We start from the raw sequence: 55,543 nt of genomic DNA, 5'->3' as shown, positions 1-55,543 counted from the left end.
CATCATAGTTTAATTTCTCATTTGGGTAACATATTGACAACAAGGTAGTTATCACTTTTTGCCCGCAATGCCGCTCTGGTTTCAATCAATATTTTTTCTCTGGTTAATTTATTTTTTACATTAATCGGCACAGATATCCTGTTATGAATAAGGCGTGAAACAGCGCCAGGGCAATAATGACCATCGATAATTATTTCGTCTGGCGAGGCGAAACTGAAAAAGAATTTCAGGCGCTTTCCGAAGTGCTGCAATTGAAATCGCTGCTGCAAAAACATGTTGAGGCCCTTGGATTTGATGCTTTTGCCTTTTTGGTTCAGCATCCGGTGCCTTTTACCCGACCGCGTATTTTTCTCTTTAGCACCTATCCGCAGAGCTGGGTGAAACGCTACGAGAGTGAAAATTACTATGCGGTGGATCCGGTGTTAATGCTCTGCCAGCAGCCCGGTCGCGGCGTGGAGTGGACGCGTGATTTATTTACCGGCGCAGGCAATTTATGGGCAGAAGCCAATGCAGCAGGGCTGGTAAGTGGCTTTTCATGCTCGGCAATGGCGCTAAATCGTGCCATTGGTATATTATCTATAGCATCGCAACAACCCAGCCAGACCCAGCACAGACGCGTTGAGCTGGAGGTGCAACTGCACTTCCTGGCGGAACTGAGTTTGCGTGTGCTGGACCGTCTGAATGACGGCTCAATGGTGGTGTTATCGAATGATTTTAGTCAGCGCGAGCTGGAAATATTGAAATGGACAGCGGAGGGGAAAACCTCAGCCGAAATTTCCCTCATTCTGGCTATTTCTGAACACACGGTAAATTTTCACCAAAAGAATATGCAAAAGCGTTTTAATGTTTCCAATAAAACGCAGATTGCCTGTTATGCCGCAGCCATCGGCCTGATATAGCGAAAAGGCAACTACTAATTTTAGTAGTTCCTAAGCCGCAGTCAGTTGTCTACCCTGCGCCGGAAACTCCGCCAGGCTGGCGCTTAATAAATCATTGCAAACATGGGGATGTCAGGGGCGCATGATGAAAATAATTCAAACACAGCTAAAGGATATGCCGTCCTCTTTGCTGGCCGAGTTGGGCACCTATCGTTACAGCGTCTTTGCGCGTGGCGAGGGTTGGTCAATTCCGCCGCGACTCAGCACGCCGGGACAGGAGTACGATCGCTTCGATCGTTCCGATGTCACCTGGCTGATTGCCTGGACTGCGCGTCAGGGCATTTGTGGCTGCGCACGTCTGTTACCGTGGCACGAGCCGGAAGTGCCGGAGGGCATGGTGCTGCCTTTTGACCAGCAAAAAGTGTGGGAAATGTCGCGCTATTCGGCCCGCCTTGAAGTGGATGCCGAACTGCCGCTGAACATCTTATGGCATTCGGTACAGCTGGCAGAGCTGAGCGGGATGGAGTATTTGATCAGTTCGGCCACGCCGATGCTGGAGAAGATGTTTGAACAGCATCAGGTGGTGTACGAGCCGCTCTCGCCGGGACTGATTCAGTCAGAAGACAATCTGTTTGCCATTCGTATTCCGGTGCAGCAGCCGGCGCTGGCGGAGAAGTATCGCGGCACGCGTCGCTTCAGTCCGGAAGAAGTGCTGCCCTCGCTGGGCGTGTCGGTCAACTGGCAGTCACACAGCTAACGCCCCGCGCAGGATGCGCAGGGCACGCCGCTTACTGACGGTAGGCGGTTTTAATCTGGCGAATAGTGTTGCTGAACACCTCGGCCTGCGGTTTATCAGCCAGCGCGGACTGGACGTAGCGCTCCATGTTGATGATCACTTTACCGGCATCAGCCTGGCCCATGCCTTTCAGGATCAGCGTCACCATCATTTTCAGGCAGGCGACTTCATCCGCCAGCGCCTGGGTATCGCGCGATGTTACGAAATCTTCATCACTCATCATTATCTCCTTTGTGGAATGACCTTGTGCGCACACATTCTTCCCGTGCATAAAAAACAGAGTATATCATACGCTTGATGGAAGAATTTAGGCCACATCATCGACCCGCGCGCAGACGGTTAATTAATTGCGCCGTTCGTTATTTTTTGTGCGCAAAAAACTTCCACGGAAAGATTATTTTTAGGTGCTGCCGACGGAAAGAAGCGAAGGCGGGTTATAAATTATAACTTAATGATATTAGTCACATTTTAACAATTTTATTCCATTATGGTATTGCATCAGCTAAAAAAAACAATCACCGCTGCCTGCTATTTGACATGGGTCATTGGTTTTGAGATTTATCTGGCGCCCCTGATGTTCTTTCCACGCGAAACCCGGTAAGATAACGCCCCTGAAATATATTTTCCCCCACTAACCTGCGGAGTACGTCCCGTTGATCAGCCTGCTTCTTGTTGATGACCATGAACTGGTACGCGCCGGTATTCGTCGCATACTGGAAGATATGAAGGGACTGGTGATTGCCGGGGAAGTGGCCTGTGGTGAGGATGCGGTAAAATGGTGCCGCACTCATCCTGTGGATGTGGTGCTGATGGACATGAACATGCCCGGTATTGGCGGACTGGAGGCGACGCGCAAAATCGTGCGCTTCAATCCGGATATCCGCATCATCATGCTGACCATCCACACCGAAAATCCTCTGCCAGCGAAAGTCATGCAGGCCGGTGCGGCAGGTTATCTCAGCAAAGGGGCGGCGCCGCAGGAAGTGGTTAGCGCGATTCGCTCGGTGCACGCCGGTCAGCGTTACATCGCCTCTGATATCGCTCAGCAGATGGCGCTGAGCCAGATCGAGCCGCAGCGCGCCGAATCACCGTTCAGCTGTTTGTCGGAAAGGGAATTGCAGATTATGCTGATGATTACCCGAGGGCAAAAGGTGACGGAGATTTCCGAGCAGCTTAACCTGAGCCCGAAAACCGTTAATAGCTATCGCTATCGCATGTTCAGCAAGTTGAACATCAGTGGTGACGTAGAGTTAACGCATCTGGCCATACGCCATGGCCTGTTCAATGCGGAGCCGTTAATCAGTAGTGAGTGACGTTTTCAATCCTAAAGCCTTTCTCAGCACCGTGACCAGTCAGCCCGGCGTCTACCGCATGTATGACGCGACAGGCACGGTGATCTATGTTGGTAAAGCCAAAGACCTTAAAAAACGCCTGAGCAGCTATTTCCGCACGCAGGTGGGAAGCCGTAAGACCGAAGTGCTGGTCAGCAACATCCATAATATTGATGTCACGGTCACCCATACGGAGACCGAAGCGCTGCTGCTGGAGCACAACTACATCAAGTTGTATCAGCCGCGCTACAACGTGCTGCTGCGCGATGATAAGTCGTACCCCTATATTTTCCTTAGCGGCGATCCGCATCCGCGCCTGGCGATGCACCGCGGTGCCAAACACGCCAAAGGTGAATACTTTGGTCCGTTTCCCAACGGCTATGCGGTGCGTGAAACTTTGGCGCTGCTGCAAAAGGTGTTTCCGATTCGCCAGTGCGAGAACAGCGTCTACCGCAACCGCTCGCGCCCGTGCCTGCAGTATCAGATTGGCCGTTGCCTCGGCCCCTGCGTCGCCGGCCTGGTGAGCGAAGAAGAATATGCGCAGCAAACCGACTATGTGCGGCTGTTTCTGGCCGGTAAAGACGATCAGGTAATTAATCAGCTGGTGCAGCGTATGGAGCAGGCCAGCGTGGGCCTGCGCTTCGAAGAGGCGGCGCGCCTGCGGGACCAGATTCAGGCGGTGCGGCGGATTACGGAGAAACAGTTCGTCTCCAATCAGGGCGATGATCTCGACGTGATGGGCGTGGCCTATGACGCCGGCATGGCCTGTCTGCACGTGCTGTTTATCCGGCAGGGCAAAGTGCTGGGCAGCCGCAGCTATTTCCCGAAAGTGCCCGCAGACACGGAACTCACCGAAGTGGTGCAGACGTTTGTCGGACAGTTTTATCTGCAGGGCAGCGAAGCGCGCACCTTACCGGCGGACATCCTGCTGGACTTCACTCTGCCTGAGCGGGAACTGCTGGCCGCATCGCTGAGCGAACTGGCCGGGCGAAAGGTCAGCATTCAGAGCAAACCGCGCGGCGACCGCGCGCGCTACCTGAAGCTGGCGCGCACCAATGCCGCTACGGCGCTGACGACGCGGCTGGCGCAGCACTCGACTATCCAGCAGCGTCTGGCGGCGCTGGCGGCGTTCCTCAAACTGGAGCAGATTAACCGCATGGAGTGTTTCGACATCAGCCACACCATGGGCGAACAGACCATCGCGTCCTGCGTGGTGTTCAACCGTGACGGCCCGCTGCGCGCTGACTATCGCCGCTACAACATTGAAGGAATTACTCCCGGTGATGACTACGCGGCGATGAATCAGGTGCTGCGCCGTCGTTACGGTAAGGCGCTGGAACCGGAAAAGATCCCGGATGTGATCCTGATCGATGGCGGTAAAGGGCAGCTGGCGCAGGCGCAGCAGGTGTTTGCGGAACTGGATGTGCCGTGGGATAAAAACCGGCCGATTCTGCTCGGCGTGGCAAAAGGCAGCGACCGTAAAGCTGGCCTGGAAACCCTGTTCTTTGCGGCGGAAGGCGAGGGCGTTTCGCTGCCGCCGGACTCGCCGGCGCTGCATGTTATCCAGCACATTCGTGACGACGCTCACAATCATGCAATTTCGGGCCACCGGAAAAAACGCGCCAAAGTGAAGAACACCAGCGCGCTGGAGAGCATCGAAGGCGTCGGACCCAAACGGCGTCAGCAGCTGCTGAAGTACATGGGCGGCCTGCAACCGCTGATGAATGCCAGCGTCGATGAGATCGCTAAAGTACCGGGTATCTCCTTCGCCCTGGCGGAAAAAATCTACTACTCGCTGAAACACTAACATTGAAACAGGGTGGGCAATGTAGGAACATACGTTAAATCCTACTCACACCAGACAGTTACTGGCATATGCAATTTAACATTCCGACGTGTCTTACCCTGTTTCGAGTTGTTCTGATCCCGTTCTTCGTGCTGGCGTTCTATCTGCCATTTCACTGGGCTCCCTTCGCGACGGCGCTGCTGTTTGTCATTGCTGCGGTCACTGACTGGTTTGATGGCTTCCTCGCGCGTCGCTGGAAGCAGACAACACGTTTTGGAGCCTTTCTCGATCCGGTCGCTGACAAAGTGATGGTGGCGATGGCGCTGGTGCTGGTCGCCGAGTATTTCCACGCCTGGTGGATCACGTTGCCGGCCGCCACCATGATCGCCCGTGAAATCATCATCTCGGCCTTACGTGAGTGGATGGCGGAGATAGGCAAGCGCAGTAGCGTGGCGGTGTCGTGGATTGGCAAAGTGAAGACCACGGCGCAGATGCTGTCGCTGGTGGCGCTGCTGTGGCGTCCGGACGCGACCGTAGTAGGCGTTGGCGTGGTGGCGTTGTACATCGCAGCGGTGCTGACTTTTTGGTCGATGTTTCAGTATTTAAGCGCGGCACGCGGCGATTTGCTCGATAGCTGATCGATGCGATTTAAAAAGCAGCAAACGGACGCAGTGTGTGGATAATTCTATTGACTCGTTGCGTCAGATAAGTAGAATGCATCGCATCGAACGGCAGCAAGGCTGCAAGAAGCTGAATAAAATCAGCAAGTTCGGTGAAGCATAAGCAAATGCGGGAATAGCTCAGTTGGTAGAGCACGACCTTGCCAAGGTCGGGGTCGCGAGTTCGAGTCTCGTTTCCCGCTCCAGATATTGCAATACGTCGCAGACGGCTTGCACCTCAGATTAAAAGGCGCGTTGGCAGAGTGGCCATGCAGCGGATTGCAAATCCGTCCACCTCGGTTCGACTCCGGGACGCGCCTCCAGTTTACACCCTGCCCGGGTGGTGAAATCGGTAGACACAAGGGATTTAAAATCCCTCGGCTTATGGTCGTGCGGGTTCAAGTCCCGCCCCGGGCACCATATTTAATACCGAATAAAATCAAAGCAATAAGTAGCAATGTCGTGACCGCCCAAGGGCGGTTTTTTTTGTGCCTGAAAATCTTTCCTAATATCACTTCATAATATCAAACGCTCTTCTTCTGCCCGCCAACCACAACCATTGTAACCATCACGTCCTTTCGATCATGCGCAGCCAGTTGTTGAACATTTTGATGCTGAAAATGATGATTGAGATCGCAATTGATAGCGGGGAGGTGGGCACTTGTCCCCGCTCGCCTTTACGACAAGGACGTTCAGAAATTATCTGCCGCCTATCGCTTACCCGCTCAAAGTTATGCTCCGGGGCGCAGATGAGGTGGGGGCACATGATTTGGGTTTGCTGATGACGCAACGGGGAGTAATCTTGAGTTGTCGCTCTGACATTCAGTGGTACTACCGCAAGTCTGTTAAAAACGAGGGAACGATGATGATTGCAGAAACCGCAACGAAAGAACCGGGTAGATATTACACCTTCCAGTCGCCATTACCGGCTGATGTATTTTTTGAACTTCGGCCCCGGACACTGCCGCATAACGCACAACCCATACTGGATGAAACCAGTGGCATGTGTATTGGTTATTCAGTCGCACAGGCCCCAGGACTGTGGCAGATATATGATACACAGGGTCACTTTCTGCGCCTGGAAGAGGCTCCTCTTGAAGCCCCCTTGATTGATCCCACCGATATTGCGCTTATCGCTTTTGGCGTTTTCCGTATTTTTCGCGCGGGCCGCGTACTTTTTGAAACTGCTACGCGCGCGGCTGTCAGGGTGAAACTTAGTCAGGCGACTATCATGTTTCTTCGTGCGCGGTTAAAAACCGGTTTATCTGCTGGTAACCTTAAAATGACAGAAACAGCAGCTCGGCATATGTATGAACCGGGGCGCTATGTTCCATTACATATCCAGGAAAAAGCCATCCGTTACGGCAGGCGTATGGCGGATCCCCGTAAAGGCGAAGGGATGTTTCGCTATGAAACTGAGATGTATAAACTCAATCGCAAGCTAAACATAACCGAGTATAAAAAATACACTCTTGAGGTTGTGGTGCGAGAGTCAGACTGGACGATCACCCATTTTAAATATTTTGATTAACCGGCAGGAAAGCACGCATGTTTGATTTTAGAAATGAAGGATTCGTCTTCACGATCTCACCCTTTGAGCGTGTTGTTGATAACGAAACCGATCCGGTTAATCACGTCTGGGACTGGATTAAGTCTTATGTGGAGTTTTCCGTCAGCGGAGTGAAGGTGCAGTTTCAAACTGAGTTTACCGTCGGCGAACTGAGGGAGCTGCGCGCAACATTTTCTCGATACTACAAGGCGGTAATGGCCCGCCAGGAAATTGAATCTTTTAGTTTTCGCAGCCAGCTCAACCAGCTCAATATGGTTCTGAGTAAGATCACGGGTGATGATATCGTGATTATTGAATATGTTCTTCGTCCGGAAGACCATGCTGATAGCGTTCAGATAAAGGGCGAACTGGCTATCAATGAGAGTTACTTCCCGGACATTCTCAGGCAGCTGGAGGAGATGATCAGCTGGCCGGAATAAAATTCTGATTTATCCGCCATCTCTTGAAATGGGCAATCGCAATCGGGATTTGCCGATTAGCAGCGAGATTACTGGGGAAGTTAAGGGCTTTTGCATCGCTTACCAGACGCTCCAGCTCGTTAACCATGACTTCACTTATGCCGGAATTCATGGAGCCTACGTCATGCAGTCAAATAAAAACGGGACATAACTTCTGTCCCATTAATCTCAATCCTGTGGCTGGCCGACCGGGCCTTCGCCTTCGCTGGCACCAGGCACTGACTGCTTGCTGGGTGCGTGCGGACGTCCGTCACTGCCCACCGCATCGCTGTGTTGCATACAGCCGGCCAGGGTAACCAATGTCAGTGCCGCTAAGGCTGCCTTCATCAAACCACTCATTTTGCTCTCCTCCTGTTACGAACCGCGTAATCGTTAACGCACTGAGAAATAAGCAAAGCCACGAATCCGCCTTTACGCAAGCGAAGCGCGTACAGTTTTCTTCTTTACTCTTAGCGGTCCTCCGCCAGCGTTTCAACGCGACGTCGGTATTCTCCCGGTGTGCAGCCAAACTCACGGACAAACGCTTTGTGAAAGGATGATTCGCTGGCGTAGCCGACGGCCAGAGCGATGTTGATTAACGGGGCTGTTTCGCGTGCCAGTCGCTGAGCGGCCAGCTGCAGACGAAGGGCGGTGAGCACGGCCAGCGGCGTGGTAGCGCTGAGCTGGCGGAACAGCAGCGCGAATGAGGCGCGGGACATAAACACTTGCTGAGCCATGGCTTCTACCGTCCACGGCCTTTCCGGCGCGGCGCACAGCTGGGTGATTAAAGGGCCAAGACGTGGATGCAGAGCCAGGGAGAGTAAGCCAGGGTGCGCTGCGTGAGTTAAAAGCCCATGACGTACCGCCAGTGTGAACAGGCTGCCAATCTGCTGGCTGCGAAGTGCGGCATCACCAGCAGCTGGCAGTGCGTCAGCACTCTGGGTGATGAACGGCAGCACCGCAGCCAGCCAGCGCCCATCGCTGCTTGTGGGTTCGGGGGCCAGCATTAGCACTTCGGGCAGGGCGGTGAGGAAAGCATGCGCCGACGCGGGCAGTTCCAGCAGGCCGCATACCAGTTGGGTTGGCTGCGCATGGCGCTGATAAATACGATGCGCGGCGTTTTGCGGCAGAAATATGACGCTGCCAGCATTGAGTTCGACACCCGCAGTGACGGGCATATCCAGCATGACCGGGCCGCCTGTGACCGTATGCCAGCGCACTGCGCACAGGTGCCCGGCGCTGTGCGGCAGTTGCCACTCACCGCTCAGCACGCAGTTCTTATCTATGCTGCCCTGCGGGTTATGCAGCAGCAGCAGTTGACTCAATGGATCCATCTGTTTTTTCCCTTTTCCTGAACTGCCCGCTTGATTCAGACGCAAAGACAAAAATACCAGCGTTGCGGCGAAATACGGCGCGGCAGCAAACCGTAAGCTTTGGGTGATGACTATTTTTGACGCTCATGGAGAACATCATGAACCATTATCAGGCAGCAATCATCGGATTTGGTAAAGCAGGTAAAACACTGGCGGCGGCACTGGGGCGCGCCGGATGGCGTGTCGCGATCATCGAAAAATCCCGCGAAATGTATGGTGGCACCTGCATTAATGTTGGCTGTATCCCAACGAAAGCACTGGTACACGATGTGCAACATCATGCCAGTTTCAGCGAGGCCATGCAGCGCAAAGCGGCAGTAGTAGAATTGTTGCGTGAGAAGAATTATCTCAACCTGGCCGCTATTGCGCAGGTCGATGTCATTGATGGCGAGGCGGAATTTGTGGATGCCCACACGCTGAAAATCACCTCTTCGCAGCAGGTCAGCCAGATTCATGCTGAGCGTATTTTTATCAATAGCGGTGCCGAAGCGGTGTTTCCCGCACTGGAAGGCTTAGTTGCCGGACCGCGCGTGGTTGACAGCAGCGGTATCCTGAATTTAACGCAACTGCCACAGCGGCTGGGGATCCTCGGCGGCGGTTATATTGGCGTTGAGTTTGCTTCCATGTTTGCCGGTTTTGGCAGCGAAGTGACGTTGTTTGAAAGTGCACCGCAATTTCTGGCGCGGGAAGATGATGATATCAGTGCGGCGATAGCCGGGATCCTGCAGGAGCAGGGCGTTAAGATCGAGCTCAACACTGCATTACAGCGTGTGACCAGCGGTCACGACAGCGTGACGCTGCATACCGCACAGGGCGATCGTGAAGTCGATGTGCTGCTGGTCGCCACGGGCCGTCGTCCGGCGACGAAGGCACTGAAACTGGAAAACGCGGGAGTGGTGACCGATGCGCGCGGCGCGGTGCGCGTCGATAAACAGCTTAAAACTTCCGTGGACCATATCTGGGCGCTGGGCGATGTTACCGGTGGGCCACAGTTTACCTATATTTCGCTTGATGATTTCCGCATCGTTTACGATCAGTTGCTGGGTAAGGGCACGCGCACCACCAAAGATCGCGTTAACATCCCGTATTCCGTGTTTATGACGCCTGTGTTATCACGTATTGGTTTGACTGAAGCGCAGGCGCGCGCGCAGGGGCGGGATATTCAGGTGGTGACACTGCCGGTCGCCGCGATTCCGCGTGCGCGCGTTGTTGACGACACCCGTGGCATGCTGAAAGCCGTGGTTGATAATGGCAGCCAGCAGATTCTCGGCGTGGCGCTGCTGGCAGCGGACTCGCATGAAGTCATTAACATTGTGAAAACGGTAATGGATGCCGGGCTTCCGTATAGCGTGCTGCGTGACCAGATTTTTACCCACCCAACCATGAGCGAATCGCTCAATGATCTGTTTGCCCTGGTGAAATAATGGCGAACAGGACGCCCGTACCGGGCGTCCCGATTGCAGATTTAGCCGAGATTGCCGCTCAGGCGATCGCGGAAATCGCTGCTGCGGTTATCCAGGCCGGTGAAGGTGACGCTGGCGCCGTGCCGCTGGTAGCGGTACTCAATGGCGTCGAGCGCCGCCACGCTGGAGGCATCCCAAATCTGCGCGTGGGTCAAATCGATGGTGACGCGCTGCGGATCGTGGCCGTAGTCAAAATGCTCAAACAGATCGTTGCTGCTGGCGAAAAACAGCGGGCCGCGCACCGTGTAGTGCACTTGCTCGCCATCGTCACTCAGCTGGCGTTCGGCATGAATTACATGAGCGATGCGGCGGGCAAACAGCATCATGGCCAGCATCACGCCCACCAGCACGCCAAGCGCAAGGTTACCGGTCCACACCGTGACGGCGACGGTCAGCACCATCACCAGCGTTTCCGACCACGGCATGCGTTTCAGCGTGGCCGGCTGCAGGCTGTGCCAGTTCACGGTTTTCACCGCGACCACCATCATAATGCCCGCCAGCACCACCATCGGAATCTGCGCCATGATCTGGCTCAGACCGGTGACCAGTAACAGCAGCACCAGCGCTGCGGCCACGGTGGACACCCGGGTACGCGCCTTGCCCAGCTCAACGTTAACAATGGTCTGGCCGATCATCGCGCAGCCGGCGATACCGCCGTAAAAGCCTGCCAGAATATTGCCGACGCCCAGCGCCCAGGATTCACGCCGCTTGCCGGAAGGCGTATCAGTCATGTCATCTACCAGTTTGGCGGTCAGCAGGGATTCCATCAGGCCGACGAAGGCGACCGACAGCGCGGTGGGCCAGACAATCTGCAGCGTGTGCAGATTAAGCGGCACCAGCAGGGTAGTGAAATCCGGCAGGCCGGCGCGCATTGGCCCTTCATCACCGACGTTGGGCACGCGATAGCCCAGCAGCAGCGCGGCAGCGGTGACAGCCACGATAGCCACCAGCGGCGAAGGCACGCTTTTAAGCACTTTGGGCAGCAGCAGCACGATGGCCAGCGTGGCGGCGAACAGCAGCCACACCAGACCCGACTGGCCCCAGACGTGCGGCACCTGCGCAAAGAAAATCAGTATACCCAGCGCGTTAACGAAGCCGATCATCACCGAGCGCGGAATATAGCGCATCATGCGCGACAGCCCGGCAAGGCCGAAAATGATCTGAATAACACCGCCGAGGATCACTGCCGGCAGAATGTACTCCACGCCATGCGCGTGCACCATCGGCCCGATCACCAGCGCGACGGAACCGGCCGCCGCGGTGACCATCGCAGGCCGTCCTCCCAGAATCGACAGCGTCAGGCACAGCACCACCGAAGCGACAAGGCTGACTTTAGGGTCGACGCCGGCAATCACGGAAAACGAAATCACTTCCGGTATCAGCGCCAGGGCGGTAATCACCCCGGCCAGGCACTCGCGGGTGAAAAGAGAGGGGGAACGCAGCACACGTGCGACCGTGATGTCGCTCACTGTGGCAGCGGGGCGATCGGCAGTTTGACTCATCTGTTGCAGGCTCTTTTATTGGATGCGCATGCCGTCACGGCATAGCAATATTTAATGGAAAAGTTAACGCGGGCGATGTTACCGGGGGATGACGCGAGGCGCCAGTAAAACGGGGCGATAAGGTTGATTCCATCCCTGGAATCCGCTGCGGCTACAGCGAAAAATCATCCGGGGTCTGGTGAACCACCAGTTCCAGCAGGTGACGGTAGACATCCAGCTGGACGACATCGGCTTCCTGCTCCAGCCGGCCAATCAGGGCGGCAATAATGGCCTTATTGGTCACTGGCATACCGCTGTGCAGGATTTCAGCAATCAGATGGCCTAAGACTTCCATCTCATTGGTTTCACTGTTAACGGCCTGTTTGAAATTGTCAGCGATGGCATCGCTGCTATTGACGGCATTTTGCATGTGTAAGCCCTTAAGATTGGCTGATGGCCCAGCGGCCAGCACAACCAGGATGAAATATTTCCGCGCGGACAGGCGCGAAAAACCTGACTCACCACCCAACACAAAAAGACACCTCTGAAGGTGGAAATCCACAACACCTTCAGAGGCGACGCAACTGCATCATTCGTTACCGAATCGTTAACCGATTCATGGCGGCTAAAGTTATACAGTAACCCCTAATCTGTACAAGCGGCGGCTTGTGCATTTCGTGCTGATCAGGCTAATTTACTCAATATTATAGGGTATTTTGCCGAAAAAAGTTATACAGGCAAGCTGTACACGCGGCCTGATCGGACCTTTTTGCGACTTAAGTGAAACTGGTAATCTGCGTGCAGCACGACTAAATTTGCTGATGTAAGCAAACTTTTCATTCGTACGTCGCTTAGCTTATAATAACCCTCCCATTTAGTTAGAACTCTAACCATTAGGCCGCTACGCTTTGACTGACCATCCACAACCGTTTTCCCGTCTGTTGCATCTTACTGCCCATGCGTGGCGGCTGGCGGTTGATCGTCGCCTGAAAGAGAGCGGTTTGAGTATGAGTAGCTGGCTGGCAATTGCCAGCGTAGCGACCGCCAGTGAACCGCCGACGCAAAAGGCGCTGGCACAGCTATTGGGGCTGGAGGAAGCCAGTGTGGTGCCGCTGGTCGATCGGCTGGTGAAACAGCAGCTGCTGGCACGGGTGCAGCCAAAGGAAGATCGTCGCAAGCGCCTGCTGGTGTTAACCGAGCAGGGCAACGAGGCGTTCGCTACGGTGAAAACGCAGGCGGATGCGCTGCGCGCCCAGCTGCTGGCCGATATCGATCCCGCCGCGCTGGCAGTGACCGAAAACGTGTTGCAGCAGCTGCTTGAACGCTTAGGAAACGTATAGCCGTGGCGAAACGTAACCCGTATGCCCCTCGCGAATGGCTGCCGCACGAAAAGCCGATGCTGCCGGGATCGCCCTCGACACCGCTGCATGCGCCATCGAAACGCATCGCGTTTGGCCTGATCGGCCTGCTGATCTCCATTACCGGTGCGCTGAGTAATGCGCTGGTGACCGCCAACCTCACCAATCTGCAGGGCACCTTCGCCGCGTACAGCAACGAAATCGCCTGGCTGCCGGCGGTCTACGTAATGGGCAATATCTCCATTAATCTGTTGCTGGTGAAGTTCCGCCAGCAGTTTGGTCTGCGGCTGTTTACCGAAGCTTTTCTGGTGCTGTACGTCATCGTGGCGTTTTTTCACATCCTCGCTAACGATCTCAGCTCGGCGATTATCGTGCGTACCGCGCACGGCATGGTGGGCGCGGCGCTCAGCTCGCTGGGCATCTATTATCAGATCCAGGCCTGGCCGGCGAAGCACCGGCTTAAAGCGCTGGTGATTGGCATCACCGCCTCGCAGCTGGCGATTCCGCTGGCGCGGCTGTTCTCCAGCGAGCTGCTGCAGCTGGAGGAGTGGCGCGGCCTCTATCTGTTTGAGCTGGGCCTGGCGATGATTGCACTGGGCTGCGTGCTGGTGATCAAGTTGCCGCCGGGCGACCGTATCAAAGCGTTCGAAAAGCTCGATTTCGTCACCTTTATGCTGCTGGCACCGGGCATGGCGTTATTGTGCGGCGTGCTGTCACTCGGGCGCATTGAGTGGTGGTTCAGCACACCCTGGCTTGGCGTCTGTCTGGCGCTGGCGCTGGTGCTGATTGTCGCGGCGGTGGTGCTGGAGCATAACCGCGCTAACCCGCTGATTAACACCCGCTGGCTGAGCAATGGCATGATCGTGCGGCTCGGCATCGTGATGATCATGATGCGCATCGTGCTGGCCGAGCAGAATACCGGTGCGGTGGGCTTTCTGCAGCAGCTGGGCCTGCTCAACGATCAGATGCGCGGGCTGGCGCTGGCGATCATTGCGGGCGTGATCTGCGGCATGATTGCCAGCGCGCTGACCATCAAACCCAACCATCTGAGCTGGCCAATCGTGGTCTCGCTGGCCGTAATGATTGTCGCCTCGCTGATGGATGCGCAATCCAGCCCGCTGACGCGTGCCAGCAATCTCTACTTCAGCCAGTTTCTGCTCGGTTTCAGCAGTGCTTTTTTCCTTGGGCCAGCGATGCTGCTTGGCATCGGCGGCGTGGTGACTCAGCCGAAAAATCTGGTGAGTTTTGTCGTGCTGTTTGGCATGAGCCAGAATCTTGGCGGGCTGATTGGCTCTGCCATTCTCGGCACCTTCCAGACGTGGCGCGAAAAATATCACTCCAGCCTGCTGGGTGATCAGCTGTCGCTGCTCGATCCCAATGTGGTGGATCGCCTCAGCCAGTACAGCGCGCTGTTTCGCAGCCAGCTGGCGGACAGCGGCCTGCTCAGCGCGCAGAGCAGCAGTCAGCTGCAAACCGTGGCCACGCTGCAGGCCAACGTGCTGGCTTATAACGATACCTATTTACTGACCGCCGCGCTGGCAATGATAACGCTGATGTGGGTGCTGTGGCGCCTGACGCGGCTGCGTTATCTTAACTGGCGCCAGGCGCGACATAATCTGACTGAGCAACAGCAGCAGGCTGCGCCAGCAAACCGAACGGAGACCCCATGAGTCAACAGGACGATCTACAGGCTGCGGAGCGCGAGCGCACCAACCGCCGACGCATTCTCTCTATCGCCGCCGGGAGCGGTATCGCCATCGTGGGCGTGCTGGTGATTTTATACGCCTGGCAGCTGTGGCCCTTTACCAGCACCATCCAGTCAACGGAAAACGCCTACGTGCGCGGCCAGGTGACCTTTATCAGCCCGCAGGTCAGCGGCTACCTGACGAACGTTGAGGTGGTGGATCTGCAGCCGGTGCGCAAAGGACAGCTGCTGATGACCATTGACGATCGTATCTATCGCCAGCGCGTGCATCAGGCGCAGGCACAGCTGGCGATGAAGATCGCCGCGCAGAATAACAACCAGCAGCAGCAGAAGAGTGCGGAAGCCACTATCGCCAGCAATAAAGCCGCGCTGGAGAATGCCAAAGCGCAGGCGCTGAAAAGCAGTCTCGATTTGAAGCGGGTGGAAAATCTGGCGGCTGATGGCTCGCTGTCGGTACGCGAGCGTGATGCCGCGCGCGCAGCCAATGCGCAGGCGCAGGCCCAACTGCGCCAGGCGGCGGCGCAGGTGGCGGTCTCGCAGCAGAATCTGCAAACCACCATCGTTAACCGCGCGGCGCTGGCCGGCGACGTAGCCAGCGCGCAGGCGGCACTGGAGCTGGCCAATATCGATCTGAACAATACGCGCATTATCGCGCCGGACAGCGGCCAGCTCGGTCAGCTGTCGGTGCGCAAAGGCACGTACGTTACTGCCGGCACGCGGCTGACCTCGGTGGTGCCGGATAATAAATGGGTGATTGCCAACCTGAAGGAAACCCAGCTGGCGCGTGTGCGCCCCGGCCTGCCGGTGTCGATCCGCGTTGATGCGCTGGACGGCAAGCGTTTTGACGGCCGCGTTGAGTTTATCTCGCCCGCCGCCGGATCTGAGTTCAGCGCCATCTCGCCAGATAACGCCACTGGTAACTTCGTGAAAATCGCCCAGCGCATTCCGGTGCGCATCAAAATTCTTGGTGACGAACTGCAGCAGCTGCGGCCGGGGATGTCGGTGGAAGTCGACATTGATACCGCCGCCGAACCACACCGGGATGCGTTATGAAGCGGCCGTTACTCGCGGTGCTCATCGCGCTGCTACTGACCGGCTGCGCCCGCGACGTGGAGCAGGCGCCGTCGTCGCTGCCGATTCCGCCCGACTGGCGCCAGCAGGTCGGGCCCGCTGCCGCGCCGGAAGCGCAGTGGTGGCGCAGCTTTGGTGATGATCGCCTCAACTGGCTGGTGAACCAGGCGCTACAGCACAACAGCGATATTCTCATTGCACGGTCGCGCGTCGATCAGTATCGCGCCGAGCTGCGCGCTGCGCAGGGCGACAACTTCCCCACGCTGTCGGCGGGCGTGGCGGCAACCCATCAGCGTGCGCTGTCAGCGGCGACCGGTCAGCCGTACGAAAGTGCGGTATTTCAGGGACTGCTGCAGGCGAATTATGAGGTCGACTTATGGGGCAGCCGCAGCAACAGCATCCGCGCGGCGGAAGCCACGCTGGCGGCGCAGCGTGCGGCGGCCTCGGCAGCCGAGCTGACGGTGGCCACTTCGGTCGCGTCCGGTTACCTCAGCCTGTGCGCGCTCGACGAGCAGCTGCGCGTGACCGAGGCCACGCTGGAAACGCGGCAGAACTCGCTGAACCTGGCGCAGCGTCAGTTCGAAACCGGCTATACCTCGCGGCTCGAATGGATGCAGGCGGCGTCGGAGTATCAGACAGCGAAAGCGCAAATTCCTCAGCTGCAGCATCAGATCGCCCAGCAGGAGAACGCGCTCAGCATTCTGGTTGGCATGAATCCGCGCCAGATTGCACGCAGCAGCCAGTTCGACCAGCTGCGACCCCACGCACTGCCGGCGCTGCTGCCGTCGCAGCTGCTGAATCGCCGGCCTGACATAGTCCAGGCGCAGCGCCTGCTGCTGGCGAGCGACGCGTCGCTGGCGGCGGCGCAGGCACAGCTGCTGCCATCGCTCAACCTGACGGCGTCCGGCACGCTGCAGAGCAGCCAGCTACACGATCTGCTGGATAATCCGTTCCGCCTGTGGAGCATCGGCGGCAGCGTGCTGACACCGCTGCTCAACCGCGAAGCGCTGACCGCGCAGGTGGATGTGGCGATGGCGTCGCGCAACCAGGCGCTGTACGGCTACGAAAGGGTGGTGCGCAACGCCTTTGCCGAGGTGGATAACGCGCTGGATGCCATCACGCGCAGCCAGCAGCAGCTGACAGAGTTGCAGGCGCAGGAGCGCTACGTTGCCGAGGCGTGGCGGATTGCGCGCAACCGTTATCAGAATGGCTATGCGTCCTATCTCGATGAGCTTGATGCGCAGCGCACGCTGTTCAGCACCCAGCTGAATATTGTGGCGGTGAAAAACACGCTGCTGCTGGCGCAAATCGATCTCTACCGCGCACTTGGTGGCGGCTGGCAGGGTTGATCATCATGCCGCAGCCGCCTGGCTGCGGTTATAAATGACGTCTTAAGCCCGTTCACCCCGCTTTCACAACAGCACCAGCCCGAACTTAAGTGGTTCATGCTTTTTTTTACTTGTCTTTACAATTAGTGGTATTATCCGCGGCGCTTTACACAGTCTGAACGGAACTATGCAGGGGTTGTTGCCTGCACGGCCGCGTGGTTGCGCGGCTTGCCATGACAGGGGAAGAAAAGGAAATGATGAATAAAAAAGCCACGCTGGCACTGCTGGTTGCAGCGGTATTAATCACCGGCTGTGCATCGCGCACGGCACCGATCCAGAACGTCAGCCAGACGGTCGCACAGAGCTACAGCGATCAGCAGATGCAGCGCGCTATCGTGGAAGCTGGCGCGGCCAATCACTGGGTGATCTCACCGGCGGGTCCGGGCGTGATGAATGGTCTGCTGGCAGAACGCGGCCACACGGCGAATATCCGTATCACCTACACTGCTAACAGCTACCGCATTGATTACGTCAGCAGCACCAATCTGAAAGCAGGCAGTGGCCAGATTCACCGTAACTATAACCGCTGGATTCAGAACCTGAACCAGGGCATCCAGACCCGTCTGGCGGTGCAGGCGGTAAAATAAGTCATCACGCGCGCCGCTAACAGTTAATCGTAAAGTTAGCCGGCACGCTGCCGAAATAGAAACAGGCGGACCCGATGTTCGCCTGAGAACTCGGCGACATCCGCGTGAGGCGGATGACTGGAATAGAGAGCAGGGAAGGGATGCCGCGCAGCGAAAATCTGACCATCCCTGAGGCTGAAGAAAGAATGCAGGTATGAAACTCGCTTACTCCCTTGTTGACTGGCATGCCATCGCGCCGGGCCACAGCAGCGCCGACGACTGGCAGCGCTGGGCGCAACACGCGCCGGTACTGGATGCCTGCCTGGCTATCGCCAAACCTCAGTTTTTACCGATGATGACTGCCCGTCGTCTCAGCCCCGGCAGCCGTGCCGCCGTTGAGTGCGGCCTTGCGCTGCTGGCCCGACAGCCGGTTGACGCCGTGGTGTTTACCAGCCGTCATGGCGAACTGGAACGCAATCTGCGTATTCTGCGTACGCTCGCGGACGGCCAGCCGCTATCCCCCACCGACTTCGCGATGTCGGTGCACAACTCGGCGGTCGGCAGCCTGACCATCGCCGCACGTCAGCCATTAGTGTCATCGTCAATTTCTGCTGGCATCGACAGCTTCCAGCAGGGCCTGCTTGAGGTTACCACGCTGCATCAGGCCGGTTACCAGCAGGTGCTGCTGGTGGATTTTGACGGGCTGGTGCCCGACTACTACCGTCCGTGGCTACCGGAGATCGATACCTTCAATGCACCCTACGCGGTTGCGCTGCTGCTGCGCGCCGGCGAAGCGTGGCGCTGTACGGCGACCGCCGCCCGCTCTCAGCCCGATGCGCTGCCGCAGAGCCTGCAGTTTCTGCATGCAATGCTGAGCGAGACGGCGGATTTCACCCTGACCGGCGAGCGTCATCAGTGGCGCTGGGAGCGTGCTCATGGCGGATAACGCTATGCCGATGCGCCAGCGGCGCGGTGGCAACTATTACTGGCGGCTGGTGATGACCGCGCTTTGCTTTAGCCTGTTCAGCATTGGCGGTCTGTTGCTGTCGCTGATCTGGTTCAACCTGCTGCTGCTGATTCAGCGTGACGGTCTGCGCCGGCGGCAGATCGCGCGCCGCAGCATTGCATGGAGCTTTCGCTGCTTTCTGCGCTTCTGCCGTTTTGTCGGCGTGTATGACTATCAGATGCTGGGCGCAGAAGCGCTGCGTCAGGATCGCGGCTGCCTGATTGTCGCTAACCATCCGTCGCTGATCGATTACGTGATGATCGCCTCGCTGTTACCCGAGATGGATTGCCTGGTGAAGGCCGACCTGCAGCACAACATTTTCTTCCGCGGCGTTATTAAATCAGCCGATTACCTGATTAACAGCGAGGCGGAGACGCTACTGCCGGATAGCCAGCAGCGGCTGGCACGCGGCGATACCATTCTGATTTTCCCCGAAGGGACGCGCACTCGTTACGGCCAGCCGCTGCAACTGCAGCGCGGTGCGGCAAATATTGCGGTGCGCGCCGGATGCGATCTGCGCGTGATTCATATCACCTGTACCCAGCGTATGCTCGACAAGCAAAGCCGCTGGTATCAGATTCCGCTGGTTAAACCGGTTTTTACGGTACGCGTACAATCGCGTATTGCCAGCCACGCCTTTCACGAAGCGGATGAGGATGCGCAGCCGCTGGCCGCGCGCCGTTTGACGCGTTATCTGCAACAGGCGCTGGTGCCTGAAGAGACAAAGTAAGTTATGCAAGCACTGATTGACGACATTAAAACCATGATTATCGACACGCTGAATCTGGAAGATATCAGTCCGGATGATATCGATAGCGACGCACCGCTGTTTGGCGAAGGGCTGGGGCTCGACTCGATCGATGCGCTGGAGCTGGGACTGGCGGTGAAAAACCGCTTCGGCGTGCAGCTCTCCGCCGAGAGCGAAACGCTGCGGGCGCACTTTTTTTCCGTGGCCACGCTGGCCGCTTTTGTTGAACAACAGCAAGCCTGAGAACCGTCGACATGAATAAACAAGATATTTACCAGGAAGTGGCGACGCTGCTGACTACGCTGTTCGAAATTGATCCGGACGAGATCCGCCCGGACGCTCGCCTGTATGAAGATCTCGAACTCGACAGTATTGATGCGGTTGACATGGTGGTGCATCTGCAAAAACGCACCGGGCGTAAGATCAAGCCAGAAGCCTTCCGCGCGGTGCGCACCGTACAGGACGTGGTTGACGCCGTCGACCAGCTGATGCGCGACCAGGCCTGATAAACGCCATGCACAGGCTGTTGCAGCTGCTGAACGCGCTGGCGCTGATCGCCTGGCCATTGCTGGTATGGCTGGCGCTGACTCACCCGCAGTGGCGCGGCGTGCTGGTGCTGCTGGCGCTGGTGTTTGCGGCGCGCATCTGGAGCCTGCGTCAGGCGCAGGGCGCGCTGAACCGCACGCTGCTGCTGCTGGCGCTGATCGGCTGCCTGCTGTCTCTCGCCAGTATCGTGTTGCGGGCGCAGCATCTGCTGCTGTGGTATCCGGTGGTGGTGAATGGCCTGTTGCTTCTGCTGTTCGCCGCGTCGCTGTTCAGCCCGATGCCGCTGGTAGAGCGCCTGGCGCGCCTGCGTGAACCTCAGCTGCCGCCGCGTGCCGTCCGTTATACCCGACGCGTGACGCAGGTGTGGTGCGGGTTTTTTATTTTCAACGGCAGCGTGGCCCTGACTACCTGCCTGCTGAGTCATATCCGGCTATGGACACTCTGGAACGGGTGCATCAGCTATGTGCTGATGGGCGCGCTGATGGGCGGCGAATGGCTGCTGCGTCAGCGCATGAGGAAACACGCATGAAGGCCGTGGCGATTCGCGACTGGCTGCACGGCGCCGATCGTCTCGTCGCCTGGCAGGGGCAACAGCTGCATACGCTGGCGCAGATGCGGCAGCAGGTGCTGGGCTTAACCCATCAGCTACAGGCGCAGCCTGGCGCACGCTGGGCGCTGTGCTTTGACAACAGTTACCACTTTACCGTGGCGCTGCTGGCGAGCTGGTACGCCGGCAAAACGCCGGTCATCCCCGGCCACTGCCGCGCAGCGCAGCTGGAAGAGATGCACGACAGTCTTGATGGCGTGATCAGCGATATGCCGCTGGCGGTCACCCTGCCACAGCTACGCTGGGACGGCGCGCTGGCGCAGGGCGCGCTGCCAGAGATAGCGGCGCAGGCTAGTCTGGTGCTGTTCACCTCCGGCTCAACCGGAACGCCGCGTCGCGTGGTCAAATCACTGCGCGCTATGGATCTGGAAGCTCAGTGGCTGGCCGATCTGTGGGGCACGCGTCTGCAGGGGTGTCACGTCATTGCCTCGGTAAGCCATCAGCATCTGTATGGCCTGAGTTTTCGCATTATTCTGCCGATGGCGCTCGGCCTGCCGTTCGCCGCGCAGCAAATTTTTTATGGTGAGCAACTGGCGGATCAGCGTGCCGATCGCCGCTACGCCTTTATCAGCAGTCCGGCGTTTTTGCGCCGGCTGGACACGGCGCTGGTGGCGCCGCCTTGTGCACTGATTGTCTCCGCGGGCGGCGCGCTGCCGGGCGCGGATGCGCAACGCGCGCAGCAAACGCTGGACTGCGCGGTGGATGAAATTTACGGCAGTACCGAAACCGGGGTGATCGCGTGGCGCCGGGCCAGCGATGACGCTGCGCTGTGGCAGTGCTTCCCCCACGTCTCGCTGCGCGAGATCGCGCCGCAGCGCTGGCAGGTCTTCTCCGATCTGCTGGAGAGCCGCGCGGGCTGTGCGCTGGACGACCGTATCGTGCAGCAGCCGTCGGGCCGGTTTCAGCTGGCAGGGCGCCAGGATCGGGTGGTGAAAATTGAAGACAAGCGCGTGTCGCTGAGCGAAGTAGAGCGTCGCCTGCTGGCGCTGCCTGGAGTGGAAGATGCCGCCGCGCTGGCGATTCAGCGTCACGGCCGCCATGCCATCGCGGTGGTGCTGGCGCTGCCGCAGCTGCCAGACGCCGCCACGCTGCACCAGCGTAAACAACAATGGAAACGCGCGCTGCAACCCTGGCTGGAGCCGGTCGCCATGCCGCGCTACTGGCGGGTGGTGACGGCGATTCCGGTCACCGCGCAGAGCAAGCGCGCATGGCCGCAGATAGAGGAATTGTTTGATGTTACCGGTTGAATTAGACGCGCAACAGCAGGATGGCACGCTCACCCTGCGCCTGCTGGCGGCTGCCGACCTGCTGTGGTTTCGCGGCCACTTCCCGACGCTGCCGATTCTGCCGGGAGTGGCGCAGCTTGACTGGGTACTGCACTACGGCCTGACGCGCCTCGCGCCGGGTAAGAGCTTTGCCTCGATTGAAAACATCAAATTCCAGCAGCCGGTGCCGCCGGATGCGCGGCTGGAGCTGCAGTTGCAGTGGCTGCCGGAAAAGTCGCTGCTGAGTTTTCGCTACGTGCTGCTGCGCGGTGCGCAGGCTGAGGTCGCCAGCAGCGGAAAGATTCGCCTGTGCTGAGTGTCTCTTTTGCGCCCTGCGTGCTGATTCCCTGCTACAACCACGGTGCCATGCTTGCGTCGGTGCTGGCGCGGCTGGCCCCATTCAACCTGCCGGTGATCGTGGTCGACGACGGCAGCGATGCCCGGACCAAACAGCACATCGCTGCGCTGGATGCGCCGCAGCTCCGGGTGCTGACGCTGCCGCACAACCAGGGTAAGGGAGCGGCGGTGATTGCCGGACTGCGCGCCGCCGCGGCCGCGGGCTTCAGTCATGCGCTGCAGCTGGACGCCGACGGACAGCATCAGGTGGAGGACACACCGCGCATGCTGGCAGAGGCCGAACGCTATCCGCACTGCCTGATCTCCGGCCAGCCGCAGTACGATGCCTCAATCCCGAAATCCCGGCTCTATGGACGCTACATCACCCATTTCTGGGTATGGGTGGAAACGCTGTCGTTCTCGCTGAAAGACAGCATGTGCGGTTTCCGCGTCTATCCGCTGGCAGCGTCGCTTGAGCTGTGCGATCGCCGCGTTATCGGCCAGCGCATGGATTTTGACACCGAGATCATGGTGCGCCTCTACTGGCAGGGCACGCCGAGCCGGTTTATCCGCACGCGCGTGACCTATCCGCCGAGCGGCGTCTCACACTTTGACGCGCTGCATGACAACCTGCGTATCTCGTGGATGCACACCCGCCTGTTCTTTGGCATGCTGCCACGCATCCCGCAGCTGCTATCCCGCCGGCGTCAGCAGGCGCACTGGGCAGCGACGCCAGAGCGTCGCGGCCAGTGGGGGCTGCGCTTTATGCTGTGGCTGTACCAGCGTGCCGGCCGCCTGCCGTTTATTCTGCTGCTGTGGCCAGTGGTGGCGGTGTACTGGCTCAGCGGTCGCGCGGCGCGGTCGGCGTCGCAGCAGTGGCTGACGCGCGTACAGGCCGTGGCGCATCAACAGCAGATTGCGCTGCCGCAGCCGCTCAGCAGCTATCGCCACTTCCTGCGTTTTGGCAACAGCATGCTGGATAAAGTCGCCAGCTGGCGCGGTGACCTGCAATGGGGACGCGATATCGACTTCGCGCCCGGTGCGGAAACGGTGATTCGCGCCGCTGAAGGCAAAGGTCAGCTGATTCTCGCCTCGCATCTGGGCGATATCGAAGCCTGCCGGGCGATGGCGAAGCAGGTCAGCGGTCTGGTGATCAACGCGCTGGTGTTCACCGACAACGCCCAGCGCTTCCGCGCGGTGCTGGAGAGCATTGCGCCGCAGGCGGGCGTCAATCTGCTGCCGGTCAGTGATATCGGCCCGGACACCGCAATTTTACTGCAGCAAAAGCTGGATGCAGGTGAGTGGGTGGCCATTGTTGGCGACCGCACCGCCGTGCAGCGTCAGCGCGGCGGCGAACGGCGCGTGGTGTGGAGTGAATTCATGGGCCAACCGGCACCGTTCCCGCAGGGACCCTTTGTGCTGGCGGCGGCGCTGCGTTGTCCGGTGCTGCTGATGTTCGCGCTGCGCCAGCAGGGCAAACTGCGCGTGCACTGCGAGGCCTTTGCCGATCCTTTACCGCTGCCGCGCAATGGGCGACAGCAGGCGCTGCAGGCGGCGGTCGATCGCTATGCTGCGCGCCTGCAGCATCATGCCCTGCTGGCACCGCTGGACTGGTTTAACTTTTACGATTTCTGGGCTCTGCCCGAAGAGGAGCAACGCGATGCGTGACGCAAGCTGGCGCGCGGAGATTGAACGGGTGGTCTCGTTTCATGACTGCGATCCGATGGGCGTGGTGTGGCACGGCAACTATTTCCGCTACTTCGAAGTGGCGCGTGAAGCGCTGCTGCGCAGTATCAACTACAGCTATGCAGAGATGAGCGCCAGCGGCTACGTCTGGCCGGTGGTCGATACCCGGGTTAAATACCGCCTGCCGCTGCGCTGTGAAGAGGCCATTCGTGTTGAAGCCAGCATCAGCGAATATGAGAACCGGCTGCGCATCGATTATGTCATCCGTAACGCTGCCGGGCAGGTGACCACCAAAGCGCACACGCTGCAGGTGGCGGTCAGCGCCAGCACGCAGGAGATGTGCTTTGTCTCGCCGGATATTCTGCTGCAGCGTTTGGGGGTGTCATCATGATTCGTCTGGTCTGCCTGCTGCTGACGCTGCTCAGCGCCAGCGCCAGCGCGGTGACGCTGGAACAGCTACAGCAGCGCTTTGCCAGCCAGCCGGTGATTCGCGCCAGCTTTGTTCAGGTACGCAGCATCGCTGGAATGGCGCAGCCGCTGGTGTCGCGCGGCCAGCTGTTGATTGCTCAGCAGCAGGGGCTGTGGTGGCACCAGGCGACACCGTTTCCGATGACGCTGATTCTGGATGATCACCGCATGGTGCAAAGCATGAGCGGCCAGCCGCCGCAGGTGATCACCGCAGACAGCAATCCGCAAATGTTCCAGTTTAACCATCTGCTGCGCGCGCTGTTCCAGGCGGATGAGCAGGTACTGCGCGAGAATTTTGTGCTCGATTTCCGCGATGATGGTGGCGACGGCTGGCAGCTGAGCCTGACGCCGAAAGCGGCACCGCTGAATAAGATCTTCAACCGCATCGATCTGCAGGGCGCGGCGTATCTCAACCGCATTACGCTGGATGACCGCCAGGGCGATAAAACGGAAATCACTCTGAGCGATACCCGTACGCAGCCCGGCCAACTGACTGATGAAGAGCGAGCCCGTTTTGCCGCAGCGCAGTGAGATTTTTGCCGCGCGCGCGTGGCTGGCCGTCTGTCTGATGCTGATGCTGGCGCTGGCCTGGTTACTGCCGCGCAGCCACATTAACAGCAGCGTGCTGGCTCTGCTGCCGCAGCAGAATCTTGGCCAGGCACCGGCAGAGATTCAGCAGGGCTTTATGCAGCGGCTCGACCGCCAGCTGGTGTGGCTGGTGAGTGCGCCCGGTGCGGACGGTGACGCCGCCGCTGCGTGGTGGCAGGCGCAGCTCCGGGCACTGCCGATGCTCAGTGAGGTCAGCGGCGCGCTGGATGATGATCAGCTGCAGCGCTGGGGAAGCTTTGCTTATCAGCATCGCAACGGGTTGATCGATCCGCTGACGCGTGCGCGACTGCAGCACGGCGGCGGCGCGCAGGCCGACTGGATTCTGGCGCAGCTGTTTTCGGCGTTTGCCGGGGTGAGCAGCAAAGAGCTTGCCGGTGACCCGCTGCTGCTGGTGCGTGGCGCGCAGCTGGCGCTGCAGCAGAACGCCAGCAAAATGGTGCTGCACAACGGCTGGCTGACGGTCAGCGATGCGCAGCAGCGCCGCTGGTATTTTCTGCACGGCGAACTGGTACATAACGCCTTCAGCATGGCGCAGAGCCATCAGCTGGTCAGCGCGCTGCATCAGCTTGAGCAGCAGTTGAAACAGCGCTGGCCGCAGGCGCAGCTGCTGACGCGCGGCACGGTGCTGTTCAGCGACGATGCCAGCCAGCGCGCGCAGCATGATGTTGCCACGCTGGGCAGCGTGACGCTGGGCGGTTTGCTGCTGCTGGTGTGGCTGGTGTTTCGCTCACTGCGGCCGCTGGCACTGAGCGTGCTGTCGGTAGCCATCGGGGCGATGGCCGGCACCGTGTTCACGCTGCTGTTTTTTGGTGAGCTGCATCTCACCACGCTGGTGATGAGTCTCAGTATTGTCGGCATCTCGGCCGATTATACGCTGTACTACCTGACGGAACGCATGGTGCACGGTGAGCACGCCACACCGTGGCAGAGTCTGCATAAAGTGCGCGGTACGCTGCTGCTGGCGCTGGGCACCACGGCGATCGCCTGGCTGCTGATGCTGCTGGCACCGTTTCCCGGGCTGCGCCAGCTGGCGGTCTTTGCCGCCAGCGGCTTGGGCGCCTCGTGCCTGACGGTGATCTGTTTCTATCCGTGGCTGGTGCGCGGCCTGCCGGTGCGACCGGTGCCGGCGATGGTGTGGCTGGCGCGCTGGCTGGCCGCGTGGCGCCGCCAGCGCGGGCTGCGCGTCGGGTTACCGCTGCTGGTAGCCCTTTACGCGCTGAGCGGCATCTTACAGCTGCGCGTCGACGATAATATTGCTCATCTGCAGAGCGCGCCGGCGCAGCTGCTGGCGCAGGATCGCCAGCTGGCGCAGCTCACCGGGCAACAGGCCGATCAAACCTGGTTTGTGGTTTGGGGTGATAACGAGCAGCAGGTGTTGCAGCGGCTTAATGCGCTGGCGCCCGAACTGCAGCGCGCGCAGCAGCAGGGCTGGCTGACAAGCTATCGCCTGCTGCCGCTCAGCACGCTGGAACAGCAGCAACAGGATGTCGCGCTGTTACAGCAGGCGGCCCCGACCATCATGGCGCGTCTGCAACAGGCCGGTATTCGTCCGGCGCAGGCCAGTCTGCAGCCGATGCCGGTCTGCGTGCAGGCGTGGCTGGCGAGTCCGCTGAGTGAAGGCTGGCGGCTGCTGTGGCTGTCGCTGCCTGACGGACGCAGCAGCGTGCTGGTCCCGGTGAGCGGCGTGCAGAACAGTGCCGCGCTGCAAAAGCTGGCGACAGGGCAAGCAGGCGTGAGCTGGGTCGATCGCAAGGCCCGTTACGATGAGCTGTTTGGCTTCTGGCGCACGCTGCTAAGCGGCCTGCTGGCGCTGGCGCTGCTGCTGATCACCGTCAGTTACACCCTGCGCCTTGGCCTCAAAGCCGGGCTGCGCAGCGCGCTGCCGTCATGGCTGTCGCTGGCGGCCGCGCTGGCCACGCTCGGCTGGCTGGGTGCCAGTCTGAATCTGTTTGCGCTGCTGGCGCTGATTCTGGTGCTGGGCATTGGCATCAATTACACGCTGTTTTTCAGTAATCCGCGCGGCACGCCGCTGACGTCGATGCTGGCGGTGACGCTGGCGATGATGACCACGCTGCTGACGCTGGGCATGCTGGTATTCAGCAGCACCAGCGCCATCAGCAGCTTTGGTACTGTGCTGTGCAGCGGAATTTTTTGTGCATTTTTACTGGCGCCGCTGGCGCTGGCGGGCGGAAAAAGGAAATCACGATGAGAATGGGTGCGTTACTGCTGGCGCTCAGCCTGCTGCTGAGCGGGTGTGCGTCTCACCATGACGAGTCCAGCCGGCCCACGGCCTGGCTCAAACCCGGCGTGCGCGTCACGCTGCCGGCACCGGGCATCTCGCCCGGCTTTCAGCAGCAGCAGTTGCTGACCGGGCGCGTGAAGGGCAAAACCCAGTCATTGCTGGTGCTGCTCAGCGCGGATGCGCAGCAGATCTCGCTGGCCGGGCTGTCGTCGCTTGGCATCCGGCTATTCCGCGTCACTTACGATCAACAGGGGATTCATACCCAGCAGATGATGGCGCTGCCCGACCTGCCGCCAGCCAGCCAGGTGCTGGCCGATATTATGCTGAGCTACTGGCCGGTCAGCGCGTGGCAGCCGCAATTGCCGTCCGGCTGGACGCTACGCGATGTGGGCGACCGGCGCGAATTGCGCGATGCCTCCGGCCAGTTGATCAGCCAGATTCATTATCTGCAGCGCGGGGAACAGCGTGAGCCGATTAGCGTCGATCAGCGCGCCTTTGGCTATCAGATTCACATCCAGCATCTGGACGCCTCCTCATGATTTACCTGTCGGCTTTTGGCATGGTCAATGCGCTGGGCAGCAGCCTGGCGCAGATTGCCGCCCAGCTACAGCAGGGCACAGCGCCCGGCATGCAGCCGCGTGACGGCTGGTTAGCGCAGGGCAAGCGCTGCTGGCTGGGTGAAGTGCCGGGCGCGCTGCCGCCGGTACCGGCTGAACTGGCGGCGCATGATACGCGCAACAATCGATTGCTGCTGGCGGCGCTGCAGCAGTGCCAGCCAGCGCTGGATGAGGCGATTACGCGCTATGGTCGCGCCCGCGTGGCCATCGTGCTGGGCACCAGTACTTCCGGCGTGGATGAGGGCGATCGGCAGACGGACGGCGGCCATGCCGGTTATGACTACCGGATGCAGGAACTGGGCGATCCGTCGCGCTTTCTGGCGCACTATCTGCAGCTGGATGGCCCGGCGTACACGATTTCTACTGCCTGCTCCTCCAGCGCGCGCGCCATCATTAGCGGGGCGCGGCTGATTGCTGCCGGTCTGGCCGACGTAGCGCTGGTGGGCGGTGCGGACTCGCTCAGCCGCATGCCGATTAACGGCTTTGCCAGCCTCGATTCGCTGTCGGAACATCACTGCGCACCGTTCAGCGCCGGACGCGACGGTATTTCGATTGGCGAAGCGGCGGCGCTGCTGCTGCTGACGCGCGAGCCGCAGCCGCTGGCGCTGCTGGGCTGCGGTGAATCGTCAGATGCCTGGCACATGTCAGCGCCGCATCCGCAGGGCGTGGGCGCGGAAGCCGCCATGCGCATGGCGCTGCAGCAGGCCGGTTTGCAGCCGCACGAGGTGGGCTATATCAATCTGCACGGTACCGCCACGCCGCTGAACGATCAGGTTGAAGCGGCGGTGATTCACCGCCTGTTCGGTGACGCCGTGCCGTGCAGCTCTACCAAGCACCTCACCGGCCACACGCTGGGCGCAGCAGGCGCCACCGAAGCCGCGCTGGCGGCCCTGATTATCCAGCAACAGTTGTCGCTGCCGCCGCAGGATTTTTCGCACGCGACGCAGGATAGTACGCTGCCGCCCTGTGGACTGCTGACTGTGGCACAGCCGCTGGCGCGCCCGGTGATTGCCTCTAACTCATTTGCCTTTGGCGGGAACAATACCTGCCTGATTGTAGGATCTTCGCATGAATGATTTTTTGCCGGTGGGCGATTACCTGCCGCACCGCGCGCCGCTGCTGCTGCTTGAGCGCGTGCTTGACGTCACGCCAGACAGCGTTGTCTGTACGGTCACGGTGAGCCCGCAGGGCGTGCTGGCACCGTTCCTCACGCCGCAGGGCGAGCTGCCGGCGTGGTTTGGCGTCGAGATCATGGCGCAGACCGTGGGCGTCTGGTCCGGCTTTCATGCCCGCCAGCGCGGCGCCAGTGACATCCGCCCCGGCATGCTGCTGGGCGGGCGCGGCTATCGTGCCAGTGCGCCCACCTTCGCGGCACACAGTGAGTTGCAGATTGAGATGCACCTGCTGATGCGCGATGACAAGCTGGGCAGTTTTGAGGGCGAGATCCGCTGCGGCACCAGCCTGCTGGCCAGCGGACGACTGAACACCTACCAGCCCGACGACGACGAATTAACCCGATTAGCGCAACAAGGAACCGAGTGATGACCCGCAGCGTATTAGTAACCGGGGCCAGTAAAGGTATTGGCCGTGCCATGGCCTTACGTCTGGCCGCCGACGGATTTGATATTGTGGTGCATTACCACCGCGACGCCGCCGGTGCGCAGCAGACGCTGGCGCAGATCGTTGCCGCAGGCGGCTGCGGCCGCACGCTGCAGTTTGACGTGGCACAGCGGGAAGCCACGCGTAACGCGCTGGAGCAGGATATCGCCGCGCACGGTGCTTATTATGGCGTGATCAGCAATGCGGGCATTACCCGCGACGGTGCTTTTCCGGCGCTTACTGAAGACGAATGGGACAGCGTGATCCACACTAACCTCGACAGCTTTTACAACGTGATTCATCCCTGCGTCATGCCGATGATCGGCCTGCGCCAGGGCGGACGCATCATTACCCTCTCTTCGGTATCTGGCATGATGGGCAACCGCGGACAGGTCAACTACAGCGCGGCCAAGGCCGGTATCATCGGCGCCACGAAAGCGCTGGCGATTGAACTGGCGAAACGCAAAATCACCGTTAACTGTATCGCGCCAGGTTTGATCGATACCGGCATGACCGATCTTGAGCCGCAGGTAATCGACGAAGCGCTGAAAATCATTCCGATGAAACGTATGGGCGCGGCAGACGAAGTCGCTGGCCTGGCCAGCTATCTGATGTCGGATATCGCTGGCTACGTTACGCGGCAGGTGATTTCCATCAACGGAGGGATGTTGTGATGCAGCGGGTAGTGGTTACCGGTATGGGCGGCGTCACTGCTTTCGGTGAGAGCTGGAGCGCGGTGGCGCAGCGCATTAAACAGGGCCAGAATGCGGTACGTAAAATGCCGGAGTGGCAAGTCTATGATGGCCTGCACACGCTGCTGGGCGCGCCGGTCGATGACTTCACGCTGCCGCCGCACTACACGCGTAAACGCATCCGCGCCATGGGCCGCGTCTCACTGCTGGCGACGCGTGCCACCGAGCTGGCGCTGGAGCAGGCCGGCCTGATTGATCATCCGGTGCTGACCAGTGGTGAAACCGGCATCGCCTATGGGTCTTCGACCGGCAGCACCGGTCCGGTGAGCGAGTTCGCCACCATGCTGACGGAAAAGCACACCAACAACATCACCGGCACCACCTACGTGCAGATGATGCCGCACACCACGGCAGTTAACGCTGGACTGTTTTTTGGTCTGCGCGGTCGCGTGATTCCCACGTCCAGCGCCTGCACTTCCGGCAGCCAGGCGATTGGCTACGCGTGGGAAGCCATTCGCCATGGCTATCAGACCGTGATGGTCGCGGGCGGGGCAGAGGAGCTGTGCCCCTCGGAAGCCGCCGTGTTCGATACGCTGTTTGCCACCAGCCAGCGTAACGACGCGCCGCACACCTCGCCGGCACCGTTCGATCAACAGCGCGACGGTCTGGTGATTGGTGAAGGGGCGGGCACGCTGATCCTGGAATCGCTGGCACATGCGCAGGCGCGCGGCGCGACCATCTATGCGGAGCTGGTCGGTTTTCACACGAACTGTGACGCGGCCCATATCACTCAGCCGCAGCGTGAAACCATGCAGATTTGTATTCAGCGCGCGCTGGACAGCGCAGGGGTGACGGCAGCGCAGATTGGTTACATTAACGCACACGGTACCGCCACCGATCGCGGCGATATTGCCGAAAGCCAGGCGACGGCAGCAATTTTTGGCAATCGTACGCCCATCTCTTCGCTGAAAAGCTATTTCGGTCACACGCTGGGTGCCTGCGGCGCGCTGGAAGCCTGGATGAGTATTGAGATGATGCGTGAGGGCTGGTTTGCGCCCACGCTGAATCTGACGCAGCCCGCCGCCGAATGCGGTGAGCTGGATTACATCACTGGCGCGCCCCGGCAGCTACAGACCGATTACGTCCAGTCAAACAACTTTGCTTTTGGCGGTATCAACACCTCGCTGGTGTTTAAACGCTGGCGCGACGCCTGAGTCTCTCCGTTTACCCCTCATTCCCGTCGCCCGGCGGGAATCTTCCTCCCCGATGATGCCTCTGGCGGTGATACACCGCCGGATTTTGCTTGCATTTGGCTGTACGCTGCGCATAATCGCAAACCGCAATAATAATGATTCTCAATATAATTTACATCAGGGGATAACCATGCGCAGAACGCCTTTCAATCCCGGAATGAAACCGACGCTGCTGGCCATGCTGGTCAGCGCCGGTTGTTTGCCAGTGATGGCTGCTACCACTAACACCAGTAATGCTCCTCAGGGCGCTAACGAACAGCAGACGCTGACCGTCACCGCCACGCCGCAGAGTGAATTCAAACCCGGCGGCAACGACTTAGTACCGGCCTTTCTCGACGGCCAGATTGCCCACGGCGGTCGCCTCGGCATGCTGGGCGAGCAAAACGCCATGGACGTGCCGTTCAACGTCATCGGCTATACGGCAAAAATGATTCAGGACCAGCAAGCGCAAACCATCGCCGATGTGGTGCGCAACGATGCGGGCGTGCAGAACGTCAAAGGTTACGGCAATTTTGCTGAAACTTACCGCATTCGGGGTTTTACTCTCGACGGCGATGATATGACTTTCGGCGGTCTGCCCGGTGTGGTACCGCGCCAGGTGATGGACGCTTCGCTGATCGATCGCGTGGAGATCTTCAAAGGCGCGAACAGTCTGGTTAACGGCGCAGCCAGTTCCGGCGTCGGCGGTATGATCAACCTCGAGCCGAAACATGCCGAAGATACGCCGATCAATCGCATTGGCCTCGATTACACCTCCTCGTCTCAGGTTGGTGGAACGCTGGACGTGGGGCGTCGCTTTGGCGATAACAATCAGTTTGGCGTGCGGGTTAACGCCGTGCATCGCGAAGGTGAAACCGGCGTTGACGGCGAGAAAAAACGCACCACGGCGGCCTCGGTCGGTCTTGATTATCGCGGCGATCGGCTGCGCACCTCGCTGGACGTTGGCTATCAGAAGAAAACCTTCCATGACGGCTTACAGGGCGTGAAATTCGCCAGCGCCGGCGTGATTCCGCCGGTGCCGTCAAATTCGCATAACTACAGCCAGAAATGGGTGTACAGCGATATGGAATCTGAATTCGGTATCGCCAAAGCAGAATACGATATTACCGACAGCTGGACGGCCTATGCCGGCCTCGGCGCACAGCACGCTCATGAAACCGGCAACTACGGCGCGCCGACCATTACCAACAGCAACGGTGACGGCACCATCAGCAGCTTCTACTCCAACCGTATTCAGGACAACATGAGCGGCATGGTGGGGCTGCGCGGTGAGTTCCACACCGGTTTCGTCAGTCATAAAGTCAACGTGGGTTACTCGGCGCTGACCACCAATGCGAAAAATGCCTACGACATGTCGCTGGTGGGCACGCCGTTTAATATCTACCACAGCGGTGACGTGGCGGAACCGGCGGCCACCTTCGCCGGCGGCAAGTTCTCCGATCCGCTTACCACGTCACGTACCCGCACCCAGGGCTATCTGCTGAGCGATACGCTGGGATTACTGGACGATACGCTGCTGGTGACCGTCGGTGCTCGCCATCAGAAAGTGGTGGTGCGCAGCTATAACTACAACACCGGCGCGGAAAGCGTTGATTCGCGCTTCACCAACGACCGCTGGATGCCAACCTACGGCGTGGTCTACAAGCCGTGGAAAGAAGTGGCGCTGTACGCGAACCATACGGAAGCGCTGCAGCCTGGTGAAGTGGCCCCTAAAGACGCCGTCAACTATGGCACCGTGACCGGCGTGGCGCACTCGAAGCAGAATGAGATCGGCGTGAAAACGGATTTCGGCCGCATCGGCGGCTCGCTGGGGCTGTTCGAAATCCAGAAACCGTCCGGCCTGATCAACAGTGACAATGTCTACGTCATGGATGGCGAGCAGCGCCATCGCGGCGTGGAAGCCAACGTGTTTGGTGAGCCGGTGCTGGGCCTGCGCCTCAACGCCAGCGCCACCTGGATCGATCCGGTGATGAAGAAAACCGCCGGCGGCACTTACGATGGCAAACAGGCGATCGGCGTGCCGCGCTACACCTACGTGCTGGGCGCGGAGTATGACATCAAGCCGGTGGAGGGTCTGACGGCCACGGCGCTGCTCAACCACAGCGGCTCTCAGTACGCCAACTCGGCCAATACCCTCAAGCTGGACAGCTATACCACGCTGGATCTTGGTATGCGTTACCGCATGAAGGTGAATCAGAACGATCTGGTGTGGCGCGTGGCGGTCGAAAACGTCACCAATGAGAAGTACTGGTCAAACGTTGATGACACCGGCACCTATCTCGCGCAGGGCGACCCGCGCACGCTGAAAATCAGCATGAGCTACGATTTCTAAGCGGCCACCACGGGGCGTAGTGACGCTCCGTGGTCTTTTCCGACAGAAATAGTGCTGTACGTTGGCCGCTATTCCATTACACTCTGTGCGGCAATCCCGCTGAAAAACGCCTCTTTCCTGTTGAGTCATCATGAGTTCACCCGCGCCACCTGACGATCACGACGAACCTTTACGGCAATCGCTGGATGATGCGCACTTCGCCATTGTGGTACTTGCAGTGACCTCGGTTACCCTTATAATCTTCGTCCTGATGCTTACATTATGGATGAGCTGAGGCCAGCAACCGACTACGGACGCCCGCAAGGAGATGTCGATGGAATCCCGGGATGACAAACTGATCGCCATCATTGGACTGCTTTCCGCCTGCCTGATCGGCGTAGTGTTCCTTTTCACTATGACCTGGCTGACGGACGTGCGCCATCCAGCCGATCCGTCACTGGATGTACAAACCTGCCCGCCCAAAACCGCCAGCCCGGTGCAGCACTCTTAATCCTGGGTGCGCCATTTAATCTGCTGACTGCGTAACTCCAGCGCCAGCGCTTCATGCAGGGTGCGATTGCCATTGGGATCGCCCAGACCAAACAGCGCGCCAGGCGAGCGCCGATCGTCGGCCCACGCCGGATACTCCACCACCGGATAGAGCGAAATGCCTTCCAGCGCCACGCCCTGCGCTAAGGCCAGCCGCGCTTCATCACTGACATGCCGCAGCCAGGGCGCGCGCGCGTCGCCTTCCGCGCCGGTTTCCGCCAGCAGCAGCGGGCGCTGATAACGCTGCCAGCACTGCATCAGCAGCCGGTGCAGCGGCTGACGCTGCGGGTGGTCGGGCGGAATGGTGTCGCCGGAGAAGAACCAGTGGTTGTCGGGATAATAGTTCAGCCCCAGGATGTCGAGAAAATCGGGCTGACCACCCAGCTCCGGCGCATCGCGTCCTGCCAGCCAGTCCCAGGCTTCAAACTGCGCCTGATGCTGGCTGTCGGCATAGGGTTTACTGTCGGGGTTATGCGGATCGGCGGCGATCTGCACCAGCGGGTCGGTCAGCACGAAGCGGGCGTCCGGATAGACGTCGCGAATGGCGTGCATGGCCGTCAGCGAGGCGCGCACCAGCTGACGTTTCAGTTCGCGACCTCGCGCGCTGGCGTAGGGATCGAGCCACGATACATCGGCGCCGGCCCAGGACCAGAAGGATATCTGATTGATAGGCGTAAAGAACGGCTGCTCCACGCCCTCATCCCGCATCAGCTCAGCCATGGCGCGCGCGAAGCGGCCAAAGTGCTCCACAAACGCCGGCTTCCAGATATCGAGATGATCGGGGTAGCCAAAGTGCGCCAGCTCCCAGATGATTTGTAAATCATGGCGCGCCGCCGCGTGAATCATCGGCAGAAAGGTGCGCCAGTCGTATTCACCTGGCGTGGCTTCAATCAGGTGCCAGCGGGCGCCGTCGCGCGCGGTGCGCAATCCTTCCTGCGCCAGCGCGGCGTAATCTTTCTCCAGCAGCATGTCGTGGCCGCTGCTGATGACCATATCCAGTCGTCGCCCGCCGCTGCGGCAGGCGGTAGAGCAGGGGAAGCTGCCCTGAAAAAAGCTGCGAAATAGCCGGGGCTGATGGCGCGGGGATAGCTGAGTCATGATCTTCTCCTCACGAAGAACGCCGGATGCAGAACGCCTGGCTAAGTCTAGACTAAATTAACGCCGCACCCGACGCGGAAGTAGACGGCTCTGATTGCCTTTACGTGCGGTGATACCAACAATAACAGCTTCAGGGTAAGCAGGGATTGAGTATGAGCGAAGCGGCATTGCGTTCCTCACGCGAACGGCCAGGCGACGGGTTGAGAGAACATGCGCAACAGCAATGTGCCCATCATCCGGGACTGAGCGGCATTCATCCGCTGAACGATGGGCTGGATGCGTTTGCGGCACGCTATCTGCTGATGGGCATGGCGCAGCACACCATCGACGTCCAGTATTACATCTGGCACAACGACATGTCCGGACGCCTGCTGTTCAGCGCGCTGCTGGATGCGGCGGAGCGCGGCGTACAGGTGCGCCTGCTGCTGGATGACAACAATACGCCCGGGCTGGATGAAACGCTGGCCGAACTCGATCGGCATCCGAATATCGCCGTGCGGCTGTTTAATCCCTTCTCGTTTCGAACCCTGCGCGCGCTGGGCTATCTGACTGACTTCGCCCGCCTGAATCGCCGGATGCACAACAAAAGCCTGACCGTGGACGGCGCGGTAACGCTGGTGGGCGGCCGTAACATCGGCGACGAATATTTTGGCACCGGCAATGAGCCGCTGTTTACCGATCTCGACGTGCTGGCGCTGGGACCGGCGGTAGATGAAGTGGCGGAAGATTTCGCCCGCTACTGGCACAGCAAAGCGGTATCGCCGTTGCGCAGCGTCGTGGACACCGGCGCACCGCCGCATGAAGCGGTGCGTTTACCGCCGGAGTGGCAGCAGAGCGAGGCGGTGCAGCGCTACCTGGCGCGGCTGGAGAAATCCTCCTTTGTCAGCCAGCTGGAGCAGGGCTCGCTGAGCATGACCTGGGCACACACGCGGCTGTTAAGTGACGATCCGCGCAAAGGGCTGGGCAAAGCGAAGCGCTCCTCTTTGCTGCCGCAGCGCATGCTGGAGGTGATCGGCACGCCGCAGCAGCAGTTCGATATCATCTCGGCCTATTTTGTCCCGACCCGTGCCGGCGTGGCGCAGCTGCTGGCGCTGAAGCGGCGGGGCGTTAAGATCGCCATCTTAACCAACTCGCTGGCCGCCAATGATGTCACCGTGGTTCACGCTGGCTATGCGCGCTGGCGCAAGAAGCTGCTGCGTCACGGCATTGCGCTCTACGAACTGAAGCCGCAGGCCAATGCCGCGGATGCCCCGCACGATCGCGGCCTGACCGGGAATTCCGGCTCCAGCCTGCACGCCAAGACTTTCACCGTCGATAACCGCAAAGTGTTTATTGGCTCGTTTAATTTCGATCCGCGTTCGGCGGTGCTGAATACGGAGATGGGGCTGGTGATTGAGAGCGAAGCGCTGGCGCAGCAGACCCATCAGCGTTTTAGCAGCGGCATGCGCGACCGCGCCTGGGCACTGCGGCTGGATAAGTGGGGCCGCGTTAACTGGGTTGAGTACAGCGGCGAAGCGCGGGAAGTGGTGCATAAGCACGAGCCGCAGTGCACGCTATTGCAGCGTTTGCTGGTGCGGCTGGTATGGCGTCTGCCGGTGGAGTGGCTGCTATAGCCGGGCTGCAACGCGCGCAGCCCGGCGGGTAAGCACGCCGTTACGTCTGCGCGGAGGTCTCTGGTTTGCGCTGCGGCTTGCCGGAGAACAAAAAGCGCAGCAGCGGGATACGCAGATGAATCTCGTACAGGGCAAAGGCAACGCCAAACACCATCAGCAGCCCGACAAAAAAGCCCAGCGTATTACTGCTGATGTGTGGCGTAACGTAGATGCCGTACAGGATGGTCAGCGGATGGTGCACCAGATAGATAAACAGCGACGCGTTCACCAGATACATGATGCGCGGCGAGTGGCTGTTCAGCAGCTTGTGGCCGAAGCTGAAGCAGACGTTAAGCATACACAAGCCCATCAGCGTAGAAATGATGGCATCAAGCTCGTACAGCCAGCCTTCACCGCTGCTGTAGCGCTGATTCAGGCTGTACGCGATAAACACCGCAATGGCACCAAAGCACATCACCGGATTAAAACGCACAAACAGCGCTTTCAGCGCCTGATGTTTCCAGCTCAGCGCACCCAGCATAAAGAACGGCAGGAAGAACAGCGACTGCATAACCGCAATGCTGAACAGGCCATCCATTAACAGCGCGGGAGCAAAGTGGAAAATCAGCCGGCGGAAGGCGCACCACACCAGCGCATAGGCCAGCAGGGCCAGCGTCAGCTTGCCCCAGCCAACCTGCTGATAATCGATGCGGCGCTGCTGATCGCGCAGCCAGCGGAAGCTCAGCATGCCAAACGCGGTCAGAATCACCAGTACCAGTAAAAACCACAGGTGCGAAATCAGATCCCACATCAGCGCGTTGTACTTGTCATACAGCGAGAAGTTTGCCCAGTCGCCGACTTTGCTGGTGAGATTTTTCAGCATAAAAAACTGCGGCAGGGTAATGAGCGGCACCGCGGTTAACAGCGGAATGCCGACGCGCTCCAGCCGCACCTTCAGCCAGCGGTTGGGCTGATAGCGCAGATAGAGCATATACGAGAAATAACCTGAAATAACAAAGAACACCTGCATGCGGAAGGCGTGAATAAAATCATTCAGCACCGTCAGCCACAGTGAGGCGTCCTGGCTGTTAACCGACCAGCGTTGGGTCGAGTAAATCAGTGAGACGTGAAAAGGCACGCCCAGCAGCATTAAATACGCTCGAATCGAGTCGAGGAAATATTCACGTTCGGGTTTGGCTGAACTCATAAGCTTCCGGTTTGTCAGTTTACTTGCCGGTTTCACCCTGAAACCGGATTATGCCGGACGAAATTCTACCGGCTGTAAACAGCGTATACTATCAGGTGAATCTGTTTCTTAATCTTCCGGGTTTAATTATCCGAAAAGTACACTTTCGGCTTACGAATCAGGGGAACAATCTTTTACATAAGCTGTCGGAAAACCGAATAATCCTTTAAGATAAATGGGTTTGATCTAAGCACACGAAAGGGGGGGATGTGCTGACTAAAGTGAAGAATAATGGCGGGCTGGTGAAGATGCGCTGGGTAGGCGCAGCAGTTCTGCTGGCGTTGTACGCCAACAATAGCTGGGCGTTCAACATTGATGATGTGGCAAAGCAAGCTAAGGCGCTGGCAGGGAAAGGTTTTGAAGCGCCAAAAAGCAATTTACCCTCTCAGTTTCGTGAAATGAAGTTTGCTGACTATCAGCAGATCCAGTTTAACCACGACAAAGCATACTGGGGCAAACTGCGCACGCCGTTTAAGCTCGAGTTCTATCATCAGGGCATGTATTTCGACACGCCGGTGAAAATCAATGAAGTCACCGCGTCTTCGGTACGTGAAATCAAATATAACCCTGACTACTTCAATTTCGGCAACGTGAAACACGATGCCGATGCGGTGAAAAACCTTGGTTTTGCCGGTTTCAAAGTGCTGTATCCTTTAAATAAAAAGGGTAAAGACGATGAGATTACCAGCTTCCTGGGTGCCAGCTATTTCCGCGTGATTGGCGAAGGCCAGGTGTATGGCCTGTCGGCGCGTGGTCTGGCGATTGATACCGCGCTGCCTTCCGGTGAGGAGTTCCCGCGCTTTAAAGAGTTCTGGATCGAGCGGCCGAAGCCGCAGGATAAACAGCTGGTGATTTATGCGCTGCTGGATTCTCCGCGCGCCGCCGGTGCCTATCGCTTTGTGATCCAGCCGGGCAAAGAGTCCACCGTGGACGTGCAGTCTAAAGTGTATCTGCGTGACAACGTCGGCAAACTCGGCGTAGCCCCACTCACCAGTATGTTCCTGTTTGGCGCTAACCAGCCGTCGCCGGTCAGCAACTTCCGTCAGGAGCTGCATGATTCGAACGGCCTGTCGATTCACGCCGGAAATGGCGAGTGGATCTGGCGTCCGCTCAATAACCCGAAACACCTGGCGGTCAGCACCTTTACCATCGAAAACCCGAAAGGCTTCGGTCTGCTGCAGCGTGGCCGTGACTTCAGCCATTACCAGGACCTGGACGACCGCTATGATCTGCGTCCAAGCGGCTGGGTTGAGCCGCAGGGCGACTGGGGCAAAGGCCGCGTAGAGCTGGTGGAGATCCCGACGGCAGATGAAACCAACGATAATATCGTGGCCTTCTGGACGCCGGAGAGCCTGCCAGAGCCAGGCAAAGAGATGAACTTCAAATACCGTCTGCACTTTACGCGTGATGAAAACCAGCTGCATCAGGACGATGTGGCCTGGGTGAAAGACACGCTGCGTTCTGCGGGCGATGTGAAGCAGTCTAACCTGGTGCGTCAGCCGGATGGTTCCATCGCCTTTACCGTGGACTTTGTTGGTAAAGCGATGAGCAAGCTGCCGGAAAACACCCAGGTGGCGCCGCAGGTCAGCGTCGGTAACAACGCCGACGTGGTCGAGCAGAGCGTACGCTACAACCCGGTCACCAAAGGCTGGCGTCTGGTGCTGCGTCTGCGCGTGAAAGACAACAAGCAGCCGACCGAAATGCGTGCGGCGCTGGTGAGCGGCGACAAGACATTGACGGAAACCTGGAGCTATCAGTTACCTGCCAATGAATAAATCGACTTATTTACCTCAATCTTACGTGGAGGCGCTGCCGCTTGATGCGGCAGCACGCGCCACGCTCAGCGCCTCGCTGCAGAATGCGCAGGCGTTTCATGCCATTCATAGCGCGCTGGGGCAGGATATCGCCGCCAGCGAACGGCCGGACGATGCGCCGCTAAAATCGGTCTCGTCGCGCGTATCCATGGCGTGGCCGGATTCGCTCGCCGATGGCCAGCAGCTCAGTAAAGATTATCTCGACCGCACCACGCTGAAGGCGATGCCGCCAGTGAAGCGTTCGCTGATGTTCCCGGAAGCCTGGCGGACTAACCCGATCGCGCGCGCCTGGGATTCCCTGCGCGGGCAAAAAGGCAACCCACGCTATGCCACGGTGGAAGAGCAGAAAGCGGAAGACAAATGGCGCCACGTAGGTTCCATGCGTCGCTATGTGCTGCTGATTCTGACCATTCTGCAGACCGTGGTCGCCACCTGGTACATGAAAACCATTCTGCCGTATCAGGGCTGGACGCTGCTCGATCCGGTCGAGCTGTTTAACCAGAACTGGCTGCAGTCGGTGGAGCTGATCCTGCCGTATATTCTGCAGACCGGCATCCTGTTCCTGTTTGCCATCCTGTTCTGCTGGGTATCGGCCGGTTTCTGGACCGCGCTGATGGGCTTCCTGCAGCTGCTGATCGGCCGCGATAAGTACAGCATCTCGTACTCGACCACCGGTGATGAGCCGCTCAATCCGGAACATCGCACCGCGCTGATCATGCCAATCTGTAACGAAGACGTGGAACGCGTGTTCGCCGGTCTGCGCGCCACCTGGGAGTCGGTGAAACGCACCGGTAACGCGGAGCATTTCGATGTTTACATCCTGAGCGACAGCTACGATGCCGACATCGCCATCGCCGAGCAAAAAGCGTGGATGGAGCTGGTGCGGGATGTCGGTGGGGCAGGCAAGATCTTCTATCGCCGTCGTCGCCGCCGCGTGAAGCGTAAAAGCGGCAACATCGATGACTTCTGCCGTCGCTGGGGCAGCAACTACAGCTACATGGTGGTGCTGGACGCCGACAGCGTGATGAGCGGTGAGTGTCTTACCGGTCTGGTGCGCATGATGGAAGCGAACCCGAACGCCGGTATTATCCAGTCCTCGCCAAAAGCGTCAGGCATGGATACGCTGTATGCGCGCTGTCAGCAGTTCGCCACCCGCGTTTACGGGCCGCTGTTTACCGCTGGTCTGCACTTCTGGCAGCTGGGCGAATCGCACTACTGGGGGCACAACGCCATCATTCGCGTGCAGCCATTTATTGAACACTGTGCGCTGGCGCCGCTGCCGGGTGAAGGCTCCTTCGCCGGTTCGATCCTGTCACATGACTTCGTGGAAGCGGCGCTGATGCGTCGTGCCGGCTGGGGCGTGTGGATCGCCTACGATCTGCCGGGTTCTTATGAAGAGCTGCCGCCGAACCTGCTGGATGAGCTGAAGCGTGACCGTCGCTGGTGCCACGGCAACCTGATGAACTTCCGCCTGTTCCTGGTAAAAGGCATGCACCCGGTGCACCGCGCGGTGTTCCTGACCGGCGTGATGTCCTACCTGTCGGCGCCGCTGTGGTTTATGTTCCTTGCGTTGTCCACCGCCCTGCAGGTGGTGCATACGCTGATGGAACCGACCTACTTCCTGCAGCCGCGTCAGCTGTTCCCGGTGTGGCCGCAGTGGCGTCCGGATTTGGCGATTGCGCTGTTCTCCACCACGCTGGTGCTGCTGTTCCTGCCAAAACTGCTCAGCGTGGTGCTGATCTGGTTTAAAGGGGCGAAACCGTACGGTGGCGCATTCCGCCTGTTCCTCTCGCTGCTGCTGGAGATGCTGTTCTCAGTGCTGCTGGCACCGGTGCGCATGCTGTTCCACACCGTGTTTGTGGTCAGCGCGTTCCTCGGCTGGGAAGTGGTGTGGAACTCGCCGCAGCGTGACGATGATGCCACGCCGTGGAGCGAAGCGTTCCGTCGCCACGGTTCACAGATGCTGCTGGGCATTGTCTGGGCCGTCGGGATGGGTGTGCTCGATCTCAACTTCCTGTGGTGGCTGGCGCCAATCGTCTTCTCGCTGATTCTGTCGCCGTTTGTCTCGGTGATGTCAAGCCGCGCCACGGTCGGGCTGAAGAGTAAGCGTGCCAGGCTGTTCCTGATCCCGGAAGAGTATGAGCCGCCGAAAGAGCTGGTCGACACCGATCACTATCTGCAGCTGAACCGTGAACGTGCGCTGAAGCATGGCTTTATGCATGCGCTGTTCAATCCGGCGTTCAACGCGCTGGCGATGGCGATGGCGACATCGCGCCATAAGCAGAGTGCACTGCTGGATCACGCGCGCGATCGCCGCGTCGATCAGGCATTGAGCGATGCGCCGGAAAAACTGAATCGCGAACAGCGTCTGCAGCTGATCAGCGACCCGGTGGTGCTGGCGCGCGTGCACACGCGCTTGTGGGAAAGTGCGGATAAATATCATCAGTGGGTAGAGAGTTATCAGAAACTCACGCTTAACCCGCAGGCGCTGCCTCAGCGCGCCTGACAGGCTAACGGTGATGAAAAAGCGGCAGCGATGCCGCTTTTTTTATGCCTGCGCTTCAGCGAAGTGCTTAACGCGCCTCACACAATCTTTACGCATAAAGACATAGCGGTTTAGCTGCACCCGCAGCTAAAATGGCGCGATGACGCGTGCCAGCGTTCCTGAGCACATTTAAACAGTCACTGACGCACATCAGAATCAGGGGTGTCAGTTCAGGGTGAGTAAATGCAGTGAAATATTGCCTGAAGTTAATTGCGCTGTGCGCCGCCATTTTACTGCTCACGGGCTGTGGCAGCATTATCAGCCGGACCGTACCCGGACAGGGGCACGGTAACCAGTATTATCCGGGCGTGCAGTGGGATGTGCGTGACGGGCCGTGGCGCGTGCTGACCATTCTCGATCTGCCGCTGTCGCTGGTGATGGACACGCTGCTACTGCCGGTTGACGCACAGCACGGCCCGTACGAGTAACTTACGCCCAGTTGTCTGACGGACTGTCGTCGTCTTCCCACTCTTCGGCCGCTGCCTCGCCTTCTTCCAGGTCGCGCGGCGGCTCCAGCTGAAATTCGCCTTCATCCCATTCGTGCAGGGTATTTTCCGACTGCCACTCCTGGCGCAGCTCAATTTCATCGAAATTACCGTCGAACACCGCCTGCGCCGCTTCACCGCTGCAAATTGGCAGGCATTCGCCCTGGCCATCTTCATCAGCGAAAAACTCCGCCTGCCACATAATGTCGCCATCCTGCATCACGTACTTCTGCAGCGCAAACTGGCTGACGCTGGCGTCATCCTGCTCCAGTTCAGGCTGGCTGGCGAGGAACTCTTCGCGTGCGGCTTCAATGGCTTCTTCTAACGTACTATACAGGCTCATCTGCAACTCCTTGTCAGTGCAAAAAGGGATTTCACAGAAGAATAGACGAAAATTGGCGGCTGTCAGGGCGGGAGAGAACAATGACGGGGTGGATGCGTAAAAAGTCATCCACCCGCGCCGGTTACATCATTTTTTGCGGAAAGTGCAGAACCGGTCGTACCGACTCGCGTAACACGGGTGCAGAATAACGGATGCAGCATTTAATACAGGGTTTCACCTTTTTAAAATTAATTCGTGCGGTGGCCAAAGCCTGATTTAAATTATAGAGCGTACCGATGAACACCATATCCTCCTTAACCGGCAGACGTTTACACTCCTTCCGATGCAGCAGATGGTAACCCTCCTGATCGGTACTGATCGTCACGTAGTAGTAGATACCTTTATTCATATTATGTGTCCTGAATATATTTGCTGTGTGTAATCTTTTTATATTTTTAAACGCGCAGTTAACGAACTAACTGTCAGGGTCGAAACTAACTGGATTCGATCAGGCTAACCAATTCCATAAAGATATATTAAAGATGAATTTTTAATCAAAAGAGAATATGGCGGTGAACTTTCAGACAAATACTTGTTTAATCAGTAAAATTTATTAGATAAGTAAGTAAGAAGGCAAGCCTGAGTAAAATTAAATAGGAAAAGGCCTGGAAGTCGTCAAAATCAGATCCGCACCCGTCAAATTTTACGCGTATTGCTGTATAAACTCAGGCACTGAAAAGCAGCGGCGGGCGAGGGAGAAAGCGTTAGCGTAGCAGCGAAAAACCGTGATTAATGCGCAAGATAGCAGCAGGCGGCGTAAAGGCTGCCGTTAACTTAAGTGTCAGCGAGTGGAAGACATAGCAGTTCAGGCTGGGCCTTTTTTTGCGCGCCACTGCGCAGACAATCACGTGAATTAAGGCAAATGTGCGGTAAATAACGCGGGGCATTGATAATACCCCGCAACCGATCAATAGCGTGAAGGCTGCCCTTCGGGGCGGGTTTTAAAGCGGCGATGCAGCCACATATACTGCTCAGGCGCCAGCAGTACCGTCTCTTCCACCACTTTATTCATCACGATAGCGGTATCCAGTTCACTCTCCAGTGAGAATTTGTGGCGGATATCCGGCATCATTTTCAGTTCGTAGCCGCGGCCATGCGGCAGGCGGCGTGCCAGAAACGGTACCACGCTCGGATTGGCCAGACGAATCAGCATATGCGTGCCGGTGGTGGTCGCGGCTTCCTGAACGGCAAAGAACGGGGCGAATACACTGCTGCGCGGGCCGTAGTCGTGATCGGGCGCATACCAGATGATGTCGTTGTTCTTCATGGCGCGGATCATGCCTTTCAGATCTTTGCGGTCCAGCATGCTTTTATTGGAACGCATGCGTCCCCAGGTTTGCAGCCAGTCCAGTAACTTGTTGTCGTTAGGGCGATACACGCCAATACCCGGGTTATACATGCCAAACACGCGCGCGCCCAGCTCCAGCGTCAGGAAGTGCATGCCAATCAGCAGGATGCCGCGCTTTTGTGCCAGCGCCTCGGTAACGTGCTCCAGGCCGCTGGTGCTGACCCATTTACGAATACGCCAGTCCGGCCAGAACCACGCCATGCCGGTTTCAATCAGCCCCATTCCCACCGATTCGAAATTGTGCTTCACCATGGCTTCACGTTCGCTGGTCGGCATATCCGGGAAGCACAGCGCCAGATTGCGTTGCGCGACCTGAACACGACGCTTCATAAAACGCATGGCAAGGCGTCCCAGCCCGCAGCCAGTCACGTACAGCAGCGGGTAGGGCAACAGCACCAGCACATAGAGGAAACCGATGCCCAGCCAGGTCAGCCAGTAGCGTGGATGAAGGAGTTCGCGGGTAAATTGCGGAAGTTGCGTCATGGAAATATCAATGTCCTGCGTCGTGTACCAGAGAGTCCGGTTTCTGTAATTGGCCGGGATTATGCCATTTTTTCTCTCTGACTGAAATCAACCATCCGTGCGTCAGCGCACGGCGAACAGCATTTCTGCGCAGATATTGGCGAGCATAACGCAGAACCCCGTCGATTGCGGCTGACGGCAGGAGAATTGCACCAGAGGCTTTGCATCACGCTCAATTCAGGTATCATATGCGCGCTAAATTTCTCTGATTGCTAACAGGTGTTCACCATGCCAGTGTTACACAACCTCGTTTCCAATAAAGAGCTGAAAGAACGTATGCTGGCCGAAACCGAGCCGCGTACCACAGTCTCTTTTTATAAATACTTCCAGATTGCCGATCCACAGGCATTCCGCGACCGTCTCTATGTTGCCTTAACCCAGCTGAAGGTGTTCGGCCGCGTCTACGTGGCGCAGGAAGGGATTAATGCACAAATCAGCGTGCCGGCCAGTCGCTATGAGGCGATGAAGGCGATGCTCTATGCCTTTGACCCGGCGCTCGACAATCTGCGCATGAACATTGCGCTGGATGACGACGGCAAATCGTTCTGGGTGCTGCGCCTGAAAGTGCGCGATCGCATCGTGGCTGACGGTATTGAAGACGGTAGCTTCGACGCCAGTAACGTCGGTAACTATCTCAAAGCGGCTGAAGTCAACGCCATGCTCGACGATCCGGATGCGGTGTTTGTGGATATGCGTAACCACTACGAATACGAAGTGGGCCACTTCGACAACGCGCTGGAAGTCCCAGCCGATACGTTCCGCGATCAGCTGCCGATGGCGGTGGATATGCTGCAGGCGCAGAAAGACAAAAAAATCGTCATGTACTGTACCGGCGGCATCCGCTGTGAAAAAGCCAGTGCGTGGATGAAGCACAACGGTTTTGATGATGTTTACCACATTGAAGGGGGCATCATCGAATATACCCGTCGCGCGCGCGAGCAGGGTTTACCGGTGCGCTTCAAAGGCAAAAACTTCGTGTTTGACGAGCGCATGGGCGAGCGTATCTCTGACGATATTCTCTCCAGCTGCCACCAGTGTGGTGCGCCGTGCGACAGCCACACCAACTGCGTTAATGACGGCTGCCATCTGCTGTTTATTCAGTGCCCGAGCTGTGCGGAAAAGTATCAGAACTGCTGCAGCCCGCTGTGCATGGAAGAGTCGAAACTGGCGCCGGAAGAGCAGCGCGCGCGCCGCGCCGGCCGTGAAAATGGCAACAAAGTGTTCAATAAATCGCGCGGTTTACTCAACATGACCATGGCGATCCCCGCGCCGGACAAAAAGTAATGGCTTAACAGCCTGGCGCATTGCCCGCCAGGCTGTACTGCTGATTACTGACGCACACCTTCGACTGAAATGATCAGCTCGGCTTTTTGCGAGGCCGGACCGAGATCTTTGCTGATGTTGAACTCTTTCAGCACAATTTCGCCGCTGGCGGCAAAGCCAGCGCGATAACCGCCCCACGGATCCTTGCCTTCCCCAATCAGCTGCGCATCCAGCGTGATCGGCTTCGTTACGCCGTTGAGCGTCAGGTTGCCGGTGATCTTATAGTCCTTGCCCTGTTTTTTAACCTCAGTCGAGCTGAAGCTGGCCTGCGGGAATTTGCCGGTATTGAGGAAATCCGCGCTGCGCAAATGCTTGTCGCGCTCGGCATGATTGGTATCGAGGCTGTTGGTATTGATGGTCACGTTGACCTTGTCCGCGGCGGGATTGGCTTCATCAAAGGTAAAGCTGCCATCAAAATCTTTAAAGCTGCCGTACAGCCAGCTGTAGCCAAGATGCTGAATGCGGAACTGGACAAACGCGTGCTGACCCTCTTTATCAAACTTATACTCAGCCGCGCTGGCACTCAGGCTGGTCGAAAAGAGGGCAGCGGCGCTGAGCGCCAGCAGGGTTTTCCTGATCATATTACTTTTCCTTTTCAGAGGTTAAGGGGATGCGGTAACCGAGCATCCGTTTCAGCGTCATGTCGCGATCGACAAAATGGTGTTTCAGCGCGGCCAGGGCGTGCAGGGCAGACAACAGCACCAGAGCCCACGCCAGCCATAAATGGACCTCACCGGCGACATCGGCCTGCTCACCCGCGCCGCTAAACAGTGCCGGTACCTCAAACCAGCCAAACACTGAGACCGGCTTGCCGTCTGCGGTAGAGATCAGATAGCCGCTGATCAGCAACACCAGCAGCAGGCCATACAGCAGCCAGTGCGCAGCATGGGCGGCACGGCGTACGTGCGGCGAGTAACTGTTGAGCGGTGCCGGCGGCGGCGATATCACACGCCAGCACAGGCGCAGCAGCAGAGCGCCAAACAGTAAGATGCCGATGCCTTTGTGAATCTCAGGGGCGCTGTGATACCAGCCGTCGTAATAGCCAAGTCCGACCATCCATAAACCCAGCGCGAACATACCGTAAATCGTCAGCGCCATCAGCCAGTGCAACGCAATGGTTAACGCACCGTAATGCCGTGGAGAATTACGCCACATAGTTAAGCCGTTATCAGGAAATAAGTGGTAATGAGAATCTACAACCTGAAATAGAAAATCAATCGTCCTTACTTTTCTATAACTTTGAATTTAGGGGTTCGATATATATGGCGAAAGGCTGGCGGTGTAATTCAATAATTCTGAATAGATAAGCAAAAAGCAGTTTTAGCCCTGGCGGCAATGGGTATTGCTTCACCAAATGCGCCATAAACGCGGGAGGAAAGTAAATCTGTGTCAGGAAAGGTCAATAACTGCCAGTGCGCTCCGCACCGGCAGCAACAAAATCAGGCAAAACGCGTAAGTGAGAAGGGCGTGAGGTCAAAGGAGAACGGTTTATTCTGCGCAAATTCGCTGGCCAGTTCACCCAGCACGCTGGCGAATTTAAACCCGTGGCCGCTCAGGCCGGTGATAATCAGTCGGTCAGGCTCGCCGGGCAGGGTATCGATAATAAAATCTTCATCCGGCGTGTTGTCATAGCTGCAGGCTTCACCATGCAGGCACACGCCTACGCCTGGCAGAAACTGGCGCAGGAAGCTAAAGGCTTCGTTACCGTCAGCGGCGATGCTGCCGAACGGTTTGCGGTCCGCTGGCGTCTGCATCGGCTGACCGCCATCGTGGCGTCCCACTTTCAGGGCATTATTGTCTGCCGGGAAACCGTAGAAATGGCTGCCATCCGGCATCTCTACCGTAAAGCCGGGGAACTGGTTATTTTCGCTGTAGCGCCCATCGGCCTGATACCAGGCAAACACCTTGCGCACCGGCGTAACGGGCAGATTGTCCACCAGCTGACTGACCCAGGTGCCGGCGCTGATCAGTAGCTTGCGCGCGCGGAATACGCCATCGCTGGTGGTGACCTGCTGCAGATCGCCCTCGCGGCCAATCGCGCTGACCGGGCAGTTAAACAGCTGCGCGCAGCCAGCCTGTTCCGCCAGCTGCACCCAGCTGCGCACCGCCTGTTCGCATTTCAGGAAGCCAGAGTTGGGCTCAAACACGCCGACGTAGCCGTCCGGTACGCTAAGCTGCGGCCAGCGTTTACGCACCTCATCGGCCTGTAACACCTGCACCGCTAACTGCCAGCGGTTAGCACTGTCGATTACGTTGTGAATGAAATCCGAGCTGGCCGGCGCCAGATTAAGAATGCCGCTGCGGTGCATAATGCGTTCGCCGCTCTGGCGCTCCAGCTCATCCCATAACGTCTGGGCGCGCAGCACCAGCGGCACGTAGCGTTCACCTTCGCCGTAAGCATGACGAATCAGGCGGGTTTCGCCGTGATGCGTCCCCTGGCTGTGGGGCGGGTGCGCGCTGTCGATCATCAGCACCGACAGGCCCGCCTGGGTTGCGTAGAAACCCGCGGCAGCTCCGACGGAACCACTCCCCACCACAATCAGATCATAAACCATGACGACATCACTCCTGCAAAACGGCGATTTTTTTCAATAGCATATCAAAAGAGTGCGCCCATGAAAAAGGCACCCTGTAGGGTGCCTTTTCACGCGATGGTGATGATTAGTGCTTGCGATTATCGCGTAGGTATTGCTCAGTGGACTCGATCTTTGCAATGCCAGCTTCGAGGATAGAGATAAACTGTCTGGCTACGTCAGTTGTCAGCCAGTATGTTGGGCCCACGTCAGCTTCTTCTTCTTTCTGGTCCTGCGATGATAGCGAGTGCAGGCGGATCATCATGGCGTCATAGCTGTCAACGGTGCTGATATCCCATCCCACCAGCGGATGGGTCTGGATGACGTCTTTACTTCTGTCCATTATAACCTCCTTATTACTCGTTAAACGAAGTGCTTTCGAGGTTCAATGCGTCTGTATCTTGCACTAGCGAGATAATTATAACATGGAAATAACAGTACAGTAGTTAAAAAGTGTGGTGACTAAAAACACAGCAAAATAAAAGCAGCCAAAAGCCGGTTTTCAACGAATAAATAAACGCCTTACGCAGCTGGGTATTTATTGTCGCAGCGCAACGTGTCGTCATACCGATTATCGGCATCTCAGCATTAAAACTTTAACGGGCTGAACGCCAGGGTAAAAATCTGAAATTATCCCTGCGACTCGGCAGGCAACTGCCCTTTGCGTCGATGGATCTCGTCCGCCAGCCGGGCAAAATGCTGCTGTAACTGAGCGTCATGATTCTGGTTTTGCGCTTCAAGCGTCAGATTGTGAGCCAGCAGCTGGCTGGCGCGATCGTCCAGACAGAAGGTCAGCGTAGCAAAGGCATTTTCCAGCACGGTCAAACGGCGTTGCTGTTCAGCAATGAAGGCCAGTAATTCCCCAAACGTCATCGCCTCTTCTGGTTTTTCAGTAGTCATGTGCAACACACCTCCTGTAAGCACGACGAGGCAAGAATAGGACATCGTTTAATCAGAGTCTAGCTGGCGCGGGTTTTTCTGGCGAGCGGGAAATAAAAACAAAAAAGCCGGGCGGCGGGCCCGGCAAAAACGGCACAGTGGCGGTTAATCGGTAATAAACCAGTCGTCAGCGCTTTCCCAGGTTTCCTGCAAAATATCGCTGATGCGGTCGCGTGATTCTTTACAGCCGCCAAACACGCTGAGCTGGTTACCACCGGCATAGCGCACTTTGACGTGATGATTGTCGTCGGGAAAATCGCGGGAGATACGGCGAGTGAGTTCAGCGCTCAGTGCATCCAGTGCACCGGCGGGAAGGGGCTGAGTCTTTGCTACGGTAATTTCAACACGCATAAACGCCTCCGGGATAATATACTGGTTATTTGTACAGTATAAAATTCCCGAAGGCAAGCGGCAGATGATTATTCTTTGATGCGCCAGTTAAGGGTTTCACCGGCGAGGAACGGAACCAGCGTATCGTCAGCGACCGTGATGCTCTCCTGCACCGTCCACGGCTCACGCACCAGCGTCAGGGTACCGTCGTTGAGCGGCAGGCCGTAGAACCTGGGGCCGTTCTCAGAGCAGAAGGCCTCAAAATGCTCCAGTGCGCCAAGCTCTTCAAACACGGTCAGATAAGCGGGCAGCGACGTCGGCGCATTAAATACGCCAGCACAGCCGCAGCTGGCTTCTTTCAGATGGCGCAGGTGCGGTGCCGTGTCAGTGCCCAGGAAGACACGCCGGTTGCCGCTTGCCACCAGGTTACGCAGCGCTTCCTGATGAATGTTGCGCTTCAGAATGGGCAGACAGTAGAGATGCGGGCGCACGCCGCCCACCAGCATGTGGTTGCGGTTGAACATCAGATGCTGCGGCGTAATGGTCGCGCCAAGCAGTTCATTGCCAGCGGCCACATACTCCGCAGCTTCCTTCGTAGTGATGTGTTCCATCACTACTTTCAGGCCCGGGAACTGCTGGCGCAGCGGCTGCAGCACGGTTTCGATGAAACGCGCTTCACGATCAAAGATATCAATGTGCGCATCGGTGACTTCGCCGTGCACCAGCATCGGCATACCGATTTCCTGCATGCGCTCCAGCACGCTGGCAATTGAGGCAATGTTGGTGACGCCATGGCTGGAGTTGGTGGTGGCGTGTGCCGGATAGAGTTTTGCCGCCGTAAAAATACCGCTGCGGAAGCCGCGTTCGATTTCGTCCGCATCGAGCGAATCGGTGAGGTAACAGGTCATCAGCGGCGTGAAGTGATGCCCAGCAGGCAGCGCCGCCATGATGCGTGCGCGATACGCTTCGGCAGCCGCAACGCTGGTGACCGGCGGAACCAGATTTGGCATGACAATCGCACGACCATTCACCGCGCTGGTATAGGGCAGCACTGCATTGAGCATCGCGCCATCGCGCAGGTGGATGTGCCAGTCGTCAGGGCGGCGAATCGTGATTTGCTGGGGTTGGGCTGTCATTCAAAAAGGCTCCGGCTGAGGTGAAAACGAAATGGCTCGTTTAGGCCGGGGACTAATCATAAGGGGGCGGGCAACCGTTTGCACGGGATTTTGCAGTGCGGGAGAGAAATAACCGCAGGCGCGGCAGGTTGCGTAGCTGCGTGGCAGGCGCGGGCAGAATCATGCCGGCATCCTGCCACGCTATGCATGGCCGCCACTGAGAACGGCCGCTTGCAACGTTAATCGGTAAACGGAATCACCAGCTGGCCAGGCTTCACTTCCAGCCCTTTAGCCAGTTTCTTCGCCAGCGCCTCGCCTTTGCTGCGGTCGGCGCTTAGCACGTAGGCGGGTTTTTCATTGAAATAGCGCTTGAGGGATTCGTTCAGATACGGCGTAAGGGTTTTCATGATCGACGCCATCTTCTCAGGTTGCACCTGTGCGTCGACGATTTCGAGGTCCTGCAGATAAATGGCGCCCTGCTGCGCGTTATACACCGGTTGCGCTTTCATCTTCAGCTGCATTTCGGCCTGCTGCGGACCAAACAGCGAGCTGACGTTGATGTTGGCTTTACCAGACAGCGTCACTTTGCCGGGTTCTTCACGACCAATCTGGCTGCTCAGGTCGGTCAGTACAATATGGGCATTCACCAGCCCGGACACGCCGATGTCTTTCTCGTAGTTGTTGCGCTTTTGCAGCGCCTGATTCACTTCCTGCTCGCTGATGGTGTATTGCGTCAATTGGTTACAGCCGCTGAGCAGCACGGCAAAAAACAGGGCAAACAGCCCGGGAAACGCCTTCTTCATCATTTCTTCTTCCTGGTTGATACGGCCAAACAGCCTTAAGCCTGCCTGATTCAGGGCCAGGTGTCACCAGGAGAGAGATGAGAAACGCAGCCGCGCGCTTCTCATCACAGCGCCATCAGGCCGCAATCGACGACAGCAGATTCACCTGCGTCTGTTTCGCCATATTATCGCGGTAGTCGGCGACGCGGCTCGGCCATTCGATACCGGAAACCAGCGTCAGCGAGCGCAGCAGCGGAAACAGATGAATGTCATCCTCAGACAACTCGCCGTTCACCGCGTTGGGTTTGACGATCAATTTATCCAGCTGGCGCAGATCATCACTGATATTTTTGATGAAACCCGGGGCATGCTTACGCAGTTCGGCAAAGTCACCGAGGCTGGCCTGTTTCTTTTCGCGGAAGTAATCACGTGCTTCGGGGGTGGCGAATTCAGCAAACGCGGCCTCGGCGATGCGCGGCAGCAGCAGCTTGTTGATGTAGCCATTGACCCGTCGCAGCCAGTCGGCGATGGCGGGATTTTGCTTGCCGGTCAGCAACGGCTGGCGATCCTGATTATCGACAAAGCGCACAATATCCATGCTCTCCGGCATCGCACTGCCATCGGCTTTTTGCAGAATCGGCGCCATTTTCTGGCCAATCAGCTTTTTCGGCGTTGCTTCATCATCATTGAGCATCACAATCAGCTCAACCGGCAGGTTTTTCAGGCCAAAAATCATGCGTGCTTTGACGCAGAAAGGGCAGTGATCGTAGATGTAAAGTTTCATCCCGTTTCTCCTGTGATTCTCAGGGTGACGGAGGTCACCCTTTTTCCGGACGTGCGGGAAGTATGGAAGAGAACGCCTGAACCGGCAAACTAGCTGCTGAAGATCGCCGGTGCCACCTGGCGCGGCTGGAACTGCCACCACAGCGCCAGCAGCGTGATCATACCGACGGTGCTGAGCAGCATCCACGGCAGCTCCGGCAGGGCCAGCTGCTGGCCCATATCGAACATCCAGCCGCCACCGGAGTAGCCAATCAGCCCGCCAATCGCCAGGCCGAGCCGGCTGAACCCCATGTAGCTGCCGCGTGCCCGGGCGCTGGCCAGGGACGCACTCAGGGTTTCACGCGCCGGTTCAGCGATGATCGATCCGAGATAGAAGACGGCGATCAGCAAAAACAGCGACGGCAGCGAATCGGTCATGCCAACCGGCAGCAGGCTGAAGGTCATCAGAAACAGCCCGGCCATCAGGCGCGTCTCGAGGCGGAAGCGCTTTTCACTCCAGCGCGCCAGCGGATAGAGCAGGCTGAGTGACAGCAGCGCTTCAATCGCATACATCCACTTCACCGCCGCCGGTGCGCCCGCCACCTGATTGACCATGACCGGCAGCATCAGCATCACCTGCACGGCGAGAATGTAATAGCCGGTCAGGGTAAAGACATACAGGCGGAAACGGCGGTCGCGCCACACGCGCTGCATTCCCTCGCGCATGGCGATACGCTCCGTAGAAATGCGCCATGCTGGCAGCCACACGGCGTTAAAGATGGCGGCGACGACAAACACCGCCGCACCGACCCAGCACACCAGACGGAAATCCCACGCCAGCAGCCAGCTGCCAATCAGCGCGCCCAGCACCGCGCCGGCGCTGTCCTGCATCATCAGCAGCGAAAAGAAGCGTCCGCGCTCGCGTGCCCGCACCAGTTTCACCACCAGCGCGCTGCGTGGCGGATCGAACAGCGTGCCGCCCAGTCCGGACAGCAGGCAGGCCAGCCACAGCAGCCACGGCTGATGCGCCAGCGCCATACAGGCGAAACCGGCGGCACGCATCAGCATGCCGGTGACGATCAGCGGCCGCGCGCCAAAACGGTCTGCAATGGCCCCACCGAAGATACCCAGCCCCTGCTGCACCAGCTGACGCAGGCCGAGCGCAATGCCCACCAGCAGCGCGGCCCAGCCAAGCTGTTCCACAAAGTGAATGGAGATCAGGGGAAACACCACAAAGAATCCCATTACCACCAGCATGTTATCGACTAACAGAAACGTTTTTCCAAGGCGTCGTGCCCGCGCAACCCGTGACATGCTGAATCCTGAGCAAGTGAGAAGGAAAAGTGACCAGTTGGTCTATTTTCTGCCTGCTCCGGCGGGAAAAATAGCGTTTTCAGGATGATATTTTTTTATCCAGCCTGAAGAGAAATTAATCCTTAATCGGAATCAATTGCCGTGAGCGATGCGCGGGGTTTTACCGCAGCCGGGGTGACGGTTATAGTGAGAAGTAACGCCGCTGGCGTACATCTTTCTTTCGTTATGGATTTCAGGAGTCATGATGTTTGGCTATCGCTCTGCTGGCCCGCGCGTGCGGCTTACCACCGATCGTCTGGTGGTGCGTTTAGTACATGAACGCGATGCCTGGCGTCTGGCGGATTATTACGCCGAAAACCGCGCCTTTCTTAAACCCTGGGAACCGGTGCGCGATGAGAGCCACTGTTATCCCTCTGGCTGGCAGGCGCGTCTGGGTTTAATTGCCGACATGCATAAACAGGGCTCCGCGTTCTATTTTGTGCTGATGGACCCGGAAGAGCATGAAGTGCGCGGCGTCGCCAACTTCAGCAATGTGCTGCGCGGATCGTTTCATGCCTGCTATCTCGGCTACTCGCTGGGAGAGAAGTGGCAGGGACAGGGCATGATGTTTGAGGCGCTGCAGGCGGCGATTCGCTACATGCAACGCCAGCAGCGCATTCATCGCATCATGGCCAACTATATGCCGCACAATCAGCGCAGCGGTGATTTGCTGGCGCGCCTCGGCTTTGAAAAAGAGGGCTACGCCAAAGACTATTTACTGATTGATGGCCGCTGGCAGGATCATGTGCTGACGGCGCTTACCTGGCGCGAATGGAACCCGGATCGTCGCGGACAATAATAAAAGGAACACGTAATGAAGATGGCTCTCTCCGCGCAGGCATTGCGCGTGATCGGCTGCCTGCTGGAGAAGCAGGTCACCACGCCGGATCAATATCCGTTATCCCTCAATGGCGTGGTCACTGCCTGTAATCAGAAAT

General features: G+C 58.3%; 58 protein-coding genes and 3 tRNA genes (1 of these 61 cut by a window edge). 41 read left to right on the top strand and 20 right to left on the bottom strand.

All coding sequences use genetic code 11. The features are described from left to right. The first annotated feature begins 176 nt into the window (after nucleotides 1-176). Together AC6I8F_RS12090 and AC6I8F_RS12085 are read left to right on the top strand one after the other, a co-directional pair. A complete protein-coding gene (locus tag AC6I8F_RS12090) occupies nucleotides 177-899 on the top strand; it encodes an autoinducer binding domain-containing protein (RefSeq protein WP_021508278.1) in 723 nt (240 codons plus the stop codon). A gap of 124 nt (nucleotides 900-1,023) precedes the next feature. Next, nucleotides 1,024-1,635, top strand: coding sequence for an acyl-homoserine-lactone synthase (locus tag AC6I8F_RS12085; protein ID WP_031279842.1), 612 nt, complete (start codon nucleotides 1,024-1,026; stop codon nucleotides 1,633-1,635). A 31-nt stretch (nucleotides 1,636-1,666) separates the two neighbouring features. On the opposite strand, the gene AC6I8F_RS12080 is transcribed toward AC6I8F_RS12085, so the two are convergent. Continuing rightward, on the bottom strand, nucleotides 1,667-1,894 hold the full coding sequence (locus AC6I8F_RS12080) for a DUF2594 family protein (RefSeq protein WP_010616664.1): 228 nt from the start codon (nucleotides 1,892-1,894) through the stop codon (nucleotides 1,667-1,669). A gap of 433 nt (nucleotides 1,895-2,327) precedes the next feature. Between AC6I8F_RS12080 and uvrY the strand changes: the two genes are divergently transcribed. The 8 genes from uvrY (at nucleotide 2,328) to AC6I8F_RS12040 (ending at nucleotide 7,439) form a co-directional block, all read left to right on the top strand. Beyond that, nucleotides 2,328-2,987 (top strand): UvrY/SirA/GacA family response regulator transcription factor, encoded by a 660-nt coding sequence (uvrY, locus tag AC6I8F_RS12075; protein ID WP_021508277.1) that lies wholly within the window; start codon nucleotides 2,328-2,330, stop codon nucleotides 2,985-2,987. Beyond that, entirely contained in the window at nucleotides 2,980-4,812 is a 1,833-nt protein-coding gene (gene uvrC / locus AC6I8F_RS12070; RefSeq protein ID WP_058769589.1) for an excinuclease ABC subunit UvrC, read from the top strand. The genes uvrY and uvrC overlap by 8 nt, the downstream gene beginning before the upstream one ends. Nucleotides 4,813-4,880: 68 nt before the next feature. Further along, the gene (gene pgsA, locus AC6I8F_RS12065; RefSeq protein ID WP_021508275.1) at nucleotides 4,881-5,429 is read left to right on the top strand and encodes a CDP-diacylglycerol--glycerol-3-phosphate 3-phosphatidyltransferase; all 549 of its coding nucleotides are present in this window, start codon (nucleotides 4,881-4,883) and stop codon (nucleotides 5,427-5,429) included. A 151-nt stretch (nucleotides 5,430-5,580) separates the two neighbouring features. Beyond that, a tRNA-Gly gene (locus AC6I8F_RS12060) sits at nucleotides 5,581-5,656 on the top strand. A gap of 43 nt (nucleotides 5,657-5,699) precedes the next feature. Further along, nucleotides 5,700-5,773, top strand: a tRNA-Cys gene (locus AC6I8F_RS12055). Nucleotides 5,774-5,784: 11 nt separating this feature from the next. Beyond that, a tRNA-Leu gene (locus AC6I8F_RS12050) sits at nucleotides 5,785-5,870 on the top strand. 442 nt (nucleotides 5,871-6,312) lie between these two features. Next, entirely contained in the window at nucleotides 6,313-6,981 is a 669-nt protein-coding gene (locus AC6I8F_RS12045) for a hypothetical protein (protein ID WP_227746422.1), read from the top strand. Nucleotides 6,982-6,998: 17 nt separating this feature from the next. Then, nucleotides 6,999-7,439, top strand: coding sequence for a WapI family immunity protein (locus AC6I8F_RS12040; protein WP_498028061.1), 441 nt, complete (start codon nucleotides 6,999-7,001; stop codon nucleotides 7,437-7,439). Between the two features lie 207 nt (nucleotides 7,440-7,646). Here the strand turns inward: AC6I8F_RS12040 and AC6I8F_RS12035 are convergent, their stop codons facing one another. Together AC6I8F_RS12035 and AC6I8F_RS12030 are read right to left on the bottom strand one after the other, a co-directional pair. After that, nucleotides 7,647-7,817, bottom strand: coding sequence for a hypothetical protein (locus AC6I8F_RS12035; protein ID WP_058769590.1), 171 nt, complete (start codon nucleotides 7,815-7,817; stop codon nucleotides 7,647-7,649). 110 nt (nucleotides 7,818-7,927) lie between these two features. Beyond that, entirely contained in the window at nucleotides 7,928-8,791 is an 864-nt protein-coding gene (locus tag AC6I8F_RS12030; protein WP_498028060.1) for a helix-turn-helix domain-containing protein, read from the bottom strand. Nucleotides 8,792-8,928: 137 nt separating this feature from the next. Between AC6I8F_RS12030 and rclA the strand changes: the two genes are divergently transcribed. After that, entirely contained in the window at nucleotides 8,929-10,254 is a 1,326-nt protein-coding gene (gene rclA / locus AC6I8F_RS12025; RefSeq protein ID WP_498028059.1) for a reactive chlorine resistance oxidoreductase RclA, read from the top strand. 41 nt (nucleotides 10,255-10,295) lie between these two features. Here the strand turns inward: rclA and AC6I8F_RS12020 are convergent, their stop codons facing one another. After that, nucleotides 10,296-11,795 carry a SulP family inorganic anion transporter gene (locus AC6I8F_RS12020; protein ID WP_498028058.1) on the bottom strand — a complete coding sequence of 500 codons (1,500 nt, stop codon included), beginning with the start codon at nucleotides 11,793-11,795 and terminating at the stop codon, nucleotides 10,296-10,298. A gap of 151 nt (nucleotides 11,796-11,946) precedes the next feature. Next, a complete protein-coding gene (locus tag AC6I8F_RS12015) occupies nucleotides 11,947-12,204 on the bottom strand; it encodes a biofilm/acid-resistance regulator YmgB/AriR (protein WP_021508271.1) in 258 nt (85 codons plus the stop codon). 478 nt (nucleotides 12,205-12,682) lie between these two features. Here AC6I8F_RS12015 and AC6I8F_RS12010 point away from each other — a divergent pair, with 478 nt between their 5' ends. The 23 genes from AC6I8F_RS12010 to AC6I8F_RS11900 all read left to right on the top strand — a co-directional run bounded on the left by AC6I8F_RS12010 (nucleotide 12,683) and on the right by AC6I8F_RS11900 (nucleotide 34,358). Beyond that, nucleotides 12,683-13,114 (top strand): MarR family winged helix-turn-helix transcriptional regulator, encoded by a 432-nt coding sequence (locus tag AC6I8F_RS12010; protein ID WP_058759700.1) that lies wholly within the window; start codon nucleotides 12,683-12,685, stop codon nucleotides 13,112-13,114. Between the two features lie 2 nt (nucleotides 13,115-13,116). Further along, nucleotides 13,117-14,802: an MFS transporter gene (locus AC6I8F_RS12005; protein WP_498028057.1), complete on the top strand. Its 1,686-nt coding sequence runs from the start codon at nucleotides 13,117-13,119 to the stop codon at nucleotides 14,800-14,802. Then, complete coding sequence (locus AC6I8F_RS12000; protein ID WP_498028056.1) at nucleotides 14,799-15,890, top strand: HlyD family secretion protein; 1,092 nt, start codon at nucleotides 14,799-14,801, stop codon at nucleotides 15,888-15,890. Before AC6I8F_RS12005 ends, AC6I8F_RS12000 begins: the two co-directional genes overlap by 4 nt. After that, nucleotides 15,887-17,257 (top strand): efflux transporter outer membrane subunit, encoded by a 1,371-nt coding sequence (locus tag AC6I8F_RS11995; protein ID WP_498028055.1) that lies wholly within the window; start codon nucleotides 15,887-15,889, stop codon nucleotides 17,255-17,257. Before AC6I8F_RS12000 ends, AC6I8F_RS11995 begins: the two co-directional genes overlap by 4 nt. Nucleotides 17,258-17,493: 236 nt before the next feature. Then, nucleotides 17,494-17,883 carry a hypothetical protein gene (locus tag AC6I8F_RS11990; RefSeq protein WP_058759697.1) on the top strand — a complete coding sequence of 130 codons (390 nt, stop codon included), beginning with the start codon at nucleotides 17,494-17,496 and terminating at the stop codon, nucleotides 17,881-17,883. Nucleotides 17,884-18,076: 193 nt separating this feature from the next. After that, nucleotides 18,077-18,808 carry a beta-ketoacyl synthase chain length factor gene (locus AC6I8F_RS11985; RefSeq protein WP_498028054.1) on the top strand — a complete coding sequence of 244 codons (732 nt, stop codon included), beginning with the start codon at nucleotides 18,077-18,079 and terminating at the stop codon, nucleotides 18,806-18,808. Next, entirely contained in the window at nucleotides 18,798-19,598 is an 801-nt protein-coding gene (locus tag AC6I8F_RS11980; protein ID WP_021508264.1) for a lysophospholipid acyltransferase family protein, read from the top strand. The genes AC6I8F_RS11985 and AC6I8F_RS11980 overlap by 11 nt, the downstream gene beginning before the upstream one ends. A 3-nt stretch (nucleotides 19,599-19,601) precedes the next feature. After that, nucleotides 19,602-19,859, top strand: a complete 258-nt coding sequence (locus AC6I8F_RS11975; protein WP_021508263.1) for a phosphopantetheine-binding protein — start codon at nucleotides 19,602-19,604, stop codon at nucleotides 19,857-19,859. An 11-nt stretch (nucleotides 19,860-19,870) separates the two neighbouring features. Continuing rightward, entirely contained in the window at nucleotides 19,871-20,122 is a 252-nt protein-coding gene (locus tag AC6I8F_RS11970) for an acyl carrier protein (RefSeq protein WP_021508262.1), read from the top strand. 8 nt (nucleotides 20,123-20,130) lie between these two features. Continuing rightward, entirely contained in the window at nucleotides 20,131-20,691 is a 561-nt protein-coding gene (locus AC6I8F_RS11965; RefSeq protein ID WP_021508261.1) for a COG4648 family protein, read from the top strand. Beyond that, entirely contained in the window at nucleotides 20,688-22,016 is a 1,329-nt protein-coding gene (locus AC6I8F_RS11960) for an AMP-binding protein (RefSeq protein ID WP_498028053.1), read from the top strand. Before AC6I8F_RS11965 ends, AC6I8F_RS11960 begins: the two co-directional genes overlap by 4 nt. Beyond that, the gene (locus AC6I8F_RS11955) at nucleotides 22,003-22,350 is read left to right on the top strand and encodes an ApeI family dehydratase (RefSeq protein ID WP_498028052.1); all 348 of its coding nucleotides are present in this window, start codon (nucleotides 22,003-22,005) and stop codon (nucleotides 22,348-22,350) included. Before AC6I8F_RS11960 ends, AC6I8F_RS11955 begins: the two co-directional genes overlap by 14 nt. After that, nucleotides 22,344-24,038, top strand: a complete 1,695-nt coding sequence (locus AC6I8F_RS11950; protein WP_498028051.1) for a glycosyltransferase family 2 protein — start codon at nucleotides 22,344-22,346, stop codon at nucleotides 24,036-24,038. The genes AC6I8F_RS11955 and AC6I8F_RS11950 overlap by 7 nt, the downstream gene beginning before the upstream one ends. After that, a complete protein-coding gene (locus tag AC6I8F_RS11945) occupies nucleotides 24,031-24,447 on the top strand; it encodes an acyl-CoA thioesterase (protein ID WP_021508257.1) in 417 nt (138 codons plus the stop codon). Before AC6I8F_RS11950 ends, AC6I8F_RS11945 begins: the two co-directional genes overlap by 8 nt. Next, nucleotides 24,444-25,055, top strand: coding sequence for an outer membrane lipoprotein carrier protein LolA (locus tag AC6I8F_RS11940; protein ID WP_152391132.1), 612 nt, complete (start codon nucleotides 24,444-24,446; stop codon nucleotides 25,053-25,055). Before AC6I8F_RS11945 ends, AC6I8F_RS11940 begins: the two co-directional genes overlap by 4 nt. After that, entirely contained in the window at nucleotides 25,021-27,342 is a 2,322-nt protein-coding gene (locus tag AC6I8F_RS11935) for an MMPL family transporter (RefSeq protein ID WP_498028050.1), read from the top strand. Before AC6I8F_RS11940 ends, AC6I8F_RS11935 begins: the two co-directional genes overlap by 35 nt. Further along, nucleotides 27,339-27,914 (top strand): DUF3261 domain-containing protein, encoded by a 576-nt coding sequence (locus AC6I8F_RS11930; protein WP_059010480.1) that lies wholly within the window; start codon nucleotides 27,339-27,341, stop codon nucleotides 27,912-27,914. Before AC6I8F_RS11935 ends, AC6I8F_RS11930 begins: the two co-directional genes overlap by 4 nt. Next, nucleotides 27,911-29,068 carry a beta-ketoacyl-[acyl-carrier-protein] synthase family protein gene (locus tag AC6I8F_RS11925; RefSeq protein ID WP_058759687.1) on the top strand — a complete coding sequence of 386 codons (1,158 nt, stop codon included), beginning with the start codon at nucleotides 27,911-27,913 and terminating at the stop codon, nucleotides 29,066-29,068. The genes AC6I8F_RS11930 and AC6I8F_RS11925 overlap by 4 nt, the downstream gene beginning before the upstream one ends. Continuing rightward, on the top strand, nucleotides 29,061-29,534 hold the full coding sequence (locus AC6I8F_RS11920; RefSeq protein WP_059010477.1) for a hotdog family protein: 474 nt from the start codon (nucleotides 29,061-29,063) through the stop codon (nucleotides 29,532-29,534). The genes AC6I8F_RS11925 and AC6I8F_RS11920 overlap by 8 nt, the downstream gene beginning before the upstream one ends. After that, nucleotides 29,534-30,265 carry a 3-ketoacyl-ACP reductase FabG2 gene (locus tag AC6I8F_RS11915; protein ID WP_211726483.1) on the top strand — a complete coding sequence of 244 codons (732 nt, stop codon included), beginning with the start codon at nucleotides 29,534-29,536 and terminating at the stop codon, nucleotides 30,263-30,265. Before AC6I8F_RS11920 ends, AC6I8F_RS11915 begins: the two co-directional genes overlap by 1 nt. Beyond that, a complete protein-coding gene (locus AC6I8F_RS11910; RefSeq protein ID WP_021506452.1) occupies nucleotides 30,265-31,497 on the top strand; it encodes a beta-ketoacyl-ACP synthase in 1,233 nt (410 codons plus the stop codon). The genes AC6I8F_RS11915 and AC6I8F_RS11910 overlap by 1 nt, the downstream gene beginning before the upstream one ends. Before the next feature lie 169 nt (nucleotides 31,498-31,666). After that, a complete protein-coding gene (locus AC6I8F_RS11905) occupies nucleotides 31,667-33,868 on the top strand; it encodes a TonB-dependent receptor (protein WP_413676360.1) in 2,202 nt (733 codons plus the stop codon). A 313-nt stretch (nucleotides 33,869-34,181) separates the two neighbouring features. Then, nucleotides 34,182-34,358, top strand: coding sequence for a hypothetical protein (locus tag AC6I8F_RS11900; protein WP_021506450.1), 177 nt, complete (start codon nucleotides 34,182-34,184; stop codon nucleotides 34,356-34,358). On the opposite strand, the gene AC6I8F_RS11895 is transcribed toward AC6I8F_RS11900, so the two are convergent. Next, nucleotides 34,355-35,494 (bottom strand): beta-glucosidase, encoded by a 1,140-nt coding sequence (locus AC6I8F_RS11895; protein ID WP_264239602.1) that lies wholly within the window; start codon nucleotides 35,492-35,494, stop codon nucleotides 34,355-34,357. The two genes, AC6I8F_RS11900 and AC6I8F_RS11895, sit on opposite strands and share 4 nt — an antisense overlap. Nucleotides 35,495-35,646: 152 nt before the next feature. Between AC6I8F_RS11895 and AC6I8F_RS11890 the strand changes: the two genes are divergently transcribed. Next, on the top strand, nucleotides 35,647-37,107 hold the full coding sequence (locus AC6I8F_RS11890) for a phospholipase D-like domain-containing protein (protein WP_159378282.1): 1,461 nt from the start codon (nucleotides 35,647-35,649) through the stop codon (nucleotides 37,105-37,107). Nucleotides 37,108-37,147: 40 nt separating this feature from the next. Here the strand turns inward: AC6I8F_RS11890 and mdoC are convergent, their stop codons facing one another. Beyond that, the gene (gene mdoC, locus AC6I8F_RS11885) at nucleotides 37,148-38,293 is read right to left on the bottom strand and encodes a glucans biosynthesis protein MdoC (RefSeq protein WP_021506447.1); all 1,146 of its coding nucleotides are present in this window, start codon (nucleotides 38,291-38,293) and stop codon (nucleotides 37,148-37,150) included. Nucleotides 38,294-38,571: 278 nt separating this feature from the next. On the opposite strand from mdoC, the gene AC6I8F_RS11880 reads away from it, so the two are divergent. From AC6I8F_RS11880 to AC6I8F_RS11870, 3 genes are all read left to right on the top strand, one after another. Next, nucleotides 38,572-40,107 (top strand): glucan biosynthesis protein G, encoded by a 1,536-nt coding sequence (locus AC6I8F_RS11880; protein WP_182688977.1) that lies wholly within the window; start codon nucleotides 38,572-38,574, stop codon nucleotides 40,105-40,107. After that, the gene (gene mdoH / locus AC6I8F_RS11875) at nucleotides 40,100-42,652 is read left to right on the top strand and encodes a glucans biosynthesis glucosyltransferase MdoH (protein WP_372772831.1); all 2,553 of its coding nucleotides are present in this window, start codon (nucleotides 40,100-40,102) and stop codon (nucleotides 42,650-42,652) included. Before AC6I8F_RS11880 ends, mdoH begins: the two co-directional genes overlap by 8 nt. A gap of 227 nt (nucleotides 42,653-42,879) precedes the next feature. Then, nucleotides 42,880-43,119 carry a YceK/YidQ family lipoprotein gene (locus AC6I8F_RS11870; RefSeq protein WP_021506444.1) on the top strand — a complete coding sequence of 80 codons (240 nt, stop codon included), beginning with the start codon at nucleotides 42,880-42,882 and terminating at the stop codon, nucleotides 43,117-43,119. A gap of 1 nt (nucleotide 43,120) precedes the next feature. Here AC6I8F_RS11870 and AC6I8F_RS11865 read toward each other — a convergent pair whose 3' ends face one another. The 3 genes from AC6I8F_RS11865 to AC6I8F_RS11855 form a co-directional block, all read right to left on the bottom strand. Then, nucleotides 43,121-43,519 carry a MysB family protein gene (locus AC6I8F_RS11865; RefSeq protein ID WP_021506443.1) on the bottom strand — a complete coding sequence of 133 codons (399 nt, stop codon included), beginning with the start codon at nucleotides 43,517-43,519 and terminating at the stop codon, nucleotides 43,121-43,123. Nucleotides 43,520-43,640: 121 nt separating this feature from the next. Continuing rightward, nucleotides 43,641-43,907 (bottom strand): hypothetical protein, encoded by a 267-nt coding sequence (locus AC6I8F_RS11860; RefSeq protein WP_021506442.1) that lies wholly within the window; start codon nucleotides 43,905-43,907, stop codon nucleotides 43,641-43,643. Between the two features lie 558 nt (nucleotides 43,908-44,465). Then, a complete protein-coding gene (locus tag AC6I8F_RS11855) occupies nucleotides 44,466-45,389 on the bottom strand; it encodes a Kdo(2)-lipid IV(A) acyltransferase (protein WP_021506441.1) in 924 nt (307 codons plus the stop codon). Nucleotides 45,390-45,656: 267 nt separating this feature from the next. Between AC6I8F_RS11855 and trhO the strand changes: the two genes are divergently transcribed. Further along, nucleotides 45,657-46,712: an oxygen-dependent tRNA uridine(34) hydroxylase TrhO gene (trhO, locus tag AC6I8F_RS11850; protein WP_021506440.1), complete on the top strand. Its 1,056-nt coding sequence runs from the start codon at nucleotides 45,657-45,659 to the stop codon at nucleotides 46,710-46,712. 44 nt (nucleotides 46,713-46,756) lie between these two features. Here trhO and AC6I8F_RS11845 read toward each other — a convergent pair whose 3' ends face one another. From AC6I8F_RS11845 to mdtH, 10 genes are all read right to left on the bottom strand, one after another. Continuing rightward, complete coding sequence (locus AC6I8F_RS11845; protein WP_021506439.1) at nucleotides 46,757-47,332, bottom strand: YceI family protein; 576 nt, start codon at nucleotides 47,330-47,332, stop codon at nucleotides 46,757-46,759. A gap of 1 nt (nucleotide 47,333) precedes the next feature. Further along, nucleotides 47,334-47,906, bottom strand: coding sequence for a cytochrome b (locus AC6I8F_RS11840; RefSeq protein WP_498028049.1), 573 nt, complete (start codon nucleotides 47,904-47,906; stop codon nucleotides 47,334-47,336). A 284-nt stretch (nucleotides 47,907-48,190) separates the two neighbouring features. Continuing rightward, nucleotides 48,191-49,306: an N-methyl-L-tryptophan oxidase gene (gene solA / locus AC6I8F_RS11835; protein WP_058769615.1), complete on the bottom strand. Its 1,116-nt coding sequence runs from the start codon at nucleotides 49,304-49,306 to the stop codon at nucleotides 48,191-48,193. 106 nt (nucleotides 49,307-49,412) lie between these two features. Further along, the gene (gene bssS / locus AC6I8F_RS11830; RefSeq protein WP_021506436.1) at nucleotides 49,413-49,667 is read right to left on the bottom strand and encodes a biofilm formation regulator BssS; all 255 of its coding nucleotides are present in this window, start codon (nucleotides 49,665-49,667) and stop codon (nucleotides 49,413-49,415) included. A 287-nt stretch (nucleotides 49,668-49,954) separates the two neighbouring features. After that, nucleotides 49,955-50,224 carry a hypothetical protein gene (locus AC6I8F_RS11825; RefSeq protein WP_010617279.1) on the bottom strand — a complete coding sequence of 90 codons (270 nt, stop codon included), beginning with the start codon at nucleotides 50,222-50,224 and terminating at the stop codon, nucleotides 49,955-49,957. 144 nt (nucleotides 50,225-50,368) lie between these two features. Then, nucleotides 50,369-50,614: a DNA damage-inducible protein I gene (dinI, locus tag AC6I8F_RS11820; RefSeq protein WP_021506435.1), complete on the bottom strand. Its 246-nt coding sequence runs from the start codon at nucleotides 50,612-50,614 to the stop codon at nucleotides 50,369-50,371. A 68-nt stretch (nucleotides 50,615-50,682) separates the two neighbouring features. Continuing rightward, the gene (gene pyrC, locus AC6I8F_RS11815) at nucleotides 50,683-51,729 is read right to left on the bottom strand and encodes a dihydroorotase (RefSeq protein ID WP_058759457.1); all 1,047 of its coding nucleotides are present in this window, start codon (nucleotides 51,727-51,729) and stop codon (nucleotides 50,683-50,685) included. A gap of 218 nt (nucleotides 51,730-51,947) precedes the next feature. Beyond that, entirely contained in the window at nucleotides 51,948-52,511 is a 564-nt protein-coding gene (locus AC6I8F_RS11810) for a lipoprotein (RefSeq protein WP_021506433.1), read from the bottom strand. A gap of 115 nt (nucleotides 52,512-52,626) precedes the next feature. Continuing rightward, the gene (gene grxB, locus AC6I8F_RS11805) at nucleotides 52,627-53,274 is read right to left on the bottom strand and encodes a glutaredoxin 2 (protein WP_021506432.1); all 648 of its coding nucleotides are present in this window, start codon (nucleotides 53,272-53,274) and stop codon (nucleotides 52,627-52,629) included. 89 nt (nucleotides 53,275-53,363) lie between these two features. Next, nucleotides 53,364-54,566: a multidrug efflux MFS transporter MdtH gene (gene mdtH / locus AC6I8F_RS11800; protein WP_104092805.1), complete on the bottom strand. Its 1,203-nt coding sequence runs from the start codon at nucleotides 54,564-54,566 to the stop codon at nucleotides 53,364-53,366. Nucleotides 54,567-54,810: 244 nt separating this feature from the next. Here mdtH and rimJ point away from each other — a divergent pair, with 244 nt between their 5' ends. Next, complete coding sequence (rimJ, locus tag AC6I8F_RS11795; protein WP_021506430.1) at nucleotides 54,811-55,404, top strand: ribosomal protein S5-alanine N-acetyltransferase; 594 nt, start codon at nucleotides 54,811-54,813, stop codon at nucleotides 55,402-55,404. A gap of 15 nt (nucleotides 55,405-55,419) precedes the next feature. Beyond that, nucleotides 55,420-55,543: the beginning of a DUF480 domain-containing protein gene (locus AC6I8F_RS11790; RefSeq protein WP_241797815.1), read on the top strand. It continues 521 nt past the right edge of the window; 124 of the gene's 645 nt are visible here — the first part of the coding sequence; it begins with the start codon at nucleotides 55,420-55,422; its stop codon lies beyond the right edge, outside the window.

This window comes from gamma proteobacterium symbiont of Axiagastus rosmarus (genome assembly GCF_059730925.1).
This window is presented reverse-complemented; position numbering and strand designations above follow the sequence as displayed.

Coding starts and splice junctions, on each gene's coding strand:
- AC6I8F_RS12090 (WP_021508278.1), top strand. CDS start 177: ATGACCATCGATAATTATTTCGTCTGGCGAGGCGAAACTGAAAAAGAA.
- AC6I8F_RS12085 (WP_031279842.1), top strand. CDS start 1,024: ATGAAAATAATTCAAACACAGCTAAAGGATATGCCGTCCTCTTTGCTG.
- AC6I8F_RS12080 (WP_010616664.1), bottom strand. CDS start 1,894: ATGAGTGATGAAGATTTCGTAACATCGCGCGATACCCAGGCGCTGGCG.
- pgsA (WP_021508275.1), top strand. CDS start 4,881: ATGCAATTTAACATTCCGACGTGTCTTACCCTGTTTCGAGTTGTTCTG.
- AC6I8F_RS12045 (WP_227746422.1), top strand. CDS start 6,313: ATGATGATTGCAGAAACCGCAACGAAAGAACCGGGTAGATATTACACC.
- AC6I8F_RS12040 (WP_498028061.1), top strand. CDS start 6,999: ATGTTTGATTTTAGAAATGAAGGATTCGTCTTCACGATCTCACCCTTT.
- AC6I8F_RS12035 (WP_058769590.1), bottom strand. CDS start 7,817: ATGAGTGGTTTGATGAAGGCAGCCTTAGCGGCACTGACATTGGTTACC.
- AC6I8F_RS12030 (WP_498028060.1), bottom strand. CDS start 8,791: ATGGATCCATTGAGTCAACTGCTGCTGCTGCATAACCCGCAGGGCAGC.
- rclA (WP_498028059.1), top strand. CDS start 8,929: ATGAACCATTATCAGGCAGCAATCATCGGATTTGGTAAAGCAGGTAAA.
- AC6I8F_RS12020 (WP_498028058.1), bottom strand. CDS start 11,795: ATGAGTCAAACTGCCGATCGCCCCGCTGCCACAGTGAGCGACATCACG.
- AC6I8F_RS12015 (WP_021508271.1), bottom strand. CDS start 12,204: ATGCAAAATGCCGTCAATAGCAGCGATGCCATCGCTGACAATTTCAAA.
- AC6I8F_RS12000 (WP_498028056.1), top strand. CDS start 14,799: ATGAGTCAACAGGACGATCTACAGGCTGCGGAGCGCGAGCGCACCAAC.
- AC6I8F_RS11995 (WP_498028055.1), top strand. CDS start 15,887: ATGAAGCGGCCGTTACTCGCGGTGCTCATCGCGCTGCTACTGACCGGC.
- AC6I8F_RS11990 (WP_058759697.1), top strand. CDS start 17,494: ATGAATAAAAAAGCCACGCTGGCACTGCTGGTTGCAGCGGTATTAATC.
- AC6I8F_RS11985 (WP_498028054.1), top strand. CDS start 18,077: ATGAAACTCGCTTACTCCCTTGTTGACTGGCATGCCATCGCGCCGGGC.
- AC6I8F_RS11980 (WP_021508264.1), top strand. CDS start 18,798: ATGGCGGATAACGCTATGCCGATGCGCCAGCGGCGCGGTGGCAACTAT.
- AC6I8F_RS11975 (WP_021508263.1), top strand. CDS start 19,602: ATGCAAGCACTGATTGACGACATTAAAACCATGATTATCGACACGCTG.
- AC6I8F_RS11970 (WP_021508262.1), top strand. CDS start 19,871: ATGAATAAACAAGATATTTACCAGGAAGTGGCGACGCTGCTGACTACG.
- AC6I8F_RS11965 (WP_021508261.1), top strand. CDS start 20,131: ATGCACAGGCTGTTGCAGCTGCTGAACGCGCTGGCGCTGATCGCCTGG.
- AC6I8F_RS11960 (WP_498028053.1), top strand. CDS start 20,688: ATGAAGGCCGTGGCGATTCGCGACTGGCTGCACGGCGCCGATCGTCTC.
- AC6I8F_RS11955 (WP_498028052.1), top strand. CDS start 22,003: ATGTTACCGGTTGAATTAGACGCGCAACAGCAGGATGGCACGCTCACC.
- AC6I8F_RS11945 (WP_021508257.1), top strand. CDS start 24,031: ATGCGTGACGCAAGCTGGCGCGCGGAGATTGAACGGGTGGTCTCGTTT.
- AC6I8F_RS11940 (WP_152391132.1), top strand. CDS start 24,444: ATGATTCGTCTGGTCTGCCTGCTGCTGACGCTGCTCAGCGCCAGCGCC.
- AC6I8F_RS11935 (WP_498028050.1), top strand. CDS start 25,021: ATGAAGAGCGAGCCCGTTTTGCCGCAGCGCAGTGAGATTTTTGCCGCG.
- AC6I8F_RS11930 (WP_059010480.1), top strand. CDS start 27,339: ATGAGAATGGGTGCGTTACTGCTGGCGCTCAGCCTGCTGCTGAGCGGG.
- AC6I8F_RS11925 (WP_058759687.1), top strand. CDS start 27,911: ATGATTTACCTGTCGGCTTTTGGCATGGTCAATGCGCTGGGCAGCAGC.
- AC6I8F_RS11920 (WP_059010477.1), top strand. CDS start 29,061: ATGAATGATTTTTTGCCGGTGGGCGATTACCTGCCGCACCGCGCGCCG.
- AC6I8F_RS11915 (WP_211726483.1), top strand. CDS start 29,534: ATGACCCGCAGCGTATTAGTAACCGGGGCCAGTAAAGGTATTGGCCGT.
- AC6I8F_RS11910 (WP_021506452.1), top strand. CDS start 30,265: ATGCAGCGGGTAGTGGTTACCGGTATGGGCGGCGTCACTGCTTTCGGT.
- AC6I8F_RS11905 (WP_413676360.1), top strand. CDS start 31,667: ATGCGCAGAACGCCTTTCAATCCCGGAATGAAACCGACGCTGCTGGCC.
- AC6I8F_RS11900 (WP_021506450.1), top strand. CDS start 34,182: ATGGAATCCCGGGATGACAAACTGATCGCCATCATTGGACTGCTTTCC.
- AC6I8F_RS11895 (WP_264239602.1), bottom strand. CDS start 35,494: ATGACTCAGCTATCCCCGCGCCATCAGCCCCGGCTATTTCGCAGCTTT.
- AC6I8F_RS11890 (WP_159378282.1), top strand. CDS start 35,647: ATGAGCGAAGCGGCATTGCGTTCCTCACGCGAACGGCCAGGCGACGGG.
- mdoC (WP_021506447.1), bottom strand. CDS start 38,293: ATGAGTTCAGCCAAACCCGAACGTGAATATTTCCTCGACTCGATTCGA.
- mdoH (WP_372772831.1), top strand. CDS start 40,100: ATGAATAAATCGACTTATTTACCTCAATCTTACGTGGAGGCGCTGCCG.
- AC6I8F_RS11865 (WP_021506443.1), bottom strand. CDS start 43,519: ATGAGCCTGTATAGTACGTTAGAAGAAGCCATTGAAGCCGCACGCGAA.
- AC6I8F_RS11860 (WP_021506442.1), bottom strand. CDS start 43,907: ATGAATAAAGGTATCTACTACTACGTGACGATCAGTACCGATCAGGAG.
- AC6I8F_RS11855 (WP_021506441.1), bottom strand. CDS start 45,389: ATGACGCAACTTCCGCAATTTACCCGCGAACTCCTTCATCCACGCTAC.
- trhO (WP_021506440.1), top strand. CDS start 45,657: ATGCCAGTGTTACACAACCTCGTTTCCAATAAAGAGCTGAAAGAACGT.
- AC6I8F_RS11845 (WP_021506439.1), bottom strand. CDS start 47,332: ATGATCAGGAAAACCCTGCTGGCGCTCAGCGCCGCTGCCCTCTTTTCG.
- AC6I8F_RS11840 (WP_498028049.1), bottom strand. CDS start 47,906: ATGTGGCGTAATTCTCCACGGCATTACGGTGCGTTAACCATTGCGTTG.
- solA (WP_058769615.1), bottom strand. CDS start 49,306: ATGGTTTATGATCTGATTGTGGTGGGGAGTGGTTCCGTCGGAGCTGCC.
- bssS (WP_021506436.1), bottom strand. CDS start 49,667: ATGGACAGAAGTAAAGACGTCATCCAGACCCATCCGCTGGTGGGATGG.
- AC6I8F_RS11825 (WP_010617279.1), bottom strand. CDS start 50,224: ATGACTACTGAAAAACCAGAAGAGGCGATGACGTTTGGGGAATTACTG.
- dinI (WP_021506435.1), bottom strand. CDS start 50,614: ATGCGTGTTGAAATTACCGTAGCAAAGACTCAGCCCCTTCCCGCCGGT.
- pyrC (WP_058759457.1), bottom strand. CDS start 51,729: ATGACAGCCCAACCCCAGCAAATCACGATTCGCCGCCCTGACGACTGG.
- AC6I8F_RS11810 (WP_021506433.1), bottom strand. CDS start 52,511: ATGAAGAAGGCGTTTCCCGGGCTGTTTGCCCTGTTTTTTGCCGTGCTG.
- grxB (WP_021506432.1), bottom strand. CDS start 53,274: ATGAAACTTTACATCTACGATCACTGCCCTTTCTGCGTCAAAGCACGC.
- mdtH (WP_104092805.1), bottom strand. CDS start 54,566: ATGTCACGGGTTGCGCGGGCACGACGCCTTGGAAAAACGTTTCTGTTA.
- rimJ (WP_021506430.1), top strand. CDS start 54,811: ATGTTTGGCTATCGCTCTGCTGGCCCGCGCGTGCGGCTTACCACCGAT.